General features: G+C 66.9%; 56 protein-coding genes (1 of these 56 running past the window's edge). 26 read left to right on the forward strand and 30 right to left on the reverse strand.

Translation table 11 applies throughout. The features are described from left to right. Window positions 1-117: 117 nt before the first annotated feature. Window positions 118-906: a creatininase family protein gene (locus MUN73_RS00825; protein WP_250138558.1), complete on the forward strand. Its 789-nt coding sequence runs from the start codon at window positions 118-120 to the stop codon at window positions 904-906. A gap of 537 nt (window positions 907-1,443) precedes the next feature. Further along, a complete protein-coding gene (locus MUN73_RS00830) occupies window positions 1,444-2,265 on the forward strand; it encodes a mechanosensitive ion channel family protein (protein ID WP_250138559.1) in 822 nt (273 codons plus the stop codon). 15 nt (window positions 2,266-2,280) lie between these two features. Here the strand turns inward: MUN73_RS00830 and MUN73_RS00835 are convergent, their stop codons facing one another. Next, window positions 2,281-2,799, reverse strand: a complete 519-nt coding sequence (locus MUN73_RS00835) for a hypothetical protein (RefSeq protein WP_250138560.1) — start codon at window positions 2,797-2,799, stop codon at window positions 2,281-2,283. Between the two features lie 138 nt (window positions 2,800-2,937). On the opposite strand from MUN73_RS00835, the gene MUN73_RS00840 reads away from it, so the two are divergent. Together MUN73_RS00840 and MUN73_RS00845 are read left to right on the forward strand one after the other, a co-directional pair. Next, entirely contained in the window at window positions 2,938-3,378 is a 441-nt protein-coding gene (locus MUN73_RS00840) for a DUF1467 domain-containing protein (RefSeq protein ID WP_250138561.1), read from the forward strand. Between the two features lie 60 nt (window positions 3,379-3,438). Beyond that, the gene (locus MUN73_RS00845; protein ID WP_250138562.1) at window positions 3,439-3,891 is read left to right on the forward strand and encodes a hypothetical protein; all 453 of its coding nucleotides are present in this window, start codon (window positions 3,439-3,441) and stop codon (window positions 3,889-3,891) included. 23 nt (window positions 3,892-3,914) lie between these two features. Here the strand turns inward: MUN73_RS00845 and MUN73_RS00850 are convergent, their stop codons facing one another. Next, on the reverse strand, window positions 3,915-4,583 hold the full coding sequence (locus tag MUN73_RS00850; protein WP_250138563.1) for an O-methyltransferase: 669 nt from the start codon (window positions 4,581-4,583) through the stop codon (window positions 3,915-3,917). Window positions 4,584-4,659: 76 nt separating this feature from the next. On the opposite strand from MUN73_RS00850, the gene MUN73_RS00855 reads away from it, so the two are divergent. The 3 genes from MUN73_RS00855 to MUN73_RS00870 all read left to right on the forward strand — a co-directional run bounded on the left by MUN73_RS00855 (window position 4,660) and on the right by MUN73_RS00870 (window position 8,709). Continuing rightward, on the forward strand, window positions 4,660-6,132 hold the full coding sequence (locus MUN73_RS00855; protein WP_250138564.1) for an amidase: 1,473 nt from the start codon (window positions 4,660-4,662) through the stop codon (window positions 6,130-6,132). 71 nt (window positions 6,133-6,203) lie between these two features. Then, the gene (locus MUN73_RS22665; protein WP_321575751.1) at window positions 6,204-8,144 is read left to right on the forward strand and encodes a sensor histidine kinase; all 1,941 of its coding nucleotides are present in this window, start codon (window positions 6,204-6,206) and stop codon (window positions 8,142-8,144) included. Between the two features lie 118 nt (window positions 8,145-8,262). Then, a complete protein-coding gene (locus MUN73_RS00870) occupies window positions 8,263-8,709 on the forward strand; it encodes a dCTP deaminase/dUTPase family protein (RefSeq protein ID WP_250138565.1) in 447 nt (148 codons plus the stop codon). Between the two features lie 96 nt (window positions 8,710-8,805). On the opposite strand, the gene MUN73_RS00875 is transcribed toward MUN73_RS00870, so the two are convergent. Then, on the reverse strand, window positions 8,806-9,606 hold the full coding sequence (locus tag MUN73_RS00875; protein ID WP_250138566.1) for an enoyl-CoA hydratase-related protein: 801 nt from the start codon (window positions 9,604-9,606) through the stop codon (window positions 8,806-8,808). Beyond that, window positions 9,606-11,288 carry a long-chain-fatty-acid--CoA ligase gene (locus tag MUN73_RS00880; protein ID WP_250138567.1) on the reverse strand — a complete coding sequence of 561 codons (1,683 nt, stop codon included), beginning with the start codon at window positions 11,286-11,288 and terminating at the stop codon, window positions 9,606-9,608. The genes MUN73_RS00875 and MUN73_RS00880 overlap by 1 nt, the downstream gene beginning before the upstream one ends. Before the next feature lie 230 nt (window positions 11,289-11,518). Between MUN73_RS00880 and MUN73_RS00885 the strand changes: the two genes are divergently transcribed. Then, complete coding sequence (locus tag MUN73_RS00885) at window positions 11,519-12,133, forward strand: universal stress protein (RefSeq protein WP_250138568.1); 615 nt, start codon at window positions 11,519-11,521, stop codon at window positions 12,131-12,133. Window positions 12,134-12,290: 157 nt separating this feature from the next. Here the strand turns inward: MUN73_RS00885 and MUN73_RS00890 are convergent, their stop codons facing one another. Beyond that, entirely contained in the window at window positions 12,291-12,566 is a 276-nt protein-coding gene (locus MUN73_RS00890; protein WP_250138569.1) for a hypothetical protein, read from the reverse strand. A gap of 165 nt (window positions 12,567-12,731) precedes the next feature. On the opposite strand from MUN73_RS00890, the gene MUN73_RS00895 reads away from it, so the two are divergent. Further along, window positions 12,732-13,295 (forward strand): DUF7998 family protein, encoded by a 564-nt coding sequence (locus MUN73_RS00895; protein WP_250138570.1) that lies wholly within the window; start codon window positions 12,732-12,734, stop codon window positions 13,293-13,295. Between the two features lie 6 nt (window positions 13,296-13,301). Further along, window positions 13,302-14,507 (forward strand): hypothetical protein, encoded by a 1,206-nt coding sequence (locus tag MUN73_RS00900; protein ID WP_250138571.1) that lies wholly within the window; start codon window positions 13,302-13,304, stop codon window positions 14,505-14,507. Between the two features lie 18 nt (window positions 14,508-14,525). Here MUN73_RS00900 and MUN73_RS00905 read toward each other — a convergent pair whose 3' ends face one another. Further along, complete coding sequence (locus tag MUN73_RS00905) at window positions 14,526-15,788, reverse strand: cation:proton antiporter (RefSeq protein WP_250138572.1); 1,263 nt, start codon at window positions 15,786-15,788, stop codon at window positions 14,526-14,528. A 94-nt stretch (window positions 15,789-15,882) separates the two neighbouring features. Between MUN73_RS00905 and MUN73_RS00910 the strand changes: the two genes are divergently transcribed. After that, window positions 15,883-16,482 (forward strand): DUF8159 domain-containing protein, encoded by a 600-nt coding sequence (locus tag MUN73_RS00910; RefSeq protein WP_250138573.1) that lies wholly within the window; start codon window positions 15,883-15,885, stop codon window positions 16,480-16,482. Between the two features lie 36 nt (window positions 16,483-16,518). Here the strand turns inward: MUN73_RS00910 and MUN73_RS00915 are convergent, their stop codons facing one another. Continuing rightward, entirely contained in the window at window positions 16,519-17,901 is a 1,383-nt protein-coding gene (locus MUN73_RS00915) for a heme-copper oxidase family protein (protein ID WP_250138574.1), read from the reverse strand. An 88-nt stretch (window positions 17,902-17,989) separates the two neighbouring features. On the opposite strand from MUN73_RS00915, the gene MUN73_RS00920 reads away from it, so the two are divergent. The 3 genes from MUN73_RS00920 (at window position 17,990) to MUN73_RS00930 (ending at window position 19,105) form a co-directional block, all read left to right on the forward strand. Continuing rightward, on the forward strand, window positions 17,990-18,394 hold the full coding sequence (locus MUN73_RS00920) for a ubiquitin family protein (RefSeq protein WP_250138575.1): 405 nt from the start codon (window positions 17,990-17,992) through the stop codon (window positions 18,392-18,394). A gap of 61 nt (window positions 18,395-18,455) precedes the next feature. Further along, window positions 18,456-18,764, forward strand: a complete 309-nt coding sequence (locus tag MUN73_RS00925; RefSeq protein WP_250138576.1) for a CGCGG family putative rSAM-modified RiPP protein — start codon at window positions 18,456-18,458, stop codon at window positions 18,762-18,764. Window positions 18,765-18,850: 86 nt separating this feature from the next. Then, window positions 18,851-19,105, forward strand: a complete 255-nt coding sequence (locus MUN73_RS00930; RefSeq protein WP_250138577.1) for a hypothetical protein — start codon at window positions 18,851-18,853, stop codon at window positions 19,103-19,105. Between the two features lie 63 nt (window positions 19,106-19,168). Here the strand turns inward: MUN73_RS00930 and MUN73_RS00935 are convergent, their stop codons facing one another. Beyond that, window positions 19,169-20,386, reverse strand: a complete 1,218-nt coding sequence (locus MUN73_RS00935) for a TIGR04347 family pseudo-SAM/SPASM protein (protein ID WP_250138578.1) — start codon at window positions 20,384-20,386, stop codon at window positions 19,169-19,171. Continuing rightward, window positions 20,383-20,748, reverse strand: coding sequence for an Htur_1727 family rSAM-partnered candidate RiPP (locus MUN73_RS00940; protein ID WP_250138579.1), 366 nt, complete (start codon window positions 20,746-20,748; stop codon window positions 20,383-20,385). Before MUN73_RS00940 ends, MUN73_RS00935 begins: the two co-directional genes overlap by 4 nt. Window positions 20,749-20,898: 150 nt before the next feature. On the opposite strand from MUN73_RS00940, the gene MUN73_RS00945 reads away from it, so the two are divergent. Continuing rightward, complete coding sequence (locus tag MUN73_RS00945) at window positions 20,899-22,017, forward strand: TIGR04053 family radical SAM/SPASM domain-containing protein (protein WP_250138580.1); 1,119 nt, start codon at window positions 20,899-20,901, stop codon at window positions 22,015-22,017. A 332-nt stretch (window positions 22,018-22,349) separates the two neighbouring features. Here the strand turns inward: MUN73_RS00945 and MUN73_RS00950 are convergent, their stop codons facing one another. The 3 genes from MUN73_RS00950 to MUN73_RS00960 all read right to left on the reverse strand — a co-directional run bounded on the left by MUN73_RS00950 (window position 22,350) and on the right by MUN73_RS00960 (window position 26,238). Next, on the reverse strand, window positions 22,350-24,182 hold the full coding sequence (locus tag MUN73_RS00950) for an acetyl-CoA carboxylase biotin carboxylase subunit (RefSeq protein WP_250139592.1): 1,833 nt from the start codon (window positions 24,180-24,182) through the stop codon (window positions 22,350-22,352). A gap of 139 nt (window positions 24,183-24,321) precedes the next feature. Then, window positions 24,322-24,684, reverse strand: a complete 363-nt coding sequence (locus MUN73_RS00955; protein WP_250138581.1) for a DUF8022 family protein — start codon at window positions 24,682-24,684, stop codon at window positions 24,322-24,324. Window positions 24,685-24,693: 9 nt separating this feature from the next. Further along, window positions 24,694-26,238, reverse strand: a complete 1,545-nt coding sequence (locus MUN73_RS00960; RefSeq protein WP_250139593.1) for an acyl-CoA carboxylase subunit beta — start codon at window positions 26,236-26,238, stop codon at window positions 24,694-24,696. 223 nt (window positions 26,239-26,461) lie between these two features. Between MUN73_RS00960 and MUN73_RS00965 the strand changes: the two genes are divergently transcribed. Beyond that, complete coding sequence (locus MUN73_RS00965; protein WP_382182567.1) at window positions 26,462-27,697, forward strand: ABC transporter substrate-binding protein; 1,236 nt, start codon at window positions 26,462-26,464, stop codon at window positions 27,695-27,697. Between the two features lie 134 nt (window positions 27,698-27,831). Here the strand turns inward: MUN73_RS00965 and MUN73_RS00970 are convergent, their stop codons facing one another. The 6 genes from MUN73_RS00970 to MUN73_RS00995 form a co-directional block, all read right to left on the reverse strand. Then, entirely contained in the window at window positions 27,832-28,536 is a 705-nt protein-coding gene (locus MUN73_RS00970) for an ABC transporter ATP-binding protein (protein WP_250138583.1), read from the reverse strand. Next, window positions 28,536-29,381: an ABC transporter ATP-binding protein gene (locus MUN73_RS00975; RefSeq protein ID WP_250138584.1), complete on the reverse strand. Its 846-nt coding sequence runs from the start codon at window positions 29,379-29,381 to the stop codon at window positions 28,536-28,538. The genes MUN73_RS00970 and MUN73_RS00975 overlap by 1 nt, the downstream gene beginning before the upstream one ends. Then, window positions 29,374-30,711 (reverse strand): branched-chain amino acid ABC transporter permease, encoded by a 1,338-nt coding sequence (locus tag MUN73_RS00980; RefSeq protein WP_250138585.1) that lies wholly within the window; start codon window positions 30,709-30,711, stop codon window positions 29,374-29,376. The genes MUN73_RS00975 and MUN73_RS00980 overlap by 8 nt, the downstream gene beginning before the upstream one ends. After that, entirely contained in the window at window positions 30,708-31,790 is a 1,083-nt protein-coding gene (locus tag MUN73_RS00985) for a branched-chain amino acid ABC transporter permease (RefSeq protein WP_250138586.1), read from the reverse strand. The genes MUN73_RS00980 and MUN73_RS00985 overlap by 4 nt, the downstream gene beginning before the upstream one ends. A gap of 142 nt (window positions 31,791-31,932) precedes the next feature. Continuing rightward, window positions 31,933-32,655: an SDR family oxidoreductase gene (locus tag MUN73_RS00990; RefSeq protein ID WP_250138587.1), complete on the reverse strand. Its 723-nt coding sequence runs from the start codon at window positions 32,653-32,655 to the stop codon at window positions 31,933-31,935. Window positions 32,656-32,749: 94 nt separating this feature from the next. After that, complete coding sequence (locus MUN73_RS00995; protein WP_250138588.1) at window positions 32,750-33,208, reverse strand: response regulator; 459 nt, start codon at window positions 33,206-33,208, stop codon at window positions 32,750-32,752. 180 nt (window positions 33,209-33,388) lie between these two features. On the opposite strand from MUN73_RS00995, the gene MUN73_RS01000 reads away from it, so the two are divergent. Continuing rightward, window positions 33,389-34,060, forward strand: coding sequence for a glycerophosphodiester phosphodiesterase (locus MUN73_RS01000; protein ID WP_250138589.1), 672 nt, complete (start codon window positions 33,389-33,391; stop codon window positions 34,058-34,060). 14 nt (window positions 34,061-34,074) lie between these two features. On the opposite strand, the gene MUN73_RS01005 is transcribed toward MUN73_RS01000, so the two are convergent. The 6 genes from MUN73_RS01005 to MUN73_RS01030 all read right to left on the reverse strand — a co-directional run bounded on the left by MUN73_RS01005 (window position 34,075) and on the right by MUN73_RS01030 (window position 39,047). Beyond that, window positions 34,075-34,620, reverse strand: a complete 546-nt coding sequence (locus tag MUN73_RS01005) for an NUDIX domain-containing protein (RefSeq protein ID WP_250138590.1) — start codon at window positions 34,618-34,620, stop codon at window positions 34,075-34,077. A 302-nt stretch (window positions 34,621-34,922) separates the two neighbouring features. Continuing rightward, window positions 34,923-35,327: a secondary thiamine-phosphate synthase enzyme YjbQ gene (locus tag MUN73_RS01010; protein ID WP_250138591.1), complete on the reverse strand. Its 405-nt coding sequence runs from the start codon at window positions 35,325-35,327 to the stop codon at window positions 34,923-34,925. A 46-nt stretch (window positions 35,328-35,373) separates the two neighbouring features. After that, window positions 35,374-35,817, reverse strand: a complete 444-nt coding sequence (gene arsN2 / locus MUN73_RS01015) for an arsenic resistance N-acetyltransferase ArsN2 (protein WP_250138592.1) — start codon at window positions 35,815-35,817, stop codon at window positions 35,374-35,376. A 64-nt stretch (window positions 35,818-35,881) separates the two neighbouring features. After that, entirely contained in the window at window positions 35,882-36,898 is a 1,017-nt protein-coding gene (locus tag MUN73_RS01020; RefSeq protein ID WP_250138593.1) for a HEAT repeat domain-containing protein, read from the reverse strand. Between the two features lie 116 nt (window positions 36,899-37,014). Next, a complete protein-coding gene (locus tag MUN73_RS01025) occupies window positions 37,015-38,097 on the reverse strand; it encodes a CNNM domain-containing protein (RefSeq protein WP_250138594.1) in 1,083 nt (360 codons plus the stop codon). Window positions 38,098-38,150: 53 nt separating this feature from the next. Then, window positions 38,151-39,047 (reverse strand): DUF7351 domain-containing protein, encoded by an 897-nt coding sequence (locus MUN73_RS01030; protein ID WP_250138595.1) that lies wholly within the window; start codon window positions 39,045-39,047, stop codon window positions 38,151-38,153. A 123-nt stretch (window positions 39,048-39,170) separates the two neighbouring features. Here MUN73_RS01030 and MUN73_RS01035 point away from each other — a divergent pair, with 123 nt between their 5' ends. After that, a complete protein-coding gene (locus tag MUN73_RS01035) occupies window positions 39,171-39,767 on the forward strand; it encodes a GNAT family N-acetyltransferase (protein ID WP_250138596.1) in 597 nt (198 codons plus the stop codon). 2 nt (window positions 39,768-39,769) lie between these two features. Continuing rightward, window positions 39,770-40,459 (forward strand): HAD family hydrolase, encoded by a 690-nt coding sequence (locus MUN73_RS01040; RefSeq protein WP_250138597.1) that lies wholly within the window; start codon window positions 39,770-39,772, stop codon window positions 40,457-40,459. 39 nt (window positions 40,460-40,498) lie between these two features. On the opposite strand, the gene MUN73_RS01045 is transcribed toward MUN73_RS01040, so the two are convergent. Genes MUN73_RS01045 through MUN73_RS01060 form a run of 4 tightly spaced genes read right to left on the reverse strand, consistent with a single transcriptional unit; the run spans window position 40,499 to window position 48,200 of the window. Beyond that, window positions 40,499-42,526, reverse strand: a complete 2,028-nt coding sequence (locus tag MUN73_RS01045; RefSeq protein WP_250138598.1) for a SpoVR family protein — start codon at window positions 42,524-42,526, stop codon at window positions 40,499-40,501. Next, window positions 42,519-43,850, reverse strand: coding sequence for a YeaH/YhbH family protein (locus tag MUN73_RS01050; RefSeq protein WP_250138599.1), 1,332 nt, complete (start codon window positions 43,848-43,850; stop codon window positions 42,519-42,521). The genes MUN73_RS01045 and MUN73_RS01050 overlap by 8 nt, the downstream gene beginning before the upstream one ends. Further along, the gene (locus tag MUN73_RS01055; RefSeq protein ID WP_250138600.1) at window positions 43,841-46,126 is read right to left on the reverse strand and encodes a PrkA family serine protein kinase; all 2,286 of its coding nucleotides are present in this window, start codon (window positions 46,124-46,126) and stop codon (window positions 43,841-43,843) included. The genes MUN73_RS01050 and MUN73_RS01055 overlap by 10 nt, the downstream gene beginning before the upstream one ends. Window position 46,127: 1 nt before the next feature. Beyond that, a complete protein-coding gene (locus MUN73_RS01060) occupies window positions 46,128-48,200 on the reverse strand; it encodes a PrkA family serine protein kinase (RefSeq protein ID WP_250138601.1) in 2,073 nt (690 codons plus the stop codon). A 457-nt stretch (window positions 48,201-48,657) separates the two neighbouring features. On the opposite strand from MUN73_RS01060, the gene MUN73_RS01065 reads away from it, so the two are divergent. From MUN73_RS01065 to MUN73_RS01075, 3 genes are all read left to right on the forward strand, one after another. After that, on the forward strand, window positions 48,658-48,846 hold the full coding sequence (locus MUN73_RS01065) for a hypothetical protein (protein ID WP_250138602.1): 189 nt from the start codon (window positions 48,658-48,660) through the stop codon (window positions 48,844-48,846). A gap of 23 nt (window positions 48,847-48,869) precedes the next feature. Then, on the forward strand, window positions 48,870-49,283 hold the full coding sequence (locus tag MUN73_RS01070; protein ID WP_250138603.1) for a DUF5820 family protein: 414 nt from the start codon (window positions 48,870-48,872) through the stop codon (window positions 49,281-49,283). Between the two features lie 67 nt (window positions 49,284-49,350). Further along, on the forward strand, window positions 49,351-49,797 hold the full coding sequence (locus MUN73_RS01075) for a UPF0179 family protein (RefSeq protein WP_250138604.1): 447 nt from the start codon (window positions 49,351-49,353) through the stop codon (window positions 49,795-49,797). Window positions 49,798-49,824: 27 nt separating this feature from the next. Here the strand turns inward: MUN73_RS01075 and MUN73_RS01080 are convergent, their stop codons facing one another. Next, window positions 49,825-51,111, reverse strand: coding sequence for an MFS transporter (locus MUN73_RS01080; protein ID WP_250138605.1), 1,287 nt, complete (start codon window positions 51,109-51,111; stop codon window positions 49,825-49,827). 64 nt (window positions 51,112-51,175) lie between these two features. On the opposite strand from MUN73_RS01080, the gene MUN73_RS01085 reads away from it, so the two are divergent. Together MUN73_RS01085 and MUN73_RS01090 are read left to right on the forward strand one after the other, a co-directional pair. Next, window positions 51,176-52,630, forward strand: coding sequence for a short-chain fatty acid transporter (locus MUN73_RS01085; protein WP_250138606.1), 1,455 nt, complete (start codon window positions 51,176-51,178; stop codon window positions 52,628-52,630). Between the two features lie 94 nt (window positions 52,631-52,724). Continuing rightward, entirely contained in the window at window positions 52,725-53,222 is a 498-nt protein-coding gene (locus MUN73_RS01090; RefSeq protein WP_250138607.1) for an NUDIX hydrolase, read from the forward strand. Between the two features lie 39 nt (window positions 53,223-53,261). Here the strand turns inward: MUN73_RS01090 and MUN73_RS01095 are convergent, their stop codons facing one another. Next, window positions 53,262-53,627 carry a winged helix-turn-helix transcriptional regulator gene (locus tag MUN73_RS01095; RefSeq protein WP_250138608.1) on the reverse strand — a complete coding sequence of 122 codons (366 nt, stop codon included), beginning with the start codon at window positions 53,625-53,627 and terminating at the stop codon, window positions 53,262-53,264. Window positions 53,628-53,816: 189 nt separating this feature from the next. Between MUN73_RS01095 and MUN73_RS01100 the strand changes: the two genes are divergently transcribed. Beyond that, entirely contained in the window at window positions 53,817-54,704 is an 888-nt protein-coding gene (locus MUN73_RS01100; protein WP_250138609.1) for an ABC transporter ATP-binding protein, read from the forward strand. Then, a protein-coding gene (locus MUN73_RS01105) for an ABC transporter permease (protein WP_382182427.1) crosses the window boundary here: on the forward strand, window positions 54,701-55,471 show its beginning. The gene runs 1,179 nt beyond the window's last position; the window shows 771 of its 1,950 coding nt (coding positions 1-771); its start codon is at window positions 54,701-54,703; the stop codon falls past the right edge of the window. Before MUN73_RS01100 ends, MUN73_RS01105 begins: the two co-directional genes overlap by 4 nt.

The raw sequence follows: 55,471 nt of genomic DNA on the forward strand, positions 1-55,471 counted from the left end.
AGGTTTATCATCCCACTCCTGTCGAGCGTCGGCGATCGGATCACGGCCGACGACGACGGCCGCGTCGGTGTGACAGCCGACCCCACAAGTTTTGCGGACTCGGCCACATCGATACCCATGTACCTTCCACACCGTACGTGGCCCGAGCTATCGGGGTACTTCACCGACGAATCGCTCGCCGTCGTCCCGATCGGCTCGACCGAACAGCACGGCCCGCACCTGCCCGAAGGCACCGATCACCTGATCGCCGAGGCGCTCGCACGCGAAGCGACCGACCGGACCGGCTTCCTGTGTACCCCGCCGCTCCGGATCGGCGCCAGTTCGCACCACCGGCAGTTCCCCGGCACGATGTGGGTCGATGCGCCGGTCTTTCGGGACTTCGTCGAGAGTTTCTCGCGGAACCTCACCGACCACGGGATCGATCGTATCGTCTACGTCAACGCCCACGGGGGCAACGTCGCCCACCTCCAGGAGGTCGGCCGCCGGCTTCACGAGGACGAGACGGCGTACGCGATCGAGTGGATGTGGGACGAGTCGATCCCCGAACTCATCGAGGAGGTTTTCGAGACCCCCGGCCCCCACGGCGGGCCGAAGGAAACGGCCATGATCATGCACATCGCCGGGGAACTCGTCCGGACGGATCGACTCGAGGACGCCCGCGACGGCGGCGCGACCTTCGACTACGACGCCGCGCTGGTCCACGGCGCGCGCACGTTCTACGATTCGATCGAGAACAGTCCGAACGGCGTCTTCGGCGACCAGACCGACGCGACGCCCGAAATCGGCGAACGCCTGTTCGAGGCCGCGACGGAGCAACTCGTCGCCCTCCTCGAGTGGCTCGACGACCAGCCGAGGGAGCTACTCCTCCCGGAACCGTACGTGGAATCACGGCCTGGCGACGACTGATAGCTCCGCTCCCGGCAGTTGCAGGCGCGATCGGACTAATCGATCGTTACGGAGGCTATCGCTCGAACTGGATTCTGCCCGTTCACATCGACTCGACTCCCGTCCATCTACCCGTCCAGACCGGCGCCGTTCCCAGATTTACGGCTTCAGTTGGATCGATTCCCCCGATCGACGCCCGCGACGACCGACGAGCGTCCGACGTTTCGCCGATCGGTCATGAATGAAACTCGGTAGATACCCGCTCGCGTCGCGTCCCGACGGCGACCGCGCCACACCGGACTGACCTTGCCGGAGTGCGACGGCGAACCCAATTATCGGTTATCGCTAGCGGGAACGGTGCTCGTCGTGCCGTCCGGTCGCTTCGCGCGAGTCAGTTACGCTGACGGAGTCACCGATCCGTCACGGTCCGTACGTCGCACAATTCGGAGTAACAGACACTTCAATAGCGGCGTCGTCTTCGGCGACGACTGGTTGGTTTCACGATAGATCGATAGGCACTCAATTACAAAGGACGGCCGGTGGCAACGCCAATCGCGCATGCTACAGCCACATCCCGCTCAAGCGCAGGTCCCCGAATGGCTTCAGGACCCCGTCGCCGAACTGGTGACGTTCCTGCCGCGCCTCGTCGGCGCGCTCGTGATCCTCCTCGTCGGCTGGATCCTCGGGCGCGTCGCTGCGGGCGTCGTCAGACGACTCGCCGACGGTATCGAACTCGATCGAATGGTCCTCGAGACGCCGCTCGGCCGCATCCTCGGGGGCACCGAACGGGCGGTGTCGAGCGCGTTCGGGTCGCTCGCGAAGTGGTTCGTCTACGGCCTCGCGATTCTCGCGGCCGCGAACGCCCTCGCAATCGCGACGCTGTCGGAGTGGATCTCGACGGCCGTCGCGTACCTGCCGGCGTTCATCGCCGGCCTGCTCGTCATCGTCATCGGCTTCGTCGTCGCCGACTTCATCGGTGACGTCATCGAGCGAACGCGGGCGGCGACGGAATCCGCCTACGCCAGCTGGTTCGCCAACGGCGCCCGGATGTTCCTTTACTTCACGGCGATCGTCATCGGCCTCGACACGATGGGGATCGACGTGGGGATCCTCTACGTCTTCGCGCGAGCGCTCGCGTGGGGGCTCGCCGCGGCCGTCGCCATCGGTGCCGGCGTCGCGTTCGGCTGGGGCGGCAAGGACTACGTCGCCGACAACATCGATCGCTGGATGGGACGCACCGCGAGTGTGACGCCAGACGAAGGTTCCGGTAGCGGCGGACGATCGGGATCGACCGAGCGTTCCCGCAGCAGCCAGTCGCGCGGCACCGACCGCGAACCCGGCTCCGAACCCGGCCCCGGTCCGAGCGACGACGACGACTGATCCGCGCAGTACGGGTTACTCCGCGGCCGACCGAACCCGCGGCGCTTTTTCGGACGACTCGTGGGGAAAGAGCGGCTTGACCGGGACGATCACGAACGACTTGACGAGTCGATCGCCGCCCGGTCGCCACTTCTCGAGCCGTGCGACCGTGTGGGTCTCGGCATAATAGTCCTCGATCCGCGCGACGGCGCGTTCGAAGGCGTCCCTGTCGAACTGGGCGGCCGAAACGCGATCGCTGACGACCGCGATCCCGTTCGTGCGTGCGTACACGTCGAGTCGCCCCTCGAAAACGTGCTCCAGGTCCTCGATGCAGTCGTGAACGTCGCCGACCCCCGACTGCTCGCCGTCGGTCGGGAACGAGACGTACGCCTGGTACCGATCGGGCCGTTCCGTGACGTGTCGTTTCCAGCGTCGCTTCGCGGCCGCCAGCACGCCGCGACCCGGAAGCCGGGAGGTGACGTCACCTCCCGAGGGGATCGCTCGCCGGGCGCGCGCCAGCATCCGCATCGCCATCTCCTGGATCGCGTTCCACATTCGTGTTTACCGTCGTCTCGTCCGCACCGGTAATACGTCCTTTGTTGTCGTCTCCGCGCGAGCGACCGAGCGGAGCAGGGTTCGTCGCCGACAGTCCGGGAGGGTTTTGTAGACCGACCCGCAACCCCCTCAGCAGGCATGACTCGCCCGTTTTCGGTCCCGGGATCGGCGCAACTCGTCGGTTCCGTCGCCCTCGTCGCCGTCGGCGTCGCGGTTAATACTGGCTTGAACTCGCCATACCGGATGGTCCCGGCCCTGCTGTTGCTAGCCGCCGGCGTCGCCGGCGTGGCCACCGCCGCCCGCGACTACTCCCCCGATCGACTCCGTCTCGCGACGGGACGCTGGTGGACCCTCGCGTTCGTCGCCTTCCTGCCGTACGGACTCGTGATGGCCCCCGGGAACGACTCGGCCGCGGCCGTCGCCGACGTCCTCGCCGGACCGGTCGCCGCGATCGTCCTCGAGTCGATCGCCGGCGCCGTGATCTGCTGTGCCGTGGCGATAACGATCCTGTACGGCTTCGCCACGTACGGCATCCACCCGGGACGTCCCACGCCCGAGGAACGCGTTCTCGAGGACTGATCGCCGGTCGTGGCGGCCCAACAGGTATTTGTACGATGGCACACTCTTCCCAGCAAAACGGTGCCTGACGTGATCCAGACAGTACCTCGGTCGGATCGGTTCCTGCTCGCCGTTTCGTTCGCCTCGTTCGCCGTCGCCGGCGTCTCGACCGGTCCGGACGACGCGCTCGCGCCGACGCTCGGCGCGACCGCACTCGCCGTCGCAGGCGTCTACGCACTCGCTAGGTACGCCGGCGCGGTGTCCCGACGGACCCTCGCACTCGCCGCGCTCGGCTACTGGCTGGCCTTCCTCGCGATCGCCCCGCTTCACGCCGTCGGACTGGAAACCCTCGGCTCGATCGTCTACGGGCCGTCCGAGGCGATCGTCCTCGCCGTCACCGCCGTCACGTGGGCGACGTTGCTGTCGGCCTGCGGGACGACCGCGTTTCTCGGGTTCCGGGAGTACGGTTCCCGGGCCGCGATCGACGCCCCGGAAGAACAGGTTCTCGACGGCGATACGCCCTCTGACTACTGATTCCTCCCGACGACTGGCGGCGCTCACTCGACCCGGTAACTCACCGCGATTCCTTCGCCGAGCGGCAACACGATCGTCTCGAAGGCCGGATCGCCCGTCACGCGCTCGAGGTAGTCGGCGATCCCCTGCGTGTGGTCGTTCACGTCGTCGGGCGCTCCGCCCTCGGCCAGGTCCAGCAGTTTTTCGAACTCGATCGGACCGGCCGTGATCGCGTTGTCCGCGACGACGACCCCGCCGACCGGGACCTTCGACCGGATCGCCTCGAAGGCGTCGGCGTAGCGGTGTTTCTGGTGGTCGATCAGGACGACCTCGAACGGCCCCTCGTAGCGCTCGATCGCGTCCATCGCGTCCCCGAGTTCGTACCGGGCGCGATCGTCGTACCCGCCCTGCCGCATGTACTCGCGGGCGAGGTCGAGTTCGTCCTCGTCGACCTCCGTGAGGACGATGTCGCCGTCCTCGGGGAGCGTGTCGGCGAACCAGTACGCCGAGTAGCCGTAGCCGGAGCCGAACTCGAAGATCCGCTCGGCCTCGGCCAGTCGTGCGACGAACCGGAGGAACGCGCCGACCTCGGGGCCGACGTGGGGGAACCCCTCCCGTTCGGCGTACTCGTCCATCTCGCGGAGCGTCTCGTCCGGCTCCGGACCGATCGCGCGAACGAACCGGGTGATCTCAGGCGTGAGTACCTCGACCATACGGGACCGTCGGACGCGGACTACATAGCGTTCCGGGAGGCAGACGTATTTGAGGCCTGCTCTGGAACCGCAGGGCATGGACGACGACCTCCTCGACGAGACGATCGACCGCGTCGCCGACCGGTACGGGATGGCGGTCGCCGACGACGACCGTCCGTCCCACCGCGAGACGATCCGGACGCTCGCGGCGACCGCCGAGGCGTTCGAGGTGGAGCCACCGGCCAGCGACGAACCGACCGACGTGCGGGCGGGTGAGGACCCGTACAACGCGTTCCGGCGGGAGTTCGACCTCCCGCCGACCGCGACGGACGGCCCGCTCGCAGGGCTCGACATCGCGGTCAAGGAGAACACGGTCGTCGCCGGCGTCGAGACGACGTGTGGGTCGCCCGGCTTCTCCTACACGCCACCCTACAGCGCGACGGTCGTCGAACGACTCCGGGCCGGCGGCGCGTCGATCGTCGGGACGACGAACATGGACGAGTTCGCCTACTTCACGACCGGCGAGACTTGCGCCCACGGGCGGGTCGAGAACCCCGCCGCCGACGGTTGTGTCCCGGGTGGCTCCTCGAGCGGGAGCGGCGCGGCGGTCGCCGGCGGGCTGGTCGACGCCGCGCTCGGGACCGACACCGCCGGCTCGATCCGTATCCCCGCCTCGTTCTGCGGCGTGGTCGGGATCAAACCGACCCACCGGCTCGTCTCCCGGTTCGGCGTCGTCGACCTGTCGCCGTCGCTCGATCACGTCGGCCCGCTCGCGACCGACGTCGAGACTGCGGCGACCGCCCTCGACGCGATCGCCGGGCCGGACATCGCGGATCCGTCGACCCACGCCACGCCGGCCGGACACGCCAGATCGCCGTTCCCGGCGGCGCTCGACGCGGGCGTCGACGGGCTGACCCTCGGGGTCGTCGAGGAGTCGATGGCACTCGCGACGGACGACGTCCGCGACGCGATCGAGGCGACCCTCGACGACCTCGCGGCGGCCGGCGCGACGATCGATCGGGTCTCGATCGAGGGCTACGATCTCGTCGGCGCGGCGGTTGGAACGCTCATCGGGGCCGAGTTCGCCGCGTTCGTCGCCGACCGTGGCGTCCAGTACGGGCTGGGAACGGGGACGACGAAGTGCCTCCACGACGCGATCGCCGAGGCGACCGACGACTGCGAGTTCGGCGAGAACGTCCGCGAACAGTTGCTCTACAACGGCACGCTCAACGAGGCGCTCGGGGGCCGACACTACGTGGCGGCCGCGGATTTCCGGCGACGGTTCACGGCGACCGTTCGCGAGCAGTTCCTGGACGTCGACGCGCTGGTGACCCCGACGACGCCCACGACGGCACCCGCGTTCGGCGCGGTACAGGGGATGGACGGATTGTTGCGAACGATGGCCAACACCGCGCCGTTCAACCTGACCGGGTCGCCGGCCGTCTCGGTACCGTGTGGCGGATCCGGCGCCGACGCCGACGGCGGCGATCCGATCGGGATCCAGTTCGTCACCGACTGGCACGACGAGGCGACGGCGCTCCGGATCGCACGAACCGTCGAGACCCGCTAGGATGGCCGTGTAAGGGGACCTGACAGTCACGGTGCCATAATACCCTTTACCGTTCGTTCGAAGGTAGACGTGTGAGTCGCTGGGTTCACGTGTTCCTGTTCGGTGTGACGGCGCTCGCCTGCCTTGGCATCGCCGAATGGGTACGGCGACGGGCCGACGGCCGGGCAGGGACCGCGATGATCGCGTTGCTCGTGCTCGACGCGGGGTGGACGGGCGCGATCGCGCTCCAGCTGGCGTCCACCTCGATGCGGTGGCAGACGGTCTGGTTCTACGCGTGGCAGCCGATCGCCTTCGCCACTCCCGTCGTCTGGTTCGTCTTCACGCTACTCTACACGGGCCGCGATCACTGGCTCACGCGGCCCGTCCTCGCCGTGCTCGGGCTGACGACCGTCGGCCCGACGGCGATCCTGGTGACCGATCGGTACCAAGGTGCGATCGGCTGGGGTCCGCAGTGGATCACGGAGCCGTTTCCGCACCTCGCCGGCACGGTCACGCCCGAGTACGCGCTCTTGCTGGTGTTTCTGTACTGCTATCTCTTCGGCGGACTGGTTCTCACCGGACTGTTGGTCGTCCGATCGCGCAACGTCTCGCGGGCACAGAGTGCGGCGCTACTGGTCGGTGCCCTCGTTCCCATCGTGATCAACGCCGCGAGGTACACCGGCCTGCTCCCCGCGCCGGGAGTCGAGTACACGGCGCTCGGGGCCGGGCCGTTCGGCGCCGCAGTCGCCTGGGCGCTGTTCAACAGCCGCCTGTTCGCCGTCGCGCCCCTCGCGCGTGACGCGGCGCTCGAGGTCGTCGGGGACGGCATCGTGCTCGTCGACGAATCGTTGGCCGTCGTCGACTACAACGCCCAGGCGAGCGCCCTCCTACCGGGGCTGGCCTCGACCGATGACGAATCCCTCGGCGACGTCTGTCCCGACGTCGTCGACGAGTCGGGCGCGTTTCGCTCCGACGTCACGGTTCGACGAGACGGGACTGAACGACGACTCGTCGTCGAGGAGACCCCGATCGAGCGTGGCGGACGGCGGTACGGGTTCGTCGTCGTCGTCCGGGACGTAACGGAACTCGAATCGTACGCCCGGGAACTCGAGGCGAAGACCGAGCGACTGGAACAGTTCGCCAGCCTGGTGTCACACGACCTCCGCAATCCGGTCGCGGTCGCCCGCGGCTACGTGGAACTCGCGATCGAAACCGACGACGTCTCCCACCTCGAAGATTCGATCGAGGCACTCAATCGGATCGACGAGACGATCGAGGTCCTGCTGACCATCGCCCGGGAGGGAACCGCCGCCGAAGACCTCGAACCGATCGCCCTCGAGAGCGCGGTCAGGGCGGCCTGGGAGACGTCCGACACCGGGAACGCGTCGCTGTCGATCGACCTGGAGGCCGAGCGCGTACTGGCCGATCGGCCCCTCCTCACGGAGATCCTGGAGAACCTGTTTCGGAACAGCGTGGATCACGGATCCACGAGCAGTCGGCCGAAGGCCGACGACAGTGTCGACCACGGGTCGACAAGCAGTCAGCGCGGTTCCCGCGCTGACAACAGCGTGGATCACGGATCCACGAGCAGTCGGCCGAAGGCCGACGACAGTGTCGACCACGGGTCGACAAGCAGTCAGCGCGCTTCCCGCGCTGACAACAGCGTGGATCACGGATCCACGAGCCCTCGTTCGCAGGCTCACGAGGACAGCGTGGATCACGAATCGTCGAACGAGCCGATCGACGACGCGGGAACTGACGCGAACCGCGGCAGGGGAATCACGGTCCGCGTCGGCTCGCTCGCTGACGGCTTCTACGTCGAGGACGACGGCCCCGGCATTCCGCCCGACAGGCGTGAGGAGGTCTTCGACTACGGGTTCACGACCGACAGCGACGGGACCGGGTTCGGGCTGGCGATCGTCGACAGCCTCGCCGCGAGCCACGGCTGGGAGGTCTCGGTGACCGACGGCTCACGCGGCGGTGCCCGGTTCGAGTTCCGCGGCGTCGAAGTGCCGGACGTCCACGAGGCCTGACGTCCGCCCGGCGGCGACCGGCGTGGGTGGTCACGATTCGGCGTCCGATCCGGGAGACGACGAGGGGCGCGCCGGTACGGTATCCTTTTTGCCGTTCCGGATCGTCATTCCACCCGATATGTCCGCCGAGAACCCGCTCGCCGACAGCGTCGACAACCTGGTGTACGAACCGGTACAGGTGCACGAAGGGGGAATCGATCTGACGGTCAGCGCGATCTACGAGGTCGCCGACCCCGGTCGCATCGACTTCGGCGGCGACGAACTCGAGGACGCCGACCTCGAACCGGTCCCGACCGACCTTCGCGATCCGGACGACGACTACGGCTGGTGGGACCTCGATGGCGGCCAGTACGTCGTCCAGCACAACGAGTTCCTCACCGATCCCGATCGGCCGTTGCTCCTCCAGCCGCGGAACGAACTCCTCGCCCGCGGGGGGTCTCACCCCACCGTCCAGGTCGCGTCGCATCTCCCCCTGATTCCGCTCACCGTCCCGGACGGCGGCCTCGAACTCAAGGAGAACGCGCGCGTCTCGACGCTCGTTCCGATCGGACCCGGACGGGACTGATCGATCGCCGGGATTGCAACGGCGATCGAACCCGCGGTCCGCCGTTCGAACACGAATCGCGGTCGAGAAGGACCCGCGTTTGCCGTCAGTCGATTCCTACCGACCCTCGAACTCCGGATCGCGATCCTCGAAGAAGGCGGTGACGCCCTCCTCGTGGTCGTCGGTCCCGAAGACGATCCCCTGTGCGGTCGCCTCGTCGACCAGGGCCTGCTCGATGGACTTGTCGAGCCCCTCGCGGACCAGGCGGTTCATCTGTCGCATCGCCACCGGCGGGCCGGAGACGATCGTCTCCACCAGATCCGCGACCCGCTCGTCGAACTCGTCGTCACTGTAGACGTGGTTGACGAGGCCGAGTTCTTCGGCGTGGTCCGCGCCGACGATGTCGCCGGTCAGGACCAGTTCCTGAGCGACGTTCTCGCCGACGACCCGCGGGAGGAGGTACGACGTGCCGGCGTCGACGCTCAGTCCCACCTGCCGGAAGACGAACCCGAAGGCGGCGTCCTCGGTCGCGAGCTGGATGTCGCAGGCCAGCGCGAGGTTCGCGCCCGCGCCGACGGCGGGGCCGTCGACGAGCGCGATCGTCGGCAGCGGGAACGTGACGAGTCGCGCCATCGTCTCGTTGGTCGTCCGCTCGAGGTAGCGAACCCGTTCGTCGATCGGCATGTCGCCCTGGATGCCCTCGATCATCGCCTCGACGTCCCCGCCAGCGGAGAACGACCCGCCCGACCCCTCGACCACGACGCAACGAGCGTCGCTCTCCTCGATCTCGTCGAGGGCCGCCACGATGCCCGCACCGATCTCCGCCGAGAGCGCGTTCCGGCGATCGGGCTGATCGAGCGTGATCGTCGCGACCCCGTCGTCCTCGACCTCGAGTTGCACCGCGTCACCGAGGGTCATTACTCTGCCTCCGCGGCTGATTCGTCTCGGTCGCGGAGTTTGAACTTCTGGACCTTGCCGGTCGTCGTCCGCGGGAGTTCCTCGACGAACTCGACCTCGCGGGGGTGTTTGTACTCCGCGAGGTTGGTCAGGCAGTACCCCTTGAGGTCGTCGGGCGTGACGTCCGCGTCGGGCGTGGGAACGACGAACGCCTTGACGGTCTCGCCGCGGCGCTCGTCGGGAATCCCGACCACTGCGGCGTCGGCGACGGCCTCGTGCTCGAAGAGGAGTTCCTCGACCTCCCGCGGGTAGACGTTGTAGCCGCCGGTGACGATCATGTGCTTCTCGCGATCGACGACGTAGAAGAAGCCGTCCTCGTCGTGATAGCCCAGGTCGCCCGTGTGGAACCAGCGTCTGCCGTCTTCCTCCGTGAACGCCTCCTCGTTGGCCTCGGGCAGGCCGTAGTAGCCTTTCATCACGTTCGGGCCAGAGACGACGAGTTCGCCGGTAATCTCACCGAGATCGACCGCTCCGGCGGCTTCGCCGTCTTCTCGCGGGCTTCGCCCGCTCGAACGGTTCGCGGAACTTCGTTCCGCGCTACCTTCGCCTCGTTGCGTCTTCGACGCAACGCTCTCCTCGTCGATCGGTCCCTCCTCAACGGGCGCGACCTCCTCGAAGTTCTCGTCGACGACCTTCGAGTCGACGCCGGGAACGGTCTTGCCGATGCTGCCGACGCGACGCCCCTCGATCGGGCTGTTGAAGTGGGTGATCGGGCTCGTCTCGGTCAGGCCGTACCCCTCGTAGATTTTCGGCTCGTAGCGGTCCTCGAACTGGCGCAGCACCTCGACGGGAATGCCGGAGCCGCCGACGCCACAGAGCCGCAGCGAGGAGAGGTCGAATGCCTCGGCGTCGGGCTGGTTGATGATGTCGTTGTACATCGCCGGGACGCCGTGCATCAGCGTCAGTTCCTCGTCCTCGACGATCGAGACGGCCTCTTGGGCGTCCCACTCGGGGACCGCGTAGTACATGCCGCCGTTGAACAGCGTCGAGTTCATCACGACGGTCATCCCGTAGATGTGGAACAGCGGCAGGACCCCGAGTTGCTTGTCGTCCGGGCGGATCCCGTCGGGAATGAGCTGGTCCGCCATGTCGGCGTTCGACGCGAGGTTCTCGTGGGTCAACTGGACGCCCTTGGGCTGGCCGGTCGTCCCGCTGGTGTAGGGCTGGACCGCGACGTCGTCGTCGGCCCGATCGACGATCTCGGGCGCGCCGCGGACGAGGAACTCCTCGAACGGCGTCGCGCCCTCCGCCTCGCCGCCCACGCTGACGACGTGCTCGACCGACGTGTCGTCCCGTACCTCGGTGACGAACGGGACGAGGTCGGCGAGCGTGACGACCACCTTGGCCTCGCTGTCGCCGAGCAGGTGACCGATCTCTCGGGCTTTGTACTGCGGGTTCATCGGAACGACGACCCCGCCGGCCCGGAGCGTCCCGTGGAAGGCGATCACGAACGGCGGGACGTTCGGCAGATAGATCGCGACGCGGTCGTCCGCGCCGAGGCCGCGTTCCTCGAGGGCGGCGGCGAACGCGCCCGTCTGCGCCCAGAACTCCTCGTACGTGGTCTCCTCGCCCTGGAATCCGATCGCGGGGGTGTCGCCGTGTTCCTCGACGGCTGCCGCGACGTTAGTGACAAGATTTGGCATGCCTCGTGAGGGACGTTGCCGTGTACCGTAAAAAAGATTTACATTGTTCGGTTCGATGCCCTGTTTTCTTTACCGAAGGTAACAGCGATACGAATCCGACGAAACGACGTCGCTCCACCCGGGGCACGCGAGGCACGGACGGAATCGAGCGGCGACGCTATCGAGCGGCGGGCGGGGCTCGAACGGGGTCGAGGGTATTTAGGCGCGTGCTCCTAACCCACCCGTAAACGATGTACCAGGACGTGCTCATTCCGACCGACGGCAGCGACGGCACGCGACGGGCGATCGCCCACGGGCTGACGATCGCCGATCGGTTCGACGCGACGGTGCACGCGCTGTCGGTCGTGCCGGAGGGGCCGCTCGGGACGCTCGAGAGCGACGAGGCCGAGCGGGCGGCCCAGCGGGCCGTCGCCCGCGTCGAGGCCGACGCACAGGACGACGGCCTTTCAGTGACGACGGCGGTCCGCCGGGGGGTGCCACACGAGGAAATTCTCGACTACGCGGACGAGCAGGGCGTCGACCTGATCATCATGGGGACGCAGGGACGGACCGGGCTCGATCGGGTCCTCGTCGGCAGCGTCACCGAGCGACTCGTCCGGATGGCCGACGTGCCGGTCGTCACCGTCAGGCTGACCGACGAGATCCGCATCGAGGACGTCGAGGAGGCGACCCGCCTCGCCCGGGAGACCGCCGAAGACGCCGGCCACGCGGACGTCTCGATCGTCGGGGAGCCACACCGAACCAGCGGGTCGTGGATCGTCAACGTCGAGACCGAGTCCGGGCTGATCCAGGTCGCCGTCGACGCCGTCAGCGGCGACGTTCGGATCGCCGAACGGGGCGACTGATACGGTTTACTGTACGTCAGTTCCGGCGCAACCGCGACCCGGGCGGCGGTTGCGCCGGTAACTCGGTACAGCAATCCGTATGAGACCGTACGAAGCCTGCCAGCGTGCCGCAGCGGCCGACCGAGAGCGCACGAAGGCGCGACCGATCCGGTGCCGATCAGTCGTCCGATCGATCGCGGGCACGGGTTCGTTCGTTCTCGGTGTCACAGGAACGCTGCGCCGTCTCGATGACGACCGGTGCCAGGGTGGCGGTGAGCGACCGCGCCAGGTCCGCGACGAGCACGCGCTGGTCGTCCGTGAGGTCGTCGCCAGCGGCCGACTCCAGGCGCTCGATCGCACGGGCGCGTTGCTCGCGTTCCACCTCGCAGGCTCGCTGGAGACACTGTACGGACAGCGAGTCGGGTTCGCGATCGGTGGTGGATCCAGCGGCCATCGCCCGCGAGTTGTGCGGACAGCGACCAGAAGCTACTCCCGAACGTCTTCGCCCGTTCTCGGCCGTCCGCGAATCGAACGCGACGGGGCCGGTCGAAGCCCGACGATCGGACAGGGGTACATGTTCGGGAGGAGGTACTGAACGGTCCCGTCCGTACGCACGGGTATGAACCCGTTCTCACGCGCATCGTCCGCGTCCGACTCGGCAGCCGATCCCGGCTTCGACGACTGGGGCGCGTTCGTTCCCGAGAACGTCCCCGACCCCGGCCCGTTCCTGGCCGAGCACGACGTCCTCGCCGGATCGAGACACGCCGCCTTCCACGCCCTCACGCGGGAGTGCTTCGAACAGCGCGGCGTCTACGACGCGACGTTCGGCTACAACCTCGCGAAACTCAATCTCGATCGTCGCCACCCGGAAGCAGGGTTCCGGTACGCCGAAGACGCCGACGATCCGGCCGTTCTGCGCGCCGAGTTCACCCCCACGACCGAGTTCTGTCCGCAGGCCGACGCGCTCGTCAAGGGCTCGTTCCGGGCCTGGAACGGCCTCCGCGATCGCCACGAGTACGACCTGGTCCGGGTTCGGGTGCACCCCTCCCACCACCAGGCGGTGGGGCTCAACGACGCGCTGGAGCGCCTCGAAGCCGAATTTCGCGAGACCGGGGCGGTCCCCGGCGAGTCCGGCGGCCCCGATCCGGGATCGTCCGACGGGACGCGGTCCTCCCCGTTCTAGACGCGAATGGGCGCGAGTAGTTCTGCGACGGTCGCGCGCTGGTCGCGCGCCTTCGTCGCGACCGGGATCGCCTTCTTCGTCGCCTGGCAGGTCGCCGTACTCGCCGGCTATCCGCGATCGGCGACGGTCGCGCTCGGCCTCTACGGCTTCGTCTTCCACGTCGTCTTCGGGAAGGGGTACCAGCTGATCCCCTCGTACTTCGGGCGGGCCCTCGCCGTTCCGCGGGCGCCGGCCGTTCACCTTCCGCTCGCGATGATCGGGACGATCGGCGCGTTCGCGGCCGGTGCCGGGATCGGCTCACGGCCGCTCGCCCTCGTCGGGGCGACGGGCTGGTTCGTCGGCTGTCTCGTCTTCGTCGCGAGCCTGCTCTGGACCGTCCGGGGCAACCTGACCGGCCGCGAGACAGCGACCGGGGCGACCGACGCCCATCGCGAGGGGGTCGATCGGCTGGCCAACGCCGCCGTCCCGGTCGTACTCGCGTACCTGCTGGTCGGATCGGGACTCCCCCTGGCGGCCGCCCTCGGTGTCGGGCCGCCGGGACTGCCCGGGAACGGCCCGTCGACGACCCACCTGCTCGCGGCCGGAGCGGCGGCCCTGCTGGTGTTCGCGATCGGGGTCAGGCTGTTACCGCGACTGCTCGTGGCCGATCCCGCGCCGGCGCTCGTCGCGATCGTCCTCCCCGCAGGCGCACTCGCGCCGGCGTTGCTCGCGATCGATTTCCACGGCGGCACGCTGTTTCGCGTCGGTGCCGGTCTCGAGGCGATCGCGCTGGTCGGATTCGCGATCACGTACGCCGACCTCCACCGGCAGAGCGATCGGGACCGCGCGGGGGGCCGGGCGATCCTCGCCGGCGTCGGCGCCGGCGCGCTCGTCGCCCTGCTTGGACTGTTGTTCGCGTTCGCGCCCGCCGCGAGCGTCCCGGCGACCGCGTTCACCGCCCACTACCGGCTCGCACTCGGCGGGTTCGTCGGCCTGACGATCGTCGGCGTTACGTACCACTTCTACCCGCCCGCGATCGCCACGGCCCCGGGTACCGGCGACCGGACCGCGAGGCTATCGATCGCGGTACTCGTCACCGGACTGGGACTGGAGGTCGCGGGCCTGCTCGCACCGATGCCGCCGCTGGTCGGGGCCGGCCGCTGGCTTTCGGTGCTCGGCGCGGCCCTGTACGCCGCCGTTCTCGGCGCGGTCTTTCACGCGCGACCGGGGTGAACTGGCCCGCGGGAGGCGCTACTCCGCCCGCGCCTCGAGCCAGCGGACCGCCGGGGTCGCGGTGATCCCGTGGACGACGATCGAGAGGAGGACGACCGCGCCGACGATGGCCCACACGAGATCGGCGTCGGGAAACGCGGCTTCGTTCAGCCCGTGGGCGAGGTAGTAGAACGAGCCGATCCCCCGGATGCCGAAGAAGGCGATCGTCGCCCGTTCGGCGGGGTCGCGATCGAACCCGAGAAACCCAACCACGCCGGCGAGGGGCCGGACGACGAACACGATCGCGATCGCCGCGACGATCGCCTCCGTCGTGAGTGGGTCGAGCAGTCCGCCGACGATCGCGCCGCCGAAAAAGAGCATGATGAGGGCCATCATCACCTGTTCGGCGAACTCGCTCACCTCGTGGAGAGATCGGTTGTACTCGTGCGAGCGCTCGTAGTGTCGGACCACGAGCGCCGCGACGAACACCGCGATGAACCCGTAGCCCCCGGCGAGTTCGGTTGCCCCGTAGACGAGCAGGGTTCCGGCGATCGCCTCGAGACCCTGAACCGACTCCGCGACGGGCGTATCGGGTTCCGTGGCGAAGACGAGTCTGGCGGTCAGGTAGCCGAGGAGGATCCCGAGGAGCACGCCGACGACGATCCGGTAACCGACGTCGACGATAAGCCACTCGCCCAGCCAGTTGCCGGGCGCGAGGCCGACGAGGGCGACCGCGATCGCCAGGTTCGTAAACGGGAAGGCCAGCCCATCGTTCAACCCCGCCTCGGAGGTGAGAGCGAACCGGACCTCGTCTTGCTTCCCGGCCGCCGCTTCCAGCGGCTCGGCCTCGGTACCCATTCCCGGTCCGCGGACCTGGACTTCCGACGCGAGCACCGGATCGGTCGGGGCGATACACGCGCCCAGCAGGATCGCGGTCGGGATCACGAGGCCGCTCCACCAGCCCAGCAGCGCCGCTCCGGCGATCGACAGCGGCATCGTGATCGCGAGCAGTCGCCACGTCGAGGCCCACGCGCGCAGGCCGGGCACGCGATCGATCTTCAGTCCGACGCCCATCAGCGCGACGATGACGCCCAGTTCCGCGAGGTGCTCCGTCGTCGTTCCCTGCTCTAGCGGGTCCGGCGGGGGGAGCCCGATCGGGGCACCGAACACGAGCATGCCGAGAGCGACGAAGAAGATCGGCATCGAGATCGCACGATCGGAGACGAACCGCGGGAGGACGGCGACGCCGAACAGTGCCACGCCGATCACGACCAGGCCAACGTTGTACAGCTCGAGGGCCATCTGGCTGGTCAGTCCTACGACAAATCACGCCTTTAGCCCGGTGCCGGCGTTTGCAGAACGAAGCCATTTGCCGCGAGACGGCGAGGCCACGTCCATGGACCGATCGCCCTCCGCCGAGCCCGGCGGGACGACGCGGCGGCGATTCCTGCGGGCTAGCGGGGTCGCCGCGCTCGCCGCAACCGCCGGCTGCATCGAAGAGATGGGAACGGAGTTCCCGAAAAACCGGACGTGGCCGACCGCGGAGTACGTCCCCTCGCTCCCCGTCGAAGAGCGATCGTCCGTGCTCGAGGAGCGGATCCCGGACCTCGCGAGTGCCGAAATCACCGACCCCGACGGCCTCGCGTCGACGCTCGGCGAATACGACATCGCGGTCGAGTCGATCGAACGGGAGCGGGACGTACTGGCGCTCGAGTACGTCAACGCGGATCACTATCGCGAGGGCGACCTCCACGACGTTGCCCTGATCGCGGGCGGCTACGCGGCGCTGGTCGACGCCGGCTACGACGCCGTCGCACTCGGGGCGACGATCCTCGACGACGCGCCGGCGTCGTACGGGTCGGTGACGGTCGAGACCTCGTGGGCGGAACAGTACAACGAGGGCGAACTGACGGCCGCCGAGTACGGCGAACTCGTCGTGAAAACGATCGAGTCACAGCGGTCGGAGCCGGCTGTCGGCGTCTCGCCCGAGGAGTAACGTCGGCGTGCTTCTCCGGCCGGGTCGACGCGCCGACTACTCGTCCACGGACACGCCGACGTCTGGATCGCCCGGTTCCGCCGCCGCGGATTCCTCCTCCGGTCCGATCCCGCTCGCGAGGACGCCCGCGATCCCGTCCGGACCGTGACGGTGGATCGTCAGGAGCATGTTCAGGACGAACAGGCCGAATCCGACCGTCATGAGGAGACTGCCCGCGACCGTCACGGCTGTCGGGAGGGCAACCAGCGGCCCCGCCGCCAGGCCGACGAACCCGACCAGCGTCAGCAGGAAGTCGGCTCGCTCGAGCCGATCGTCGTACAGGTCGTCGATCATCGGCACCTGCTCGAAGCCGAGCCGATCGCTGTAGCGATCGATCCAGATGATGAAGGGGACGATGTGGTAGAGCGAGCCGACCACGACGAACGCGAAGACGCCGACGAGGAGCACGTCGGTCCCGTCCGGATGCCCGAAAAGCGTGGCGTAGCTCGCGGGGTCGCGCCACCACGCCGGTACCGCGAGCGCGATCCACGCCGCGAGCGAGGCGACGACCACCCAGTACCGCTTCGTCATCGGGGATCGATCGACCGTCGAGTGCAGTAGTAGTCGGGCGACAACGACGGCGAACGCGGCGAGTCCGGCGAGAAGAGCGAGCGCCCCGATTCGAGCGGCCGGTTCCGACCCGAGGCCGCGGCTCGCGGCGAACAGGACCAGTCCGGCGGGAAAGAGCGCCTGCTCGAGGGCCAGCAGTCGCTCGTCGATCGGGTCGAACTCTGCCTGGGTGAACATCTGGCCGAGCTGTGCGAGCGCGCCGACGATCGTCGCGAGGACGGCGCCGTAGAGGGCGAGGGTCGCGTGGACGAGGAGGACGTCGCCCCTCGTGAGGGCGATCCCGTCGAAGGCCGGCCTCGTGAAGTCGACGGCCATGAGATAGCCGAGCGGTGCGAGGGTGGCGAAGCAGGCGAGCGCGAGCGCGAAGTGGCGCTCGGTGAAATCCAGCGGTCGGGCCGCCCACAGCGTCCGCCCGACGTTGTAGACGAACACCAGGAGACCCAGCAGGATCGCCGCCGCGACGAGGGGGAGCCACGCGAACGCGCCGGCGAGCAGGCAGGCGACGAACCCGACGAGCCCGGCGGTGACGAGCCACAGTTGGGCGATCGCGAGCCGTCGCGAGTGGATCGTCACGCCGGACCAGACGGGGACGAACTGGGTCATCGCCCCCATGATCGTCAGCCCGATCCAGCCGAGCAACAGCGCGTGAATCCGTGCGACGCCGGAGAGTCCAGGCACCGTCGTGACGGCCAGGACGGTCCCGCCGACGGCCGCGACGACGAGAAACGAAAGCGCCACGACGAAGTGCCGGAGCGGAATCGCCATCGGGGGCTGCTGGTCGGTCCGCAGCCCGCCCGGTATCTGGTTCATGGGCGATCGTACGGCCGCCACGTCCGTCCCGTTGTAGCCGAACACGTTCGGAGGGGACTGTTTGCCCGTGGCCGTCCTATCGTGGCCTATGACAGCCGAGACGACGATCGATCAGCGCGCACAGCAGGCCCGGACGACGACGGTCGAGGTCCGGTGTACCGGTCACGTCCGCGACGCCGTCGGATCCCACGAACTCGAGTACACCTTCGAGGGCGATCGACTCCGGGAGTTCCTCGAATCGTTCTTCGCGGAGTACGACGTCGAGGACATGCTCATCGCCGAGACCGAGGCCGAGGCGACCGCCCACGGCTGGGCACCCGTTCCCGACGAACTGCCGGGCACCTGGCGCAAGAACCCCGAGGGGGACCAGACCCGACCCTACGCCCGCGTCTGCATCAACGGGCGGTTCAACGAGCACTACGAGGGGTTCGAGACGACACTCGAGGACGGCGATCGGGTCGCGCTGATCTACCCGTTCATGTTCTGTTGCTGACCGGGAGGAGCCGAACAGGTTCGTCTCAGATCTTACCCCGGCGGGGAGCCAACGACCGACCATGACCGAAGACGTCGCCGACGTCGAACCCGTGACGCGTCGCGAGCACGACGCCTCGTGGTCCGCGAACCTCGAGAAACCCCGCCACGCCGACGATCGCGACCTCGTGATCGAGCAGGCCAGGGACGCGATCGCGGCCACCGCAGGCGGCTATCACGTCAACCTCGTCACCCACGGCGACCACGGCCACCCCGAGGAGTACCTCTGGGACGAACTCGAGGCGACCTTCGACGGGATCGACGTGGAGTACGTCGATCAGTGTGGCTGTGGCGGCCACGTCACGCGAGTCCACGTCGCGTCGTCGGAGTGACTCGAGCCGTCGGTCTGACCGCGGTTCCGCGTCGGAACGCGCAAAATATGCGAACGTTTACTAATGTCTAGCATACTTGTGAGAGTATGTCAACCGATCGGGCAGACCCACAACTACGAATCGACGCCGGAACGTACGAGGACACCCTGGTCGGCCTCCTTCTCGTCGTCCAGTTTGCCCTGGGGGCGATGATAGCCCTCGTCACGGTTGGCTGGCTGTTCTTCACGCTCAACGCCGCATTCGATCCGAATCGGTCGGTCTGGTACTTTTCAGAAGCGATTCCGCTAGTGATCGCGATGGCGGCGGCGCTCTACGCCCTCAGCTACCTGTACGAGAAATAGAAGGTCGTCCCGTATCCGTCTCGTGCCACGCGAACCGCCTCGGGCCTCGACCCGGGGCGGCGCTCAATCGGCCGCGCCACCGATCGCGGATCCGGCCCCCTCGAGCCGGATCTCGTCTTCGCGCAGGTAACACTGCGGATCCGGCGCGAAGAGGTCGCTGGTCTCGGCGAGCGCCCGCAGTCGGGAGCCGCCGCGGCAGATCGACTGGTACCGACAGTCCGCGCACTTCCCGGTCAGGTGGTCCTCCCGGTTCCGGAGCGCGCGCAGGAGCGGGTTGGACTCGTCCTCCCAGATCTCGCCGAACGGCCGATCGCGGACGTTTCCCAGGCTGTAGCCCTGCCAGAACTGGGTCGGGTGGACGTTGCCCTCGTAGTCGACGTCGGCGACCCGCTCGCCCGTCGGATCGCCGCCGTTTCGCTCCAGGTGGTCGTAGACGGCCCGGGCTTTCGCCTCGCCGAACTCCTCGCGGGCGTACTTGACGAGGAACGCGGCGTCGGCGTAGTTGCCGACCAGCAGGGTCTCGATCTCCTCGCCTTGCGAGTGGTACTCCAGCGTCATCTCGGCGAGGCGTTCGACCGCAGCCCGCTTTTCCTCGGGCGACAGGTCGAGGTCGGCGATGTCGGCACCCCGGCCGCCGTAATCGAGGTGGTAGAAACAGAACCGATCGAGGCCGACGTCGACGAGCAGGTCGACGACGCCCTCCAGGTCCGGCGCGTTGGCTTCGGTGATCGTGTACCGGAGCCCGGTCTTGAGGCCGACGTCGAGGCAGTTCTCGATGCCGCGGACGGCCGCGTCGAACGCGCCCTCCTCGCCGCGGAACGCGTCGTTTCGCTCCGGGAGGCCGTCGACCGAGATGCCGGCGTACTGGAGTCCGGCATCTCGCAACGCCGCCGCCTTTTCGCGAGTGAGGAGCGTTCCGTTCGAGGAGAGGACGGGGCGCAGCCCCAGGTCCGCCGCGTAGTCGACGAGTTCGACCAGATCGTCCCGCACGAGCGGTTCGCCGCCCGAAAAGAGGATCACGGGGGCCCCGTAGTCGGCAAGTTGCTCGAGGAACGTCTTCGCCTCGGCCGTCGAGAACTCCCCGGTGCCGGGCTCGAGATCCGCCCCGGCGTAGCAGTGCGAGCAGTAGAGGTTACACTGGCGAGTCGTGTTCCAGACGACCACGGGACGGCGCTGTTTCTCCTCGGTGATCTGGGGTTTCGAGGACTCGTCGGCCGCGTCGTATCGCAGTCCGTCGCTCTCGGCGTCGAGGTCACAGAGGAGTTTACTGATCGAGATCACGAGTCGCTCACCTGCGGCGTGCCTTCGGTTTCTTCGTAGACGCGCGGTTCCGCTTCCTCGCCGTCTCCGATCGCGTCCGCGCCGTCGGCGTCGCGGTCACCGTCTCGATCGGCCGCGTCGGCCGCGAGGCCCCGGGAGGAGTAGCGCTCGACCGCGTCGGCAGGACAGCACCAGACGTCGACGGCGTACCAGCCGAACAGCCGCGAGGCGTGTTCGTGGGCCTCCGGCCCGCTCGCGGCGGCCACGCTCCCGACGTGTCGCATCGGACTCCCCTCCTCCTGGCGGACGAACACTTCCCACTGTCGGGTCGGGTTCCCGCGCTCGTCGCTCTCGACCCGCGATCGCTGTTCCTTCTCGACCATGCCTAGACGTTCGAAACGGGATCGAAGGACGTTCCCCTAACTCCCAGCGGGTGGGAACACCCGCCCCGTCGCCCGAACATATTTGCCCGTCTTCCCGACCCGCGGGAAGAACGGCGGCGGCTTTGGAGCGACGCCCCCGACTCACGACCGATGCGCCCCCGCCAGTTCGACACGTCCGACCGACCGTTCGTCCTCATCTGGGAACTCACCCAGGCCTGTGCGCTGGCCTGTGACCACTGCCGGGCCGACGCGAAGCCGAACCGCCACCCCGACGAACTCTCGACCGCGGAGGGGAAGGCTCTCCTCGAGCAGGCGGCTGAGTTCGGCGAGGGCCAGTTGATCGTCCTCTCCGGCGGCGACCCGCTCGTCCGCGAGGACGTGACGGAACTCGTCGCCTACGGGGACGACCTCGGCCACCGGATGACGATCACGCCCAGCGGAACGCATTCGCTGACCGCCGATCGGATCGAGGACCTCGCCGACGCCGGCCTGAAACGGATGGCCGTCAGCCTCGACGGCGCTGCCCCCGAGAGCCACGACGCGTTCCGGGGCGAGGAGGGAAGCTTCGCGGAGACGATCCGGGCCGTCGAGGACGCCCGTGAGGCCGGCCTGCCGGTCCAGGTCAACACGACCATCTGTCGGCAGACCGTGGGCGAACTCCCCGCGATCCGCGACCTGCTCGAGGATATCGGGGCCGTCATGTGGAGCGTCTTCTTCCTCGTTCCCGTGGGGCGCGGGCGGGTCCTGGAGCCGATCGATCCCGACGAGGCCGACGCCGTGATGGCGTGGCTCGACGAGGTCAGCGACACGTCGCCCTTCGGCGTCAAGACCACGGAGGCACCTCACTACCGCCGCGTGTCGCTCCAGCGCCGGACCGCGGCCGCCGACAGCCCGCCGGAACGCAACGAAGGCGTCTCCCGCCGGACCGGCATCGTCGCCGGCGACGGCTTCGCCTTCGTCAGCCACACTGGCGAGGTCTTCCCTTCGGGCTTCCTGCCGGAGTCGGCCGGCAACGTCCGCGATCGACCCGTCCACGAACTCTACCGGGACTCGGACCTGTTCACGTCGCTCCGCGATCGCGATCGACTCAAGGGGAAGTGCGGCGCCTGTCCGTACCGATCGGTCTGCGGCGGAAGCCGATCCCGGGCGTTCGCCCACACCGGTGATCCCCTCGAGAGCGATCCGCTCTGTCCGTTCGTCCCCGAAGAGTACGACGGGCCGCTGCCGTGGGACGACGGGACGACAGCCCGCACGCCGGCAGACGACTGAGAACGGATCTCCTCGTTCGATCGCGGGGACACGACGAAAAGCGACGGTGGCCGGGTCCGCGCCGACCGACTGACCGATACCAGCTGTGGGGCCTCGAGACACGAACCCCGCGCGCCACCGATCTTGGCCCTGCCCGGAACGGCGGGCCGTGTCGCCGTTCGTGGGCCGATCGTCGCACGCGGCGATCGAATCGCCGGGTGAGCGTCACGATCGAATCCGGTGGTGGGTCTCACGATGCGATCGCGTCGCGTGCACGTAGTGATTCCGGGCGGACCGCCGTCGTCGTAACGGCGAACGCGTTCGGACGGCCGCCGGCGCGCTCGATCGAGGCCTTACTCGAGCACGACGAGCGTGTCGCCCATGTCGACGCTATCGCCCTCGGCGACGGCGATGTCGGAGACGGTACCGCCGCGAGAGGCGACGATATCGTTCTCCATCTTCATCGCCTCGAGCACGACGAGGACGTCGCCCGCGGCGACCTCGTCACCGACGTCGACCTCGATGTCGAGGATCGTCCCCTGCATCTCGGCGTCGACGGTCTCGCCGTCTCCCTCGACCGCGCCAGTGCTCTCGCCGCCGGAGCCGCCGGCGGGCTGGGGCGGACTGGCCGCCTGGGCGTTCCCGCCGTCGCCGGTCGGAATCGCCGGCGCGCCGTGTTCTTCCAGTTCGACCTCGAAGCGCTTGCCGTTGACCTCGACCGTGAACTCGCGTTCGACGCTCTCCTCGTCCTCGCCGCCACCGTCGCCGACGTCGCCGCCCCACTGTTCCTGGGCCTCCTCGATGCGGCTCTGGTCGAGTTCCTCGTCGAGGTACTTCGTCGTGTGCGTGCTCGCGACGAACTCCTCGTCGGTCAGCATCAGCCGGTGGAACGGGATGATCGTCGGGATCCCCTCGATGTCGTACTCGCGAAGCGCGCGGAGCGATCGCTCGATACACTCGTCGCGGTCCTCGCCCCAGACGACCAGCTTCGCGATCATCGAGTCGTAGTCGGTGACGAGGTCGTCGCCCTGACGGAGCGCGTCGTCCATCCGGACGCCGACCCCGCCTGGCGGGTCGTACGTTTCGAGCGTGCCACCGGTCGCGGGCGCGAAGTCGTTGGCCGCGTTCTCGGCGTTGATCCGGAACTCCATCGCGTGGCCGTCGATCTCGACCTCGTCCTGGTCGAAGTCGATCTCCTCGCCGGCGGCGATCCGGATCTGGCGCTTGACGATGTCGATGCCCGTGATCTCCTCGGTGACCGTGTGCTCGACCTGGATCCGGGTGTTGACCTCGAGGAAGTAGAAGTTCGCGTCCGGACCGAGCGGACCGTCCCGACCGGGCTCTTCCTCGACGAGGAACTCGACGGTCCCGGCGTTCGTGTAGTCGGCAGCGGCGACCCCGCGTCGGGCCGCCTCGCCGATCTTCTCGCGGAGTTCGTCGGTCAGCGCCGCGGACGGCCCCTCCTCGATGACCTTCTGGTGGCGGCGCTGGAGCGAACAGTCGCGTTCGCCGAGGTGACGGACGTTGCCGTGCTCGTCGGCGACGATCTGGACCTCGATGTGCCGGGGCTGTTCGAGGTAGCGCTCGAGGTAGACCGAGTCGTTGTCGAAGTAGGCCTCGCCCTCGCGCTTCGCGCTCTCGAGCTGGTCTTCGACCTCGCTCTCGTCCCAGACGACCTTCATCCCGCGGCCGCCGCCGCCACCCTCGGCCTTGATCGCGATCGGGTAGCCGTGCTCCTCACCGAACTCTTTGACCTCCTCGGGTTCGGTGACGGGATCCGTGGTCCCGGGGACGATCGGCACGTCGGCCTCGCTCATGATCGTCCGGGCCTTGGTCTTCTCGCCCAGCGACTCCATCGCCTCGGCCGACGGGCCGATCCAGGTGATTCCCTCCGCGTCCTCGACCTTGCTCGCGAACTCGGCGTTCTCGGCGAGGAAGCCGTAGCCGGGGTGGATGGCGTCGGCGTCGGCCTTCCGTGCGGCCTCGACGACGGCCTCATGATCCAGGTACGAGTCCGCCGCCCGCGCGGGCCCCACGTTGTACGCCTCGTCGGCGTAGCGCACGTGCCCCGAGTCCTTGTCTGCCTCGGAGTAGATCGCGACAGTTCCGACGTTCAGTTCCTCACACGCCCGCATCACTCTGACGGCGATTTCTCCGCGGTTCGCGACGAGAACCTTCCTGAACATTCCTGTTGAAAGCGTCACGGGGGCACTACCTTACTTTTTCGCAAGTGGTTCGTCAACCATGATTGTTAAACTTGTTGACGGTTTCGCCGGCCGCCCGTTCCAGCCGTAATCACGGCGATCGAGACGAAAGAAAGTGTCCTCAGAACCGATCGGTTCGACCCGCGGCGCTCCACGGGTTCGTCGGTGCGTCACGCGGCACCCGGACGGTCCGCTGTTGCTGTGCCCGGACCCGACCGGCGAACGCCCAGCGCCTGTCGTCCCACGTCTCCTCCTCGGCCGCCGCGGCGGCAGCGGCCGCGAGCGCGTGGTCGTGGAGGTGGGCCCCGACCGCCGCGACGATCGCCGCCGCCTCCTCCTCGTCGGCGGTGTCCGGAATGTCGATGTCGACGCCGGCGGGGAGCAGAGGCCGTCCCGACGTCCCGTGAGAGCGGGTTCCGCCGGCGTCGCCGTCCACCGTGGAGTTGCGCGTCTCGGCCGCGTTCGCCTGTTTCTGGTGCGCCATTGGATCTGGTTACAGCGGGATGTTGCCGTGTTTCTTGTCGGGATTCTCCGCGCGTTTCGTCTCGAGCATCTCGAGGTCGTCGATCAGTCGCGGCCGGGTCTCGGTCGGCAGGATTACGTCGTCGAGGAACCCTTTGTCCGTTGCAGTGTACGGGTTGGCGAACTCCTCGCGGTACTCCTCGATGAGTTCGTCGCGCAGTTCGTCCGGGTTCTCGGCCTCCTCGAGTTCCTTCCGGTAGAGGATGTTGACCGCACCCTGTGGCCCCATGACGGCGATTTCGGCGGTCGGCCACGCGTAGTTGACGTCCGCGCCGAGGTTCTTCGAGGCCATCACGCAGTAGGCGCCGCCGTAGGCCTTGCGCGTGATGACCGTCAGTAGCGGCACCGTCGCCTCGGAGTACGCGTAGAGCAGTTTCGCGCCGTGGCGGATGATTCCGCGGTGTTCCTGGTCGGTGCCGGGCATGTAGCCGGGCACGTCGACGAACGTGACGATCGGGATGTTGAACGAATCACAGAACCGGACGAACCGCGATCCCTTCATCGAGGCGTCGACGGTGAGCGTCCCGGCGTTGACCCGGGGCTGGTTGGCGACGATCCCGACCGATCGGCCGTCGAGGCGACCGAAGCCGACGACGATGTTCTTCGCGAAGTTCTCGGCGACCTCGAAGAACGACCCCTCGTCGACCACCGAGTCGATGACGTTGGTCATGTCGTAGGGCTTTTGCGGACTCGGGGGAACGATGCTCTCGAGCGCGTCGTCGCGGCGATCGGGGTCGTCCCACGGCTCGACGCGCGGCGGGTCCTCGACGTTGTTCTGGGGGAGATACGAGAGGAGTCGCTTGATGTCGTCGAGCGCCCCTTCCTCGGTCTCGCAGGCGAACTGGGCGACTCCGGTCTTGCCGGCGTGGGTCATCGCCCCGCCGAGTTCCTCGTGGGTCACCTCCTCGCCGGTGACGGTCTTGGTGACGCCGGGGCCGGTGATGTACATGTGACTCGTGTCTTTCACCATGAAAATGAAGTCGGTGATCGACGGCGAGTAGACGGCACCGCCGGCACAGGGCCCCATGATCGAGGAGATCTGGGGGACCACGCCGCTGGCTTCCTGGTTTCGCCGGAAGATTTCGGTGAAGCCGGCGAGGCTCTTGACACCCTCCTGGATGCGCGCGCCGGCGGAGTCGTTGAGCCCGACGATCGGGGCCCCGACCTCCATCGCCATGTCCATCACCTTGCAGATCTTCTCGGCGAAGACCTCCCCGAGCGAGCCGCCGAAGACGGTGAAGTCGTGGGCGAAGACGAAGACGGTCCGGCCGTTGACCTCGCCGTAGCCCGTGACGACGCCGTCGCCCGGGATCTTCTTTTCCTCCATCCCGAACTGGCTCGTCTGGTGGGTTCGGAGCTGGTCGAACTCCGTGAAGGTGCCGTCGTCGAGGAAGTAGTCGATCCGCTCGCGGGCGGTCATCTTCCCCTTGTCGTGTTGTTTCTGGATCCGTTCCTCGCCACCTCCCTGCCGTGCCTCGTCGCGGAGGTCCTCGAGCTCGTCGATGCGGTCTTCCATCGTCATAGGGACTCCCTCCCGTGCCAACTCATTGCCCGAGGCAACGGTCACCGGAATAAAAAGCGTTCTGTAACTCGTATTATTTCCCATGATGGTGGCGTGTTCCCGTCCCACACGATCGATCGCCGACCGGAGGGTCGAACGCGCGTCGGTCCGTCGTGGCACCTCGTGCGAGTGGTAGTCACACAAAAAGGACTTATACTAGAACTATCCTTGTAACGCCATAGCAATGGGACTTAATCGACGACGCGTACTAAGTGGGCTTGGTGCTGCGAGCGTAGCCGGCATCGCCGGCTGTATCGGTGGGGATAACGGTAGCGGCGGAGACGCAGACGCGATGGTCGGCGTTCTCCAGCCGGTTACGGGCGACCTCGGGAACCTCGGCGGACCGATCCGGGATGCGGCGATCCTTCCCGGAACGCAACTCGAGAACGAGGGCGTCGATTTCGAAATCGACATTCGCGAGGAGGACACCGAATCGACGGCGGACGCGGGGGTCAGCGGTGCACAGTCGCTCGTCGACGCCGGCTATCCGGCGATCACCGGCGCGGCGTCCTCCCAGGTGACGATCACGGTCGCGGAGGACATCCTGATCCCGAACGGGGTCGTCGGCATCTCGCCGGCCAGTACCGCACCGACGATCACGGACCTGGAGGACGACGACTACATCTTCCGGACCTGTCCCAGCGACGCGCTACAGGGCGAAGTCATGGCGGAAGTCGCCTACGAGGAGCGCGGTCTCGAGTCGGCCGCGTCGTTCTACCTCAACAACGACTACGGTCAGCAGCTCTCGGACTCGTTCGTCGGCGCCTTCGAAGACCTCGGCGGCGAAGTCACCGAGACCGTCGGCTTCGAGGCCGAACAGCCGTCGTACACGTCCGCACTCGAGAGTGCCCTGGCCGACGATCCGGACATGATGATCGTCATCGGCTACCCGGCCAGCGGCGAACAGATCTTCCGGGACTACTACAGCGAGTTCGACACCGGTCAAACGATCATGGTGACCGACGGCCTTCGCGACGGCGACCTCCCCGGCAACGTCGACAACGCGATGGAGAACGTCGTGGGGACGGCCCCGCTCGCCGCCGGTCCCGAAGAGGACGCGTTCAACCAACTGTACCAGGACGAGTACGGCAGCGAACCCGGCGTGTTCACCGCCCAGGCCTACGACGCGACGGCCGTCAACATCCTCGCGAGCATCGCCGCCGGCGAGACGACCGGCTCCGCGATCCGCGACAGTCTCCGCGACGTCGCGAACCCCGACGGCGAAGACGTCGGTCCGAGCAACCTCGCCGACGCCATCCAGATGGTCGACGACGGCGACGCCGTCAACTACCAGGGGGCCTCGAGCAGCGTCAACTTCGACGACAACGGCGACATGCAGGCGGTCACCTACGAGATCTTCGAGTTCAGCGAGGACGGCCTCGAGACGGTCGAAGAAATCGACTTCGAAGCGTAACCGACTCCGTCGCGACGTATCGACCTTTTTGGCAGGATCGCGCGATCGGACCCAGCATCTGCTGTAGCGGCGACCAGTTTCGATCGACGACGAGGATCCGCCGAACCGGACAAAACGAAACGCCGAGAGCCGCGCTATCCGCCGAGGAAGTCCTGGCGAACCTGCTCGTCCGCGAGCAGGGCGTCGCCGCTGTCCTCGTACCTGTTCTGGCCCTGGACGAGGACGTAGCCCCGGTCACATCGTCGCAGCGCCTCCTTCGCGTTCTGTTCGACAAGCAAGATTGCGGTGCCGTCGTCGTTGATCTCGTCGATCCGATCGAACATGTCGTCGACCAGATCCGGCGCGAGCCCGGCGCTCGGTTCGTCGAGCATCAACAGGTCGGGATCCAGCATCAACGCTCGCCCCATCGCGAGCATCTGCTGTTGTCCGCCGCTCATCGTCCCCGCTTTCTGGGTTTTGCGCTGTTCGAGGATGGGGAACCGATCGTAGATCCGGCGCAGCCGGTCTTCCGGCACGTCGTCGAGGATGTACGCGCCCATCTCGAGGTTCTCCTTGACCGACAGCGACGGGAAGACGTTGTCGTTCTGCGGGACGTACCCGATGCCCGTCGAGATGATGTCCTCGGGCCGGCGTGCGCTGATCTCCTCGCCGTCGAAGTCGACCGAGCCGCCCATGTAGGTGGTCAGCCCGAAGATCGACTTCATGACGGTCGATTTCCCGGCCCCGTTCGGGCCGACGATGGTGACGTACTCCCCCTCGTCGACGGTCATGTCGACCCCCTCGAGGATCTGGAGGTCGCCGTATCCGGCGTCGAGCCCCGACACGTCGAGAAGCGCCATCAGACGTCACCTCCGAGGTAGGCCTCGATAACCGCCTCGTTGGACTGGATCTCTTCGGCCACCCCTTCGGCGAGAACCGATCCCTGGTGCATGACGATGACGTGTTCGCAGTGGTTCATAATGACGTCCATGTCGTGTTCGACCAGGAGGAACGTGTACCCCTGCTCCTGGAGTTCGTGGATGTGCTCCAAGAGCTTCTTCTCGAGCGACGGGTTGACCCCCGCCATCGGCTCGTCCAGCAGGAGCATCTCCGGCTCCGTCAGCAACGCCCGCGCCAGTTCGAGCAGCTTTCGCTGGCCGCCGGAGAGGTTCCCGGCGTACTCGTGTGCGAGGTGGTCGATCTCGAAGAAATCGAGCATCTCCCAGGCCCGCTCTCGCATTTCGCCTTCCTGTTCGACGACGTCCGATCTGACGATCGGCGTGACCGATCGCCAGAGCGATTCCCCGAGCTGGGCCTTCGGTGCGAGCATCATGTTCTCGAGGACGGTCATCTCGGGGAACTCGCGGGCGATCTGGAACGTCCGGACGAGTCCGCGGGTGGCGATCTGGTGCGGTTCCAGGCCGGTGATCTCCTCGCCGTCGAAGACGACCGAGCCCGCGTTCGGTTCGTGAACGCCCGTGATACAGTTGAACGTCGTCGACTTCCCGGCCCCGTTCGGGCCGATCAGGCCAGTGATCGTGCCGCGTTCGACCTCGAAGCTCGCGCCGTCGACGGCGGTGATGCCGCCGAACCGTTTCTCGAGATTTCGAAGTTCGAGGATCGACGCGCCGGTCGATCGCGGCGTCGATTCGTCGGTGGGGCGGGCGCTATCGGCCGACTGTGGCTCCGTTTCCACGTCACTCATCGGCCTCACCTCCGTCCGTCGCGGCGGGCCGACGTGAGAGGTCGGTGGCGGCCGCGATCTCCTTTCGGTGGCCGAGCAGGCCGTCGGGACGCCAGATCATGAACAGTATCAGTACGACGCCGATGAAAATGAACCGGATCTCGTCCAGACTCCCGATCGCGTAGCCGACCAGTGCGGTCGGGTCGCCCGAACCGAGGTCGACGAACGCGTCGTAGATGGTGGGCGGCGATCGAACGTCGAAGTTCGCCCTGACGATCGTTCGGAGGAATCGCGGCCCCTCGTAGAGGAACGCGGCGAACACGAAGCCGCCGATGACGCTCCCGGTGTTCGATCCCGACCCGCCGACGATCAGCGCGACGAAGATGTAGAAGGTCACGATCGGCATGAAGTTGTTCGGACTGACGAGGGTCCGACTCCCCTGCCAGAGGATGCCGGCGAGTCCCATCAGCCCACAGCCGAGCATGAAGACCTTGATCTTCGTCCGGTTCGTGTTCTTCCCGAGCGAACGAGCCGCGAGTTCGTCCTCGCGGATCGCCTTCAGCACTCGACCGAACGGGGAGTAGGCGATCCGGGTCAACAGCAGGTAGAAAGCGACGACGAAGGCGATCAACACGAGCGTGTAGACGCCGTTTACGACGATCGACTCCCGGATTCCCAGGTTGAACAGCAGGTCGCCAAGAACGGTCGAGTCGCTGGACCGGTCGGCACTGCCGTAGAGCAGGTAATTCGCGACGACGCCGGTCGACGGCGCGCGGATCCCGCTGCCGCCGCCGGTCCCGAGCGTGTATCCCGCGACGTCGAACTCCTGGAGCGATCGCGAGAGCAGGGCGCGGCGAATGATCTCCGAGAGACCGAGCGTGACGATCGCGAAGTAGTCAGCGCGCACGCGGAGGGCCGGCAATGCCGCGACGAAGCCGACGAGCGCGGCGGCGATCATGCCGCCGACGACGCCGACGATCATCGGGAGCCCCAGGCCGGGGGGCGAACCGTCCGGCGCGGCGGTCAGTATCGCCATCGTGTACGCACCGACGGCCATGAATCCGGCGACGCCGATGTTGAACAGCCCGGTGTACCCCCAGTGGAGGTTCAACGCGAGCGCGGTGAGCGCGTAGACGGCCGCGAAGAACGTGATCTGCTGGAGCGTGCCGACGATCGAGTTGGCACCGACGCCGAACAGGAGCCCGATCGCGGCGAAGAGGACGTACGTCGCCAGCACGATGCCGCCGATGAGCAACAGGTCGTCCTGCCACTGGGGCCGTCCCGACTCCGTTATCCAGTCGACGACGCCGTCGGGAAGGGTCTCGAGGGCGCGATCCGTGAGCGACGTCATGCCGTCTCCACCCCGCTAAACAGCCCATCGGGACGGAAGATCAACACGAGGATCATCAGCACGAACGCCGCGATCTCGTTCATGTCCGAGGGAATCCAGATGAGCGAGAGGTTGATCGTGACGCCGATGACGAGCGATCCCGCGATCGCCCCGTAGATCGATCCGATGCCGCCGAGAATGACGGCCGCGAAGATCAAGAGGAGGAGGAACCAGCCGAGGTTGATCGTGATCTGACCGCGGTTGAGGACGATGAGGTAGCCGGCGGCACCCGCCAGGCCGGCACCGATCACCCAGGTCGCGAAGATCACGCGCTCGGTCGGAATGCCCGTGATGAGCGCGAGGTCCTTGTTGTCGGACATCGCCCGCATCGACTTGCCGAGTTTCGTGTACTGCAAGAGCAGGTGAATGCCGAGAATCAGCGCGACGGCCGAGACGACGAGCGTGGCCTGGTGGACGTCGATCCCGGCGATCTCGGGCGGCGAGGCCACGACGATGCGGGTCTCCGTCGTGTAGAACACCGCAATGAGGTACCGGAGCGCGAGCGCGACCCCGACGCTGGCGATCAGCAGCGGGATCCCGCCCTCGTCGCGCAGTCGTCGGTAGATGAATCGATCGATCGCCAGCGCGACGAGAATCGTCACGGCCACGGCCACGAGGAGGCCGAGAACGATCGCGATCGGGGACGCGAGCACGTCCATTCCGACCGACCCGGGCTGTGCGCCGCCGTTGGCCCGGAGCAAGAGCCGACTGCTCAGATCCGCGACGCCGAGTCCGCCGACGAGGTAGGCGACCGTCCACCCCGAGAACGCGCCGGTCGTGATGAGGTCGCCGTGCGAGAAGTTCGCGAACCGCAGGATGCTGTAGGTCATCGACAGTCCGATCGCGGCGAGGCCGATGTACAGCGAGTCGACGATTCCGTTCCACGTGTACGACAACAGACGTTCGAGCGGTAACTCGCCGGTCACGAGCAATCGAACGAGGTCGAGGCCGAGAATCACGATTCCAAGCAGCAGAAGACCCCCCACCAACTCCTGTGTCGAGAGGTGTGAGAGCTTCCCCCTTACGTTACCCGTACTCATACGTGCAGGTCTTATCCCCCGGGTTGATATACTTCACGACACACCGCCGTTGTCTCACGATTAGCCGGCTTCCGGCTCGATTTCGGGGACGAAATCGACCACCTGTCAACCGGCGATTTCAACGCCGGTTCCGGATTCGGTCTCAGGCCTCCCCGTAGACCGGCACGGCCGCACCGCTCGTGACCGACGCGCCGTCGCTACAGAGGAAGCTCATCATCGCCGCGATATCGGCGGGATCGACCCACGAGTCGTGATCGGCGTCGGGCATCATCTCCCGGTTCATCGGGGTGTCGATCACGCTCGGCATGACGCAGTTGGCACGGACGCGGCCCCGGTTCTCCTCGGCCAGCGTCTCGGTCAGCAGACGAATCCCTGCCTTGGTGATCCGGTAGGGGCCGTCACCCTCGCCGCCCTCCAGCGACGATCGGGCGCTGACGCTGACGATCGCACCCCCGGTCTCCTGTAAGTGTGGCAGTGCGTGTTTCGAGGCCAGGAACGCCGTCTTCAGGTTCACGTCGACCAGCAGGTCGAACTCTTCGACGTCGGTCTCTTCGATCGGATCGCCGCCGCGCCAGGTGCCGGCGATGTTCAACAGGTGGTCGATCCGACCGTGGTCGTCGACGACGCTGGAGACGAGGTCCGCGACGTCGTCCTCGTCGGTCAGGTCCGCCTCGTAGAAGTGGACGCCCTCGCCGGCGTCGAGCTGGCTGTCGTCCGCGTCGGGTTCGACGACGTCGACAGCACAGACCGTCGCGCCCGCCGCCCGGAATCGATCGACGGCCGCGCTGCCCAGGGCCCCGCTCGCACCGGTGATCACGGCGACGGTCCCATCGAAGTCGACGTCGAACGCTGTCGTGGCTGTCATACGAAGCCCTGTCGACGCCCCGGTAGATCAATGGCGGGGCCGAACGACCGACGAAATGACTGGAGAAGCGACGTGATTCGCGTCGATCGCCGAACTACGAGGGAATCGGCGGGAGCGCCGCCTGTTCGAACCAGAAGTTCACGACGGCCTCGGCGATCGTGACGAACTCGTCGGGATCGGTCGGTTTGGTGAGGTAGGCGTTCGCGCACCGGTCGTAGCTCTCCCGGACGTCCTCGGTCGCCTCCGAACTCGTCAACACGAGCACGGGGAGGTTCGCGAGGTCCGAGTCCGACCGGACGTTCTCGAGGAATTCGAACCCGCCCATCCGGGGCAGGTTCAGGTCAAGCAAGACGAGATCCGGGAGTGAGGCCGACGGATCCTCGAGCAGGCGGGACAGACAGTCGAGCGCCTCGAGCCCGTCCGTCGTAACGTGAAGCGATATGTCGGCCGTGACCGCGTTGAACGCCTCCTGGGTGAGTCGGACGTCGCCGGGATTGTCTTCGACGAGGAGCACGTCGATCGAATCGGCAGGTGGTTGCGACGCGAGGGTCATAGCTCGGTTCGATGGGTCTGTGCAGGTCGGCGAATGTAATGCATGGAATCGTTACTGTTCGGTAGGAATCCATCCGGATTAAGGCTACTTGCTAAGTAGTTTGGACCGCCGCCGGATTCGGCAGGAAGCGGCTCGCTGAGGCGGGAGACTGATATCGATCGCGACCGATACTGTACCCGAATGCGACTGATCGCCCACCGCGGGTTCGCCGCGACGGCACCGGAGAACACGGTCGCCGCCGTCCGAACCGCTGCCGAGTACGCCGACGCCGTCGAGTTCGACGTGCGACGGTGTGGGTCGGGGGAACTCGTCGTCATCCACGACGAGACGATCGACCGCGTGACGGGGCGGGACGGGACCGTCGCGGACACCGATCTCGCGGAGCTGCAGACGGCGTCGGTGCTCGACTCGGACGAGCGAATCCCCACGCTCGAGGCGGTGCTTTCGGCGGTGCCGCCGTCCGTCGAACTCAACCTCGAGATGAAGGCGCGGGGCATCGCCGCGGACGTCCTCGACGCGATCGCCGACGTCGACAACCGGGTCGTCGCGACCTCCTTTCTCGAACCCGAACTGCGGGCGATCCGGGACCGCGACGAGAGCCAGCCGATCGGGCTGCTGGTCAGCCGGCGGCTCGATGCGCCCGTGTCGACCGCCGTCGAACTCGACTGCGACGTCATCGGGGCGGGCTACTGGCGGTGCCTGACCACGGGACTCGTCCCGCGGGCGAAGTCGGTCGGCCTCGAAGTGCACGCCTGGCCGATCGAACGCCTCCGCCTGGCCAAACTGCTCGATCGCTGTGGCGTGGACTGCGTCTCGGCCGATCGGCCGCTCCGCGTCGGGGCGTCCGACTGACGGTCGTCCGGCAGTCACTCGAAGAACAGCCGCGTCCCCGGGGCTTCTTCGGCGTCGTCCGGCAGGTCGTCGAACCAGCCGACGCCGACGGGACCGTCCTCGTCGGCGTCCGGGGCGGCCAGATCGGCCACGTCCGTCCCGTTGGCGGGCGTCGCACCGAAGACGACGAAGTGTCGCGTCTCGGTCCGATCGCCGTTCTCGAGTTGGAGTTCGAATCGCCACACGCCCGCGATCGCGTCGAGGGTGATCTCGAGACCGACGACCGTTTCGACCGCCCGCCGTGCGGCGTCGGCGTACGATTCTCCGGACTGGACGTCGACGAGCGGCAGTTTCCAGGCACAGTCGGCCGTCAGTCGTCGGAGCAACACCGATCCCTGCTCGTTCGTGACCCCGACGACGACCAGATCGTCGAGGGCCGCGAGTTCGTCGAGCGCCTCCGGGTCGGCGGTATCGGTCTCCTCGTGAAACGCGACGTCGTCACGGTGGCGCAAGGTCTCGAGATCCGCGATCGGTTCGCCGGCGGTACCCTCTGTCGACGTATCGGAGTGGTTCGATGTCATCGGTGGACGAGAGCGACGCGTCGGCCTCACGCATCCGCGTCGTTCGGCGGGGAACGCGCCGTCCCGAAACGTATCAGTGAATCAATGAAAAAGGCACCGATTTTATTTCTAGACGTTTCTTTCGTTTAGAAATCGATTTCCCACGGGCTTAAAGATTGTGCCCGGAACGAGTCGCGATCGAGACGGCAACGGTCTCGAAGCCGCTACCAGGAGTTGCCAATCGCAGTCGGCGAGAACGAGTGCGCGCAGACCGGGGCGGACTACCGTCCAAGACCGGGGCGGACTACCGTCCACGGCGGCGGTCAACTGCCGTCCCCGATCGTCGTCACCGACACCGTGCGCGTGCGCGGGCCGTCGCACTCGACGAACAGCACCGACTGCCACGTGCCGAGCGCGAGTCGGCCGTTTTCGACCGGGATCGTCACGTCCGGCCCGACGACCGCCGCCCGGAGGTGGGAGTCGGCATTATCGTCCAGTTCGTCATGGGCGTGGCCCTCGTCCGGCACCAGGTCGCGGAGGAACGACTCGATGTCGCCCCGCAGTCGGGGTTCGTCTTCCTGAACCACGAGCCCTGCCGTCGTGTGCTGGACGAATGCCGTACACGTACCGGTTTCGAGGTCATCCGGGACGGCCGCGGCGATTCGGTCGGTCACGTCGACGGTCGTGAGCCGTGCGTCGGTCTCGACGCTGAATGTGGCGTGTCCCATAGTCGAGTCCTCGACGTCCAGAACGAAGCCCCTTGCGACGAACGGCCTACAGCGACTTCCGCATACAGGTGGCCGACGCGGGACAGAGTTCGGCGAACTCCGTCGTCCTCAGGATCGCATCGGGCGCGTCGATGCGATCGATTTCCTCGTAGCCGTGAGACGCGAAGAACGCGGACGCGGTCGTCGTGAGCAAGTAGAGCGTGGCGATCCCCTCTTCCCTGGCCACCTCCTCCAGGGCCTCGGTAAGCGCCGTTCCGAGTCCGTTCCCGCGGGCCGATCGTTCGACGACGACCGATCGGAGGAGCCCGTCGGTGCCGTACGGTTCGATACCACCGACGCCGACCCGATCGTCGCCGTGGAACGCGAGGTAGAACCACCCGGGGTTCGATCGGACGTCCGCCGTCGGCAGGTCGTTCTCCGCCAGGAGCGTTTCGACGGAGGAGAGCGTTCGCTCGTCGGCCTGTCGGAGCGTGATCGATCCGCCGCTCATACGTGTTCGTCGACCGGCAGGATCATGACGGTTTCCCGAACGCGCCGTTCACGGTAACCGTCCCCTAGGTCACCCGATCGACGGCCCACGCGGCCCGCTCGCGGACGCTCGGGTCCGGGTCCTCGGCCGCGAGGGTCGCGAGTCGATCGGCCGCCCCGTCGACGCCGCCGTACCCGAGGGCGAGACAGGCGTTCGCCCGGACGTGCGCGTGGTCGTCGTCGAGCAGGGCGACGAGGCGCTCCCGTGCTGGTTCGACCGCCCCTTCGGCGCCAGCGGCCACGCGGGCGATCGTGACGGCGGCGTTCGCCCGCGTGTTCGGATCGTCGCTCTCGAGCGCCGTCGCGATGCGCGGACACGCCCCCTCGACGGCGGCCGGATTCTGGTGGGCGACGTCGCCCAGGCAGCCGATCGCGTTGTTCCTGAGCGTCCCGTCGTCGTGATCGACCAGCGCCACGGCGTCGTCGACGAACTCGAGCGCGGGCGAGGCCGCGTCCGATCGCGCGAGCCGTCCGAGTGCCGACAGCGCGGGTACGCCGTTTTCCGCCGGATCCCCCGCGAGCGCGTCGATCAGGAGCGACGATGCGGGTTCGACCGCCGCCGGATACTCGATCGAGAGGGACGCGAGCAGACGCAGTCCCCAGCGATCGTACCCCCGGCGCTCCTCGAGCACGGCGAGAATCGCGTCCGCGTGCTCGACGACCGCGTCCGGCCGCTCCGTCGCGACGGCGTCGAGACAGCGCAGTAGCTCCCGCGTCGCTGGGTCTCGCTCGTTGTCGGCGGCAAACGAGACGATCTCGTCGACCGACGGTGCGACGTCGGCTGGCGATTCTTCGGCCAGTTCGGCCAGGCTCAGTGCGATCTCGTCGTGGAAGTCGATCGACGGGCGGCCGAGCAACGCCCGGAGTTTCGGCACGGTCGGCAGACAGAGCGACGGTTCCTCGTCGATCGTCTCCCTGATCCGTCGGACCGCCTGCCGTTGACTGGTCGGATCGTGGTCGTCGAGTTGTGCGAGTACCGCCGGAAGGTCGAACGCGGCCGCGTTGTGACTCTTCTCGACGGTTTCGCCCCCATCCCCATCCATTGCACTCGCTGAATGTTCGAACGACGATAAGAGTGTTCTGGCAGTTTCGATCGCGCGCCGTCACCGTCCGGTTCGGTCCGGCGGAAAGGCCGGCCGGTGTGAGTGCGCGGGCGCTGCTAGTCGTCGCCCTTCCCCTCCCGAACGTCGATTCGGCCCTGATCGAGCGGGTCTTCGATGTCGCCCGTGATCGCCTCCAGCAGGTCGGTCACCGTCACCAGTCCGACGACGTCACCGTCCTCGATCACGAACGCGAGTTCCTGCTGTTCGGCCTGGAACTGGTCGATCGCGTCGCTGACGACCGTATCCGGGGAGAGCGTCATCGGCGGCGCGGCCAGTTCGGAAAAGTCGACGGTTCCGTCCGCCAACTCCTCGCGATGCCTGGCGAACACGGGAAAGTACACGATCCCGTGGAAATCCGTCAACTCCGATCCGACCAGCGGATACCGCGTTTGCGGTCGCCGTTCCATCCGACGGGCGTTCTCCTCGAAGTCGGCCTCGGTCGAGAGTGCGACGATTTCGTCGGGTGGGATCATCACCTCGCGCACCGGCTGTTCGCCCACCTGGAGCGCGTTCATCACCTCCTCGCGCCGCTCGTCGCTCAGATCCCCCCGATCGAGGACGGTCCCGAGTCGGTTCCGGAGGTCGGCCCGCGACTCGATGACCTCCGCTTCGGTCTCGAGCCACGCGCCGGTCATCTCGATGCCGAACAGCCGGAGCGTCCCCTTCGCGACCCAGTCGCCGAACCGAATCAGCGGCGAGATCACCAGCGCGAACCAGTACAGCGGGGCCGCGCCGTACCGGCAGACCTGTTTCGAGCGTTCGACGCCGAGGTAGGTCGGCGTCTGTTCCCCGTGTGTCAGGTGCACCATGTTGATGAGAAAGAACGCGAGGATCGACCCGAACCCGGCCGAGGCGAGAACCGTATTCTCGAAGACCGGTTCGAAGAGGGCCGCGAGTCCGGGCTCGGCGACGATCCCCAGTGCGATACTGGTCCCCGAGATCCAGATCTGGCAGGTCGTCAGGTACAGTTCGAGATCGTCGGTCATCTCCCACGCCCGTCGCAGTCCGGGCGTGTCGAACTCCGACTCCGGGTACTGCCGGGCGCGCGTCAGCCCGAACTCGATGGCGACGAAGTAGGCGTTGATCAGGATGAGCAGGATGCCGGCGATCAGTCGCCCGGTAATCTCGAGCGAATCCATCGTCGAACCGTACCACCGACGAACACAAATCAGTGGCCCCGCTCGGACGGGATCTATCGCGCCCCGTCGGCCACGTCGCCGGATCGCTCCCGAATCACGACGTCCGCGCCCACGAACACTGTCCAGGAGTCGTCTCCGGACGGCAGTTCGAGGGCGGCGACCAGCGGATCGGTGCCCGCGAGCGTTGGGGCCGAAAACGTCCCCCACTCGTACTCCCAGAACGGCCGGTCGGTGGGCTCGATCCCGTGCTCGCGGAGTCGCGTCGAGACGGCCGGTCGGTTCGTGAGCACGAGTCCGATCGGGGCACGAAGCGCCGCACTACAGCCCGAACAGTCGAACACGACCGGGAGGCTCTCCGGGTGCGTCGCGGCTCCCGGTCGGATCGCCGATCGCATGCGACCGGCACAGAACGGACACACGCCGTCGTCCGCGAGGGTGACGTAGTGTCGTGTACGCGCCGCGTACGCCTCGGCGAGCGATTCCCGGGAACGCGCGTGCGCCGCGCCCGGCGGGAAGTCGAACCGTGAGAGGGTCCGCTCACACGATCGACACCGGACGACGCATTCGCCGTCGCGGTACCCCATCTCGACGGCCGATCGGCCGCAGTTCCCACACCGGGAGTCGATCTCTGCGACCGGCAAATCGTCCGCCGGGCCGAGAACGCGGGCGGCCAGCACGTTGGTCGCCCACCGCCCCTGGTGGGTGAGGTCGTACCCCTCGTCAGTGTCCTGGACGTAACCGTCCCGAAGGTTCCGGAGGTGGTAGTTGAACCGGCCGCGATCGGTCGCCGACGATCGATCGAACAGGTCCGCGTACTGGAGCGGCGCCCCCGCGGCGAGAGCGGCCAGAATCTCGAGTCGGACCTCGTGGGCGAGACGGCCGAACGACTCCTGTTCGGCCGCCCGCGATTCGGTCTCGTGGTTCGGATCGTCGGAATCGTTCGGGGTCATGTCGTTCGTTGAGTTCCGCGTGACCCCTCCTCCCTCTCGAACCGTTTTGCCGGGGTCGCCGGGGAACGAAATTTCTCCAAATAACTATGTCGGCGACGGGACACATGAATCGCACGAAACGTCATGCCAGGACACGTCTTCCTCGAGGGCGACCGCGTCGTCCTCAGCGTCGTCGAACGCGCCGACCCGGACCTCGCGGCGCTCGGACACGCCCGCAACGATCCCGCGTTTCGCCGCGCGCTCGGGTTCGACACGCCGTGGTCGCGCGATCGAGTGGCGGAGTTTCTCGACTCCGCGGCGAACGACGAATCGAGTATCAACCTCCTCGTCTGCCTCGCCCCGGATCTCGAACGCGGGAACGGACCCGCGTCTGACGAACCGACGGCGGCGGATCCAGAGATACTCGGGGCCGTCAACCTCTTCGACGTCGATCGCCACACCGGGACGCTCAGCTACTGGCTCTACGACGCGTACCAGGGCGAGGGGTACGCGACCGAGGCCGTCTCGGCGGTGGTCGAGTACGCGTTCGCCGAACTCGGCCTTCACCGGGTCGAAGCCCGGGCGTTCGCCGAGAACGATCGCTCGCGGGCCCTGCTCGACCGACTGGGGTTCGTCCACGAAGGGACCGAACGGGAGTGTGACTTCGCGAACGGCGAGTACCGGAACGTCGAGCGATACGGGCTCCTCGAAGACGAGTGGGACGGACCGGGGTGGGAGTAATCGTGACGAGGACCGACACCGCCTACGAGACCCTCGTTTTCGATCTCGATCGGACGCTAGTCGTACACGACCAGTCGACGGCGGACGTGTTCGAGGCCGCCTGTGCGCGCTGTGGCGTCGAGCCGTTTTGCGACACGGACGCGCTCGAACTCACCTCTCGGCTCGTCGCGAACGGGTCGACGGAACTCGACGCGGCGGCCTTCGATCGGCGGCTGTTCGCCACCGCGGCGACGGCGGCGGGCGCGACGATCGATCCGACGGAACTCGCGAGTGCGTACGACGACGTGCTAGACGAGAGCGCCGTCTCGCTCCGACCGGGGGCGCGAACGGCGCTCGCGCTCGCCGAGGAGTACGAGACGGCCCTCGTGACGAACGGACCGGAACGGACCCACGCGACGAAGCTCGCGGCCGCCGGTATCCGTGACCGGTTCGACGTGATCGTCTTCGGGAGCGACGTCTCGCGGGTCAAGCCGGCCCCGGACCCGATCGAACGCGCTCTGGGGCGACTGGGATCGGACCCGGCACGCGCGCTGAAGATCGGGGACTCGCTCGAGAAAGACGTCGCCGGTGCGAACGCCGCCGGTGTCGACTCGGTCTGGATCCCGTTCGCGGACCGATCGCGAACGACGGCCGATCCGGAACCGTCCTACACCCTCTCGACGCTGGCCGAGTTACCGGCGCTCCTCGAGTAGCGATCCCGCCCGTCGCCGACCGCGATGCGCTTCGACCGCTCAGGCCAGCCACTCGTCGGGTTTCGTGTCGTAGTCGACGTCGTCGGCGGCGAGGTGATCGACCTCCTCCCAGGGGACGTCCTCCATCGTCACCTCGTCGCCGTCGTACCGGAGCAGTTTGCCGCGCTCTTCCGGCTCCGGCTCGCGGTTGCGGCGCTTGGCGACTTCGATGTCGTGGTCGTCGACCTCCTTGACGATCGTCAGGAGATTGACGGGGCGCCCCCACAGCTCGAAGATCCGTTTGAGCGTCTCCCGGGCCTGACCCAGGTCGAGCATGACGCCGTTGTACTGGTGGCCGAGCAGGAGTTCGTTGGCGTTGTTGTAGTTGCCGTCGTAGACCGCGATCGTCGGCTTCCCGAAGTTGGTGAACTGGAGGAGAAGCTTCTTCTTCACGTCGTCGGCGGCGTCGCTGGCCACGTGGAACTGACCGGTCGCCGCGGAGTGTTCGTACGTGAAGTAGTTGTTCGCGGTGATGAACTCCTCCGTGAGGAACTCGTCGAGGAAGGTGACGTCGTTGTGGCTCTCGCGGACGTCGAACATGCGGTCCCAGCCGGCGGTGAACTCGACGTCCTCGAGGGCCTCCGCGACCGACACGTACCGCGCGTCGTCGAACAGGTAGCGCCCGATCCGCTCGAGTTCGTTCTGGTTGATCCGGCCGAGGAAACCGCGATGTTGGCGCTTGACCAGCGAGTAGTGGCGGCGGGCCAGCCCCTCGTAGGTGAGCACCTTCCACGGGTATTTCTCGACGTCGATCTCGCCGTCACGGGCCCGATCGAGCGCGTCGTGGTCGACCCACTCGTCGGGGACGTCCTCGAGCTGGTCCAGCGTCTCGCTGGAGATGTCGTCGATCGCCTGCGGCGGCTCGAGCGTCTCGAGCACCTCGTCGAAGTCGACGACGTCGGTCAGGTTGCGCCACGAGATCCCCTCGACGCGGAGGAGCCGTTCGAGGACCTCCCGGCGGTTCGTCGTGTTCTCGACGTACTCCCACAGTTCGAAGCCGAGGCTGTAGGGGTTGAGCCCGGGCGAGGCGAGCACTTTCGCCATGTGATCGGCGTAGTTGAGGAACTCGTCGTCGCCGGCGAACGCCTCGTCGGACATCATCAGCGACTCCCAGTAGGCCGCCCAGCCCTCGTTCATCACCTTGGTCATCTTCTGGGCGGCGAAGTAGTACGCCTCCGCCCGCATCATGTCGAGGATGTCCCGTTGCCACGGCTCCATCTCGACGCCGCGGCCGGCCTCCTCGTCGTACTGTTTGCCGTACTCGCGGACGAACGCGAGCACGTCTTTCTGGGGTTCCTCCGGGAAGTTCACGGGGCCGTCCTCGCCCTCGAGTTTCTCGACCCACTCCTCGTCGAACACCTCGCCCTTGATCTCGTCCGAGAGGTCGAGTTCGTCGAGTTTCTTCGCGAGGTCCTCGTCGATCTTGTCGACCGGGCCGTCGATGTCGAGTCGCCGCTCGAACACCCGGTGCTGGTCGATGTTGTCCTCCAGCGAGAGACAGTGATCGACCCACTTCTCGACCTCGGCCCGATCGATCTCGGGATCGGACATGTACTCGTCGATCGCGCGGGCGTGGCGTTCGAGCATGGCCGCGGCGTTGACCTGGGCCTCGTCGGCCTGGCCCCGTGTGAAGAGGCCGAACCACTCGTTGTTCGAGAAGAAGTCGGAGTGGGCCTCGACGTGGGTGATGACGGCCTTCTGGTCGGCCAGCGTGTTCGACTCCTGGAGGAACGCGTGGGCCGGGTTGTCGTTGTTGACGATCTCGAAGGCCTTCCCGCCGCTGTACTGGCCCTGCTTTTGCTGCTTGTCGTACTGCATCCCCCACCGCCAGTGCGGGTACCGCGACTGGAATCCGCCGTAGGCGATGAGTTCGTTCATCTCGTCGTAGTCGACGATCCAGTACTTGACCGGGTAGGGTTCGAGGCCGAGTTTCTGGGCCAGGTTCCTCGCCTCCCGTACCGGTTCCTCGAGGTCGGTCGCGATCGCTTGCTTGCGGAATCTGTCCGCGTTGGAATTCGTTCTACTCATCTTCTTCACCCTCCGTCGAGAGGATCTCGTAGATCGCGTCGGTCACGTCGGACTTGTCGTTGACGTAGGCCACCGCGACGTCGTCGGAATCGGTGCCGAAGTGGCGTTCCAGTTCCTCGGCGTGGGTGGCGTTGATCGCGTTGCCGCTCGGCTGGGTCTCGACGTACGCGTGGAGGTTGGCCGGAATCTCCTCCATCAGCGGGATGACCCGCTCCTCGGTGTCGTTGCTCGAGTTCTCGGAGTCGCCCGCCGCGAAGACGTAGCGGTTCCAGTCGCTCCAGGGGAACTCCTCCAGCAGCTGGTCGGCGAGTTCGTACGCGCTCGAGATCTTCGTCCCGCCGCCCGATCGGATGCCGAAGAACTCGTCGCGTTCGACCTGCCAGGCGTCGGCGTCGTGGGCGATGTAGACGAACTCGGCGTTGTCGTACTTGCCCTGGAGGTACCAGTCCAGCGGCGTGAACGTCCGCTCGACGAGTTCGCGCTTCTTCTCGCGCATCGACCCGGAGACGTCGCGGATGTTGACGACGACGACGTTCTTCTCTTTCTCCTCGATGATCTCGGGGTAGCGGTAGCGTTCGTCCTCCCGGCGGAAGGGGACGTGTTTGATCCCCTCGCGGCGGATCTGCTGCTGGACCGTCTGGCGCTCGACGTTCTCCTCGACCTCGTCGATCGAGTCCCACGCGTCCAGTTCGTCCTCGGGAATGTCGTCGTAGGCCTCCTCGACCCAGGCCATCGACACCGGGACGTTCTCCCCGCGGGCCCACTCGAAGACGTCGCGCGGGCCGAACCCCTCGACCTTGCAGACCTCCCTGAGGAAGTCCTCGTCGAAGTCCATCGCGAGTTTGCGCTTGAGCCCCTCCTTGAACATCCGCTCGAAGTCGAGCGTGCTGTCGGGGCCGGTCCGGGTGAGGTCCGTGAAGGGACCTTCCTTCTCCTCGATGACCTTCTTGCCCTTCGGATCGAGGTCGAGGCCGAGTTCCTCGTCGAGTTCCTGGGCGAACTCTTCGGGATCCATCTCGTAGTACTCGTGCTCGCCGCCGTCCTCGCCGGGTTCGTCCCCGTCGTCGCCGTCGTCGTCGCCCGGCTGCGGCTGGGGTTGACCGACCGGCTGGCCGACGTCCGGCGTGTCGCCGTCGCCCTGTCCGACGCCACCCTGGTCGCGCCGATCGTACTCGAACTCCGGGAGCGAGACGATCTTGACCGGGATGTTGATCTCGCCGGGTTTGCTCTGTCCGAGGTCGCCGTACTGGATGAAGTCGGCGAGGTCCTCGCGGCGCTCCTCGCCGACTTCGCGGAATCGTTCGAGGTCGTCTCTCAGTCCCATCTGTATGACACCTGTCCCATGACGTGTCTGCTGGTTAGCTCGGCCGACGCCTCCGAGTAGTCGAAGAGGTCGACCATCGTGTCGATCGTGTCCGCCTTGACGGATTCGGTCTGCGTGCCGCTCGGTGGGTCGTCCCACTGGCGCGGGTCGAAGTCCTCGAACGTGCGCTCGACGTCGTCCCAGTCGTGGCTCTCGAGGACGGTCTTGATGACCGGGATCGCCGTCAGGTCGACGTCCTGCACCGAGAAGTCCTCGTCGCGGTGTTCCCACGCGTGGCGGTTCAGCGACGTGATCACCTTCTCGCGTCGGAAGTTCCGCACGCTTTCCCGGGGGAGGTTCCCCTCGTAGTCGTCCTCGGAGAACCGGCCGAGGTGCTCGATCTCGAACAGCTTCATCTTCAGCGGGTCCGGTTCGACGCGCTCGCCGCGATCGTTGTACAGCGGCTCGTCGGTCTCCCACGCGTAGACGTGTTCGACGTACTCCGCGACGGTGTCCTCGTCGACCCGTTTCTCGTGCATGATCGCCTCGATGACGTCGCTCTCCTGCTGGTCGAAGATGTAGTTCTTCACGGGCACCACGCGGTTCTCGAACTCCGATCGCTCGCCGGTCGAGAAGACCGGGGCGTCGGCCATCCCCTCGGCCATCCCGTTTAACACGTCGCGGGGCATCACCACGTTCTCGACCGGCAGGACCGGGTGGTGGCGGTCCTTGTCCGTCCGCAACAGTTCCGCCAGGGTGTCCCGCGTGTACGTGACGGGGACGCCGTGTTCGCCGTCGTGGCCGTCGTCGTCGAAGTCGAAGTCGTCTTTCTCCCGCCGGGTGTCGCCCTCCTGGAGGTAGCCCTGGTCGTAGATCAGGGCCTTGTCGACGAGGTCCAGCCCGTTCGGGAGGTCCTCCTCGTCGAGCCGGGTGGCGACGGCGTACAGCGCGGCGGCCTCGATCGCGTGGGGCGCAAACTCCTGCTCCCTGGCCTCGCCGTCCTGATCTTTCACCGTTATCCGCACCGGTTCACGGATCCGATCGGCCAGTTCGTCGTAGCTCTCGGCCGTCCAGACCTCCGTCTCGTTCGTGAGTTCCCGCCGGATGAGTTCACACTCCAGCGAGAGGTTCGTGAGGTAGCCGAACTGGTGCTTGTCGAGGCGGCGTTTGAGCGCCTTCAGGGGGTCCATTCCGTTGCGATCGGCGTGCTGGTTGAGTTGCGCTTCGAGGTCGGGATTGGAGATGATCAGCAGCTGGCTGTCGACGTCCATCCCGATCCCCTTGTCCAGCTTGACGGACTGCTCGTCGGGGACGTTCAGCAGCTTCTGGAGCAGGTCGGCGTGCTGGGCCGCGTCCTCGACGATCGTGAGGACGCCGTTGCCCTGCGACAGGACGCCGTCGTAGCTGAACGCTTGCGGATTCTTCCGGCCCCGGGAGTCGAGTTCCTGGAGCATCCCGTGCATCCACGAGCCGACGAGCCGTTCCTTCGGCGGGCCGTCGTCCTCGCTGTGGAGGACGCCGACACCCTGGCCGACGTCGACGACGTAGTTCTTCACGCGGAGGTGTTTGTCGTCGGCGATCTCGGAGAACAGCTCTCCCTTGCCCTCCCGGCGGTACCGCTCCTCGAGGAAGTCGTAGGCTTCCCGCGAGAAGGGGTCGAGGGCCGCGTCCACGCGAACGGGAACGTGATCGTCGAGTTCGCCGTTGAGGTCCTCGAGGATGCGCTCGCGGACGCTCTCGGGGAACACCGACAGCGGGTGTGCCTGGACCGGACTCTCGTACCAGTGCTGGTCGTCCCCGGCCGTGGGATCGCCGCCGTAGCTCAGGCCGCGATCCTCGGCCTCTGCGGTCGTCACGTTCCACTCGACGGTGTAGCGCCGGCCCTCGGGGGTCTTCGAGTACTCCCGCAGGCCGTTGACCAGACAGCGCTTGAGTTCCGACTTGCCCGTCGCGGTCGGTCCCTCGAACCAGATGATTTTCTCGTCTTTCGCCCGGCCCGCGGCGATCGATCGGAGGTCGTCGACGAACCCGTTCAGTACCTCGGTGTTGCCGAGGATGGCGTGCTCGCCGTCGTTGTGCGGATCGTCGAAGAAGCGGTAGCGCTCCTTCTCCTCGCCCTCCTCGACCACGGTCCGGGTGCCGGCGGCTTCGATCGCCTCGAGCAGGTACTTCGAGGCGTGGGAGGCGATCGTCGGGTTCTCGAAGATGCGATCGACGTACGCCGCGAGGCTCATCGGCTCCTCGTAGGTCTCCTCGAGCGTCCGATCGGCCTCGGTGACGTAGTCGTTCCCCGTCATGTTACTCTTCCATCTCGGCCTTGGCGACCTCCGCGCCCGCGAACTCGAGGACCTCTTTCGCCCCTTCCTCGGAGTAGCCCTGCTCCATCAGGGCGTCGATCCAGGAGGAGCGTTCGTCGTCGTCGAACTCGTTGGCCGACACGAGCGCCGAGAAGTTGATGTTGTGCTTCTTGTCCTCCCAGAGCTTGCGCTCCAGGGCGCGGCGCAGGCGTTCGTTGTCCTGCGGGTTGAACGCCTCGCCCTCGCGTGCGCGACGGGAGACCCAGTTCGAGACCTCCTGGCGGAACGACTCCTTGCGGTCCTCGGGAATGTCGAGTTTCTCCTCGACGCTGCGCAGGAACGTCTCGTCGGGTTCCTGCTCCCGGCCCGTCAACTCGTCCTCGATCGTGTCGTCGTCGATGTAGGCCATGACGTGGTCCATGTACTTCTCGCCCTGGCGCTGGATCTCGTCGATGTCGTAGGCCAGCGCGTGGCGGACGTCCTCGATGGCCCGCTCGCGGTACTCCTCGCGGACCGTCTCGAGGTAGCGGTAGTACTTCTCGAAGTTGTCCTCGGGGATGGAGCCGTGGTGTTCGAGGTTCTCCTCGAAGAAGTTGAACACCGTCAGCGGCGAGAGGAAGCCGCGCTGGCGGTGTTTCGAGTCCATGATCGCCTCGGCGATCTCGTCGCCGATGAAGCGGGGTGAGATACCGACCATCCCTTCGCCGATCTCGGCCTTCGCGGCGGCCTCGTCGCGAAGCTTCTTCGGGTCGATGTCGTCGCCCTCGTCGATCTCGCCGTTGTAGGCTTTGGCCTTCGAGAGCAGGTCGACGGTCTCGGTGTCGGGTTCCTCGATCCGCGTGAGCACGCCGAACAGGCCCGCCATCTCGAGCGTGTGGGGCTCGACGTTGATGTCGGGCACGTCGGCGTTGTTGAGCATCTTCTGGTAGATGTTGGCCTCGTCCTCGTAGCTGAGCACGTAGGGGAAGTCGATCCGCTTGGTGCGGTCGTTGAAGGCCTCCATCTTCTCGTCACCCTTCTTGTCCTTGTACTCGGGCATGTTCGTCCGCCCGACGATCACCTGGTCGATGTCGATCCGCGGGTTGTTCTTCGGTTTGATCGTCTGCTCCTGGGTGGCGTGCAGGAAGTCGTAGAGGAACTCCCGCTGGAGTTTCAGCAGTTCCTCACCGCTGAAAATCCCGCGGTTGGCGTTACAGAACGCCCCCGAGTAATCGAACGCGCGCGGATCGGACTCGCCGTAGATGGCGATCTTCGAGTAGTTGACGTCGCCGGTGAGTTCGGTCTCGTCCTGGTTCTTCTTGTCCTTGGGCTCGAAGGTCTCCAGCCCCTGGCGCTTGTTCTCGTCGGCGACGAACCGGATGATCTCGACGTGATTTTCGAGGACCTGCTGGAGGTCGTCGTCGTAGTGGGCCAGCAGCCGGTCCATGTAGAACTCGCTCTCCGGATCGAGCGCCTGCTCGTTCTGGATCGTGTACGGTGCGTCGAGGTTCTCGTTCAGGTCGTCGATGACCTGCTGGCGCTGTTCCAGCGGGAGCAGGACGAGCGGATCCTGGTTCATCGGCGATCGGACGGTGTCGTCGGCCGGATCCTGATCCTTGATGACGTCACAGAGGTTAGTCCATTTGAACGTGTACATCCGCCCCTCGTCGCGGAGCGTGTAGTCCTCGAAGTAGCGTCGCACCTGTTTGTCGAAGTGGGACTTCCCGGATCCGACGGGGCCGAGCAAGAGCTTGATCCGCCGCTCGGGACCGAGCCTGCGGGCACCCGATTTGACCTTGTTGACGAACTCGTGGATCGACTGGTGGATCACCTTCCCGTAGAAGGTGTTCTCGCCGTCGTTCAGCGGGTCTTCGCTGGCGAGCTGGTACTCGACCATGCCCTCCGTCTCGTCGTAGGTCGTCCCGTAGTAGTCGAACATGTCCGCGACGCGCTGGTGGGCGTTGCGGGCGATCTTCGGGTCCTCGTACACCGCTTCGAGGTACCAGTCGAACGACTTGGTCTCCCGCAGGTCCGCGGGCATCGATTCCTTGTAATCCGTACTGAGCTTCTCGAGCGTCTCGATGTCACCGGTCATGGTATCATTGCCAGTTTGGTGGTCCCCCGTCTTCGATCGGCACCTGCGGCGATGGGACAGGTGTGGAGTGAACGACGATCGACCGTCTGCACCGTCGCGTGGCCGAACCGTCAACTTCCACAACCGCGTCACGACGACGCGTATGCCACATACTCACTTGACTCCTCGCGGTGGCTCGCAGAGAGCGCGAACCTCTTCGGGCGGCGATTCGTCGTGCCATATGTGACCTCTTACCATTACATCGTGTCGGTACCGTACTGCCGGTCGTTCACGACGTGCGCCGGGGACGGGCGCGGAGTTGATCGGTCCGGCGATCGGATACCGATAGTATTTAATGAGTGAGTAATCCACGTACTTAACCTTGGCCCCAAAAGGTATTTACCATGACTTCATTCCATGCAAATATTGCCAGAATCGTAGACTGTTGATTGGTATCACACCCCGCATTAGGGATCGAATGAAAAAAACGATCGGCCTGCAGAGTCCGGGTTGGCTCGCGCGCGATCGGCCGCGCTCTCACCACGGCCGATCGACGATCACCGCTGGACGACGATCGCCGCCGATCGGGTCGGGACCCGCGGTGATCGGTGTCCGACGCGGCGGCGAGACGACGGCGGCCGCCGCCGATCGGACGACGGTGCTTTAGCCCCGACGCCCGTATCGGCACCCATGACGGCGTTCGCCGCCCTTCCCGACAGCTGGACCGTCTGGAGCGAGGAGGAGGACGGCCGGACGGTACTCGCCTACCGGCCGGACGTCTTCGACGCCGAGGAGTTTCCCCCGGCCTGTCTCCCGACGCTCTACGTCACCCACGGCAAGCGAACCCGGAGACCCGGGACCAACCCGACCAGTCGGACGACGGCGAACGACTGGTTCGTCACCCTCTACCTGGAACCCGACGTCTCCCTCCCCGACCAGCACCGGTTCGACGATCGATCCGACGCCGTGGCGTGCGCGATCGATCTCGCCAGGCAGTTCGACGCCGGCGAGATCGACTATCGCGACCTCTACCAGGTGCCGCGGGAGCGGTACTTCGATCGACTCGACGAGTTGACCGGACAGTCGGCCGACGACGAGCCGTAGGGCTCGATCGGGCGAACGCAACCGCCTCGACGTGAGGCTTAACCGATCGCGGCGCGAATCGACTCCCATGTCGACCGTTACGCTCGTCGGGACCCGGCTGGCCGAACCGGGAACCGAGTTCGTCTATCACGGCGAGGCGGACGCCTGTGCCGGCTGTCCGTACCGGAGCCAGTGTCTCAATCTGGACGTCGGAACCAAGTACCGCGTCACCGACGTCCGGGAGAACGCCCAGACTCTCGAATGTGCCATGCACGACGGGGGCGTGCGGGCAGTCGAGGTCGAACCCGCCACTGTGAAAGCGAATATCACGTCGAAGGGGGCCTTCACCGGCAGCAAGACGAGCCTGCCCGGCCCCTGTCCCTACGTCGAGTGCCCCAGCCACGAGTACTGCGACCCCGACGGCCTCTCGTTCGACGAGGAGTACCGGATCCGGGAGAACTTCGGCGACCCACCGCACGACGTCTGTCACCTCGATCGCTCGCTCGAACTGGTCGAACTCGAGACCGACGACTGATCGCGAGTTCGGTCGACGGTCCGATTGTCACTTCTCGCGCCCCGCGATCGTGATCAGCCCGGCACCGACGACGCCGGCGATCCCGGCACCCACGAACGCGGGCGTATACGTGCCCGCGAGGTCGTACGTGAGTCCGGCAGCCCAGGGCGCGATCAGCCCCGAGACGGCGAAGGACAGCGAGACCAGGCCGAAGATCGCGTTCGCGTTCCCCGTACCGAACAGGTCGGCCGTCAGCGGCGACAACAGCGCCCCGTTGCCCCCGTAGGCGATCCCGAAGACGATCGCGAAGGCGTACAGTCCCGCCGCCGAATCGACGACCGGGAGCGCCATCGTCGTCGCTCCCATCCCGACCGAACAGGCGACGAACGTGCGTACCCGGCCGACCCGATCGGCGAGGCCGCCCACCCCGATCCGGGCGGCGGCGGTCGTGACGCCGACGATGGCGAGCGCGATCGCGCCCACTCGATCGCCGAGGCCGACGTCGCCGGCGTGGGGGACGACGTGGACGAGCACCACGTAGAGCGTCCCGTAGACGAAGACCCAGCCCGCAAACACCAGCAGGAAGGTCCGGGACGTCGCGACGGCGGTCACGTCCCGCCGGTAGGTCGCCCAGTCCGGCGGGTCAGGGTCCGGAACGCTGCCGTAGAACTCGGCCCCGGGATCGACGTCCGCCGAAGCCGGATCGTCGGCGAACAGCGGCGTGACGAGGGCGACCAGGACGGCGGCCCCGCCGACGAGGACGAGGATTGCCGTGCGCCAGCCGACGGTCCCGACGAGGGCGCTTGCGGCGGGTGCCATCGCGACCATCCCGATCCCGAGGCCGGCCGTGGCGATGCCCGTCGCGAGACCGCGGCGGCGCTCGAACCACCGGGGAACCGTCGCGTACGAGACGACGTAGATCGAGCCGAGACCGATCGCCGTGACGATTCCGTAGGCGACCAGCAGTTCGGCGTAGGTGGACGAGCGACTGGTCCACACGCCGCCGATCGCCAGCGCGACCGCGCCGACGAGCAAGAACCGTCGGCCGCCGAACCGATCCGCGAGGACGCCCAGCGCGGCCGCGGCGACGTAGATCACGACCGTCTGGAGGGAGAAGACGAACGACACGCCCGATCGGGAGAGCCCGAGTTCGCGCTGCATCGGCCCCAGGAAGACGCCGAAGGCGTAGGAGAGCCCGAAGACGACGAACGCGCCGACGAAGCTTCCCGCGACGACGTACCAGCCGCGGTACAGTGTTGGATCGGCGGACTCCGATACGCCGTCTGACCGACCGCCATCACCGGCACCCGGAGCCGACACGCCGTCACCGTTCATGCTGTCAGTTTGGATGGGTTAAGGTCACATAATTATTAGTATGAGTATTGCTGACGTAGTGCTGATGTCGTCAACAGACACAGCGGCGGCAGGTGGCAACGTCATCGAACGCGCGGGGGAGCGAATCGCGGACGTGGTCGAGCGCTGGATGCCGAGTCCGTTCCTGTTCGCGATCATCCTGTCGTACGTGGTGTTCGTGGTCGGCATGGTCGTCGAGGGACAGGGACCCTCGGACATGGTGCTCCACTGGTACGACGGGTTCTGGGCCTTCCTCACGTTCGCGATGCAGATGGTGCTGATCATCATGACGGGGTTCGTGATCGCGTACCATCCCCGCGTCAACGACGGCCTCCAGCGGCTGGCGGCGGTACCCAACAGTCCCCAGCAGGCGGTCGTCCTCGTCGGCGTCGTCTCGATGGCGCTGGCCTGGATCCACTGGGGGTTCAGCCTCGTCGTCGGCGCGATTTTCGCCCGTGAGATGGGGAAGGCCGCCTACCGCAAGGGGATCGACGTCCACTACCCCTTGCTCTGCGTGGCCGGCTACATGGGCCTCGGCCTCACCTGGCACTGGGGGCTGTCCGGGTCCGCGCCGCTGTTGCTCGCGACGCCGGGCAACGAGTTCGTCGAACTCGGGATCGTCGACGGCCCCGTCGCGACCTCCGCGACGATCTTCAGCACGTACGCGCTCACGCTCACCGTCCTGTCGATCGTCTTCGCCGCGATCGTCCTCTACCTGCTGACGCCCTCGGCGAGACGCGCCGAGGACATCACGGCGTACATCCCGGAGGCGGAACTGTTCGAGGCATCAGCGGACGGGGGCACCGGTGAGGACGCCGTCGACGAACCGACCCCGGAGACGGGATCCGACGGGGGGCCGGACGACGGCCCCGTGCCCGCAGAGCGGATCGACAACAGCAAACTGCTCGGCGGGATCATCGCCCTGACGGGCGTCGCCGTGGTCGGCTGGCAGTTCTGGACCCAGGGGCTCGACGCGCTGAACCTGAACGTACTCAACTTCGCGTTCCTGTTCGTCGGTATCGCGATCTACACGCAACCGGCGGTCTACCGCGAGCGCTTCGGCGAAGCCGCGGAAGCCGCCGCGGGGATTATCCTCCTCTTCCCGTTCTTCGCCGGGATCCAGGGGATGATGACCGGGTCCGGCCTCGCGGAGACGATGGCCGAAGGGCTACTCGCGGTCTCGTCGGTAGACACGTTCCCCGTAATCGCCTGGCTCACTGCAGCGGTCGTCAACCTCTTCGTCCCCTCCGGCGGGGGAGAGTGGATCGTCCTCGGCCCGTCGGTTCTCGAGGCGGCTCACGATCTCGGCGTGCCGACCGGTCAGGCGACGATGGCCTACGCCGTCGGTGACGCCCACACGAACCTGCTGAACCCGTTCTGGGCGCTCCCGCTGCTGGCGATCACGCGGATCCGGGCCCGCGAGATGTTCGGCTACGCGATCGCGATGTTGCTCGCGCTGATCCCGTTCCTGGCGGTGGCCCTGTACGTCGTGCCGTACTGACGGCCGGTCGTACGACCGTGCCACCGTCGCTGTTCGACCGGACCGTTCGTTTTGCAGACAGGTTTTATCTGTCGGTGGCGTCCACTGGGTACTCATGGAACCCCTGTCCGATCCGGTCCGTCTGCGTACCCGTTCGGACGTCGACGTCCACGAGGAGACACGAACCGTCCCGCAGGCCGAGTTCGAAGCCATGCGCGGCACCGTCGACAGCCACGTCGCCGTCGGCCTCCCCAACGACGACGGGGCGGTCCTCCTACAGGACGACGGCTCGCACGGGTGGAGTCTGCCCGCCTTCACTGTCGAGTCCGGCGAGGAGTGGACGGCGATCGGTCGCCAGGGAGTGACGCGACTGGCGGGCGTCCCCGTCGAACTCGATCGGCCGGAACGCCTCCGCCGCATCGATATCCAGCCGGACGGGACGGCTGACGGGGGCATTCGCATGTACAACGTCGTCTATCGAGCAGTTCCCGTCGAGGGACGTCCGGTCACCGACGACGTGCCCGCGGACGTTCGAGACGTCGACTGGTTCGACCGCGTTCCCGCCGAACAGGACGGCGAACTCGCGGCGGACATCCGGCTGTTCGTCGCGTGACTGGCGGACGCAAAGCCCTCGTATCGACGGACTGGCGGGCTACTGCTCGGGGGCGTCGAGCGCCGTCCCGTCGAGCCACTCGGACGCCCAGCACTCGATCTCGTCGAAGACGGGTTCGAGCGACTCGCCTTTCTCGGTGAGGCTGTAGTAGGTCGCGATCGGCGACTCCTCCTCGATGCGGCGTTCGACGAACCCCATCTCGCCGAGGTCGTCGAGCACCCGCGAGAGCGTGCGGGCGTTCGCCCCGGTCGACCGCTTGAGTTCGTTGAACCGCTGTTCGCCGTCGAGCAGGGTGTGGAGGACGGCGAGTCGCCACTGGGAGCCGATCTGTTCGAGCGACTCGATGACGGGGCAGGCCTCGGCGTTCCGTTCGCGGGTCTCGGCGTCGGACTGGGCTGGCGGCATCGGTGGTACACCATTCCCCCTGGATCACTATAGCAGTTCGGTTTCGAACCAGCTAACAGAACGTTAGTTTAGATCGACGGCCGTCGGCGGATCCCGGATTCGGCGGGATCGACGACGATCGTGACAGTTTCTACGACTGTAACTGGCCGCTAGACTTTACTGGGGGCCACCCCTGAGTCGAGCCAATCAATGGCGATACTCGAAGTGGACGACCTCCGGAAGGAGTACGGTGGGTTCGTCGCCGTCGAGGGGAGTTCGTTCTCGATCGAGCGCGGCGAGGTGTTCGGCGTCGTCGGCCCCAACGGCGCGGGCAAGACGACGACGCTGAAGATGCTCGCCGGCCTCGTCGAACCCACCGACGGTCACGCCGTCGTCGCCGGCCACACGCCCGGCGAGCCGGCGATGCAGCGACGGCTCGGGTTTCTCCCCGAGGAGTCGCCGCTGTACGAGGAGATGACCGCCGTCGAGTACCTCTCCTTTTTCGCCGACCTCTACGGCGTGCCCGATTCGGTCGCGGACGAGCGGATCGCCGCGTCGCTCGATCGACTCGAACTCGAGCACCGCGATCGGCGGATCGGCAACGTGTCGAAGGGGATGAAACGCAAGGTCGCGATCGCGCGGGCGCTGGTCAACGACCCCGACGTGTTGATCTTCGACGAACCGGCGTCGGGGCTGGATCCGCTGACGACGAACTACATCATCGAGTTCACTCGGGAACTCGCCGCCGAGGGGAAGACGGTCGTCTTCAGCGCGCACAACCTCTTTCACGTCGAGAGCATCTGCGATCGGGTCGTCATCATGAACGACGGGCGGATCATCGCCCGGGGGAGCGTAGAAGAGATCCGCGACGCCCACGGCGGCACGGAGTACCACGTCTACGCGACGGCCGACGCCGGGGACGGAATCGCGGAGAACGGTCACTACCGCCACGTCGTCGAGGAGATGGCCGCAGTGGAATCGATCCGCGAGACCGTCCAGGCTGCCGGCGGCCGCGTCGTCGACATCGAGACGAAGACGCCGACCCTCGAAGAGATCTTCCTCGAGGTCGCCGGCGACGCCGCGGAGGCCGACGTGTGAGCGGGCCGAGCGGACCCGGCGACGATCTGCCCGGCCGCCTCCACCGCCTCCGCGGTCAGTGGTCGCGAACCGGCCGGATCGCCCGCTGGGAGGTCGTTCGAAGCGCCAGCACGGTCGATCGCAAGACCGTGGCGGTCCTCGCGGCGATGCTGGTCGTGGTCGGCGTCGTCGGGATCTCCGTGGCCGGCGACGGCATGGGCCTCGAGGACGGGATATACGTCGTCGGCGTCGACGAGGAGAGCCCGTACTACGAGGTCGCGGTCGAGAGCGAGCAGTTCAGGCCCGTCCCGCTCGAGGACGTCGAGGTCGAGGACGGGAGCCGTGCCACCGTCGACATCGTGGTCGTCGAACGCGACTCGACCGCCGACACCGGGGACGGCGTCGTCGATCTCTCGGGCCCGTCGACGCGGGTGACCATCACCGCCTACGGGGAGGTCGGCGATCCGGCGGCCGACGCGTTCCGGGACGCGATCGAGGACCACAACGATGCGCGGATGGCCCGGGAGGACGACGAAGCGGCCGCCTACCCGATCCAGGTGACGATCGACTACCGGGACCGGAATCTCGACTCCCGATCGGCCGGGACCGAGTCCACGGCTCCCGTCGACGGGGGCGGCGGAACGGGCGCGGACGATGGTTCGGGACCGGGGAACGACGATACGGGAGCGGGGGACGACGATCGGACGGGAGCCACTGGAGACGAGACTGCAGACGACGGTTCCGGAACCACCGGCGGGGACGGCGGCAGCCTGCAGGTCCCCGACGTC

The sequence above is a fragment of the Halosolutus amylolyticus genome (assembly GCF_023566055.1).
In the GTDB taxonomy this organism is placed as follows: Archaea; Halobacteriota; Halobacteria; order Halobacteriales; family Natrialbaceae; genus Halosolutus; species Halosolutus amylolyticus.

Bases quoted from the DNA above. Each gene is read 5' to 3' on its own strand.
- MUN73_RS00920 (WP_250138575.1), top strand. From the start codon at position 17,990: ATGACAGCCGAGACGACGATCGATCAGCGCGCACAGCAGGCCCGGACG.
- MUN73_RS00915 (WP_250138574.1), bottom strand. From the start codon at position 17,901: ATGAACCAGATACCGGGCGGGCTGCGGACCGACCAGCAGCCCCCGATG.
- MUN73_RS01095 (WP_250138608.1), bottom strand. From the start codon at position 53,627: ATGCCGCCAGCCCAGTCCGACGCCGAGACCCGCGAACGGAACGCCGAG.
- MUN73_RS00905 (WP_250138572.1), bottom strand. From the start codon at position 15,788: ATGGCCCTCGAGCTGTACAACGTTGGCCTGGTCGTGATCGGCGTGGCA.
- MUN73_RS00995 (WP_250138588.1), bottom strand. From the start codon at position 33,208: ATGACCCTCGCGTCGCAACCACCTGCCGATTCGATCGACGTGCTCCTC.
- MUN73_RS00975 (WP_250138584.1), bottom strand. From the start codon at position 29,381: ATGAGTGACGTGGAAACGGAGCCACAGTCGGCCGATAGCGCCCGCCCC.
- MUN73_RS01085 (WP_250138606.1), top strand. From the start codon at position 51,176: ATGTCGTCAACAGACACAGCGGCGGCAGGTGGCAACGTCATCGAACGC.
- MUN73_RS01080 (WP_250138605.1), bottom strand. From the start codon at position 51,111: ATGAACGGTGACGGCGTGTCGGCTCCGGGTGCCGGTGATGGCGGTCGG.
- MUN73_RS00990 (WP_250138587.1), bottom strand. From the start codon at position 32,655: ATGACAGCCACGACAGCGTTCGACGTCGACTTCGATGGGACCGTCGCC.
- MUN73_RS00855 (WP_250138564.1), top strand. From the start codon at position 4,660: ATGGACGACGACCTCCTCGACGAGACGATCGACCGCGTCGCCGACCGG.
- MUN73_RS00890 (WP_250138569.1), bottom strand. From the start codon at position 12,566: ATGGCCGCTGGATCCACCACCGATCGCGAACCCGACTCGCTGTCCGTA.
- MUN73_RS01070 (WP_250138603.1), top strand. From the start codon at position 48,870: ATGACGGCGTTCGCCGCCCTTCCCGACAGCTGGACCGTCTGGAGCGAG.
- MUN73_RS01060 (WP_250138601.1), bottom strand. From the start codon at position 48,200: ATGACCGGTGACATCGAGACGCTCGAGAAGCTCAGTACGGATTACAAG.
- MUN73_RS00930 (WP_250138577.1), top strand. From the start codon at position 18,851: ATGTCAACCGATCGGGCAGACCCACAACTACGAATCGACGCCGGAACG.
- MUN73_RS00940 (WP_250138579.1), bottom strand. From the start codon at position 20,748: ATGGTCGAGAAGGAACAGCGATCGCGGGTCGAGAGCGACGAGCGCGGG.
- MUN73_RS01050 (WP_250138599.1), bottom strand. From the start codon at position 43,850: ATGGGACTGAGAGACGACCTCGAACGATTCCGCGAAGTCGGCGAGGAG.
- MUN73_RS00830 (WP_250138559.1), top strand. From the start codon at position 1,444: ATGCTACAGCCACATCCCGCTCAAGCGCAGGTCCCCGAATGGCTTCAG.
- MUN73_RS01065 (WP_250138602.1), top strand. From the start codon at position 48,658: ATGAAAAAAACGATCGGCCTGCAGAGTCCGGGTTGGCTCGCGCGCGAT.
- MUN73_RS00955 (WP_250138581.1), bottom strand. From the start codon at position 24,684: ATGGCGCACCAGAAACAGGCGAACGCGGCCGAGACGCGCAACTCCACG.
- MUN73_RS00985 (WP_250138586.1), bottom strand. From the start codon at position 31,790: ATGAGTACGGGTAACGTAAGGGGGAAGCTCTCACACCTCTCGACACAG.
- MUN73_RS01000 (WP_250138589.1), top strand. From the start codon at position 33,389: ATGCGACTGATCGCCCACCGCGGGTTCGCCGCGACGGCACCGGAGAAC.
- MUN73_RS00950 (WP_250139592.1), bottom strand. From the start codon at position 24,182: ATGTTCAGGAAGGTTCTCGTCGCGAACCGCGGAGAAATCGCCGTCAGA.
- MUN73_RS00875 (WP_250138566.1), bottom strand. From the start codon at position 9,606: ATGACCCTCGGTGACGCGGTGCAACTCGAGGTCGAGGACGACGGGGTC.
- MUN73_RS00945 (WP_250138580.1), top strand. From the start codon at position 20,899: ATGCGCCCCCGCCAGTTCGACACGTCCGACCGACCGTTCGTCCTCATC.
- MUN73_RS00900 (WP_250138571.1), top strand. From the start codon at position 13,302: ATGGGCGCGAGTAGTTCTGCGACGGTCGCGCGCTGGTCGCGCGCCTTC.
- MUN73_RS00825 (WP_250138558.1), top strand. From the start codon at position 118: ATGTACCTTCCACACCGTACGTGGCCCGAGCTATCGGGGTACTTCACC.
- MUN73_RS00835 (WP_250138560.1), bottom strand. From the start codon at position 2,799: ATGTGGAACGCGATCCAGGAGATGGCGATGCGGATGCTGGCGCGCGCC.
- MUN73_RS01020 (WP_250138593.1), bottom strand. From the start codon at position 36,898: ATGGATGGGGATGGGGGCGAAACCGTCGAGAAGAGTCACAACGCGGCC.
- MUN73_RS00925 (WP_250138576.1), top strand. From the start codon at position 18,456: ATGACCGAAGACGTCGCCGACGTCGAACCCGTGACGCGTCGCGAGCAC.
- MUN73_RS00870 (WP_250138565.1), top strand. From the start codon at position 8,263: ATGTCCGCCGAGAACCCGCTCGCCGACAGCGTCGACAACCTGGTGTAC.
- MUN73_RS01005 (WP_250138590.1), bottom strand. From the start codon at position 34,620: ATGACATCGAACCACTCCGATACGTCGACAGAGGGTACCGCCGGCGAA.
- MUN73_RS00880 (WP_250138567.1), bottom strand. From the start codon at position 11,288: ATGCCAAATCTTGTCACTAACGTCGCGGCAGCCGTCGAGGAACACGGC.
- MUN73_RS01075 (WP_250138604.1), top strand. From the start codon at position 49,351: ATGTCGACCGTTACGCTCGTCGGGACCCGGCTGGCCGAACCGGGAACC.
- MUN73_RS00840 (WP_250138561.1), top strand. From the start codon at position 2,938: ATGACTCGCCCGTTTTCGGTCCCGGGATCGGCGCAACTCGTCGGTTCC.
- MUN73_RS01045 (WP_250138598.1), bottom strand. From the start codon at position 42,526: ATGAGTAGAACGAATTCCAACGCGGACAGATTCCGCAAGCAAGCGATC.
- MUN73_RS01030 (WP_250138595.1), bottom strand. From the start codon at position 39,047: ATGACCCCGAACGATTCCGACGATCCGAACCACGAGACCGAATCGCGG.
- MUN73_RS01035 (WP_250138596.1), top strand. From the start codon at position 39,171: ATGCCAGGACACGTCTTCCTCGAGGGCGACCGCGTCGTCCTCAGCGTC.
- MUN73_RS00850 (WP_250138563.1), bottom strand. From the start codon at position 4,583: ATGGTCGAGGTACTCACGCCTGAGATCACCCGGTTCGTTCGCGCGATC.
- MUN73_RS00970 (WP_250138583.1), bottom strand. From the start codon at position 28,536: ATGGCGCTTCTCGACGTGTCGGGGCTCGACGCCGGATACGGCGACCTC.
- MUN73_RS00960 (WP_250139593.1), bottom strand. From the start codon at position 26,238: ATGGAAGACCGCATCGACGAGCTCGAGGACCTCCGCGACGAGGCACGG.
- MUN73_RS00885 (WP_250138568.1), top strand. From the start codon at position 11,519: ATGTACCAGGACGTGCTCATTCCGACCGACGGCAGCGACGGCACGCGA.
- arsN2 (WP_250138592.1), bottom strand. From the start codon at position 35,817: ATGAGCGGCGGATCGATCACGCTCCGACAGGCCGACGAGCGAACGCTC.
- MUN73_RS01100 (WP_250138609.1), top strand. From the start codon at position 53,817: ATGGCGATACTCGAAGTGGACGACCTCCGGAAGGAGTACGGTGGGTTC.
- MUN73_RS00910 (WP_250138573.1), top strand. From the start codon at position 15,883: ATGGACCGATCGCCCTCCGCCGAGCCCGGCGGGACGACGCGGCGGCGA.
- MUN73_RS00980 (WP_250138585.1), bottom strand. From the start codon at position 30,711: ATGACGTCGCTCACGGATCGCGCCCTCGAGACCCTTCCCGACGGCGTC.
- MUN73_RS01010 (WP_250138591.1), bottom strand. From the start codon at position 35,327: ATGGGACACGCCACATTCAGCGTCGAGACCGACGCACGGCTCACGACC.
- MUN73_RS01090 (WP_250138607.1), top strand. From the start codon at position 52,725: ATGGAACCCCTGTCCGATCCGGTCCGTCTGCGTACCCGTTCGGACGTC.
- MUN73_RS01025 (WP_250138594.1), bottom strand. From the start codon at position 38,097: ATGGATTCGCTCGAGATTACCGGGCGACTGATCGCCGGCATCCTGCTC.
- MUN73_RS00895 (WP_250138570.1), top strand. From the start codon at position 12,732: ATGAACCCGTTCTCACGCGCATCGTCCGCGTCCGACTCGGCAGCCGAT.
- MUN73_RS01055 (WP_250138600.1), bottom strand. From the start codon at position 46,126: ATGACGGGGAACGACTACGTCACCGAGGCCGATCGGACGCTCGAGGAG.